Source organism: Klebsiella sp. 2-CIP_Kleb., from assembly GCF_050378715.1.
In the GTDB taxonomy this organism is placed as follows: Bacteria; Pseudomonadota; Gammaproteobacteria; order Enterobacterales; family Enterobacteriaceae; genus Klebsiella; species Klebsiella quasipneumoniae.
In genome coordinates this window covers 1-56,127 of the sequence record NZ_JBNRLG010000002.1, presented here as the reverse complement: position 1 = coordinate 56,127, position 56,127 = coordinate 1, and the positions used below count along the sequence as shown (strand labels likewise).

The window sequence follows — 56,127 nt, the reverse complement described above, 5'->3', positions numbered from 1 at the left end:
ATTTTTGTGTTGACGCTATTGGCGGCAGATTTAACGGCTCCATATTTACAAAAAAACTATAATCTTAAAGGGATATCATTCCCACATCTTACCTGTATAGCTTACGTGCCGTTTGGCATTGCCTGTAATTACATCATTGATAAGATCCCGCTTATCAATAAAATCAATTTCGATCCGGAAAGTATTAATAAAAAATTCGGCGTTTTTGGCGAGCCTCTTACCCTGGGATTTGTACTGGGACTGCTGTTGGCCTTCCTGGCGGGATATGACGTTTCTGCTGCCGTTTCACTGGCCATTAAGGTTTCAGCCGCCATGCTGTTGCTGCCTAAAATGATTGAAATTCTGGTGCAGGGATTGTTGATTGTCCGTGATGCCGCTGAAGCAAAACTGAAGGCTAAATTCCCGGGGCGCGATTTTTACATCGGGATGGATACGGCGTTACTGATCGGTGAACCTTCGGTACTGGCGACCGGTCTGCTGTTAATCCCTATGGCTGTGGTGCTGTCTATCATTCTGCCCGGCAACCGCGTACTGCCCTTTGTCGATCTGGCTTCATTAATGTTCCTGCTGGCAATGGTCACGCCGTTCTGTAAACGAAATATGTTCCGCATGTTCATAACCGGAACCCTGATCGTGACCTGCATCCTGTATGTCGGGACGGACATTTCGCAAGAATACACTCAGGCGGCGGTGAACTCGCATATTCCAGTGCCGGAAGGGATGGCCGAGATCACCAATATCGTCGGCGGCGCCACGACGCCTGTCGGCTGGCTGGCCGTCAAGTTTGGCGAGTTTTTTAGCGCCACACCTTAGTACAAAACCACACAAGTAAACAGAGGGCAAACTGCTGCCCTCTGTTTCTTCCTCTTATACTGTGCACTGAATAGCTGGCTCAGCTACGCCCCTGGTTTGAACATCTGACCAGCGCGTCCGCCCCCTGCGCGGCGAGGTGGTTCATTTCTTTTGTGCCCCCTCCTCTTTTCAACCCAACCTGCTATGCTCCTTCTTTCATTATTCTCTGGAGATCCCGATGCTGACCATCTGGGGCCGAAAAACCTCCTCTAACGTGCAGGCGCTGATGTGGTGTGTTGGCGAGCTTGGGTTGGACTATCTCCGGTTCGACGTGGGGCATCGCTATGGCGGTACCGACAGCGAGGCGTTTTATCAGCTCAATCCCAATCGTACGGTGCCAGTGCTGCAGGATGACGAAAATCCGCCGCTGTGGGAAACCGGCGCGATCCTTCGCTATTTAGCCAGTCGCTACGCCGACGACGCCTTCTGGCCGGGCGAACTGCTGGCTCGTACAGAGGTTGATCGCTGGGCCGAGTGGTCAAAGCAGAATATCGCCCTCGGCTTTACGGCGCCGGTGTTCTGGCGCGTGGTGCGCACGCCCGCCGCCGAGCGGGATCCGCAGGCCATCGCCGCGGCGGTGACGGCCCTGGAGCAAAAGCTGGCGATTGCCGAGGCACGTCTCGCCGGCAGTCGCTATCTGGTGGGCGATACCTTCACCCTGGCCGATATCCAGTTTGGCCATGTGCTGTACCGCTACTTTGCAATCGATATCACCCGTCGTCCCCTCCCCCACCTTGCGGCGTATTATGCACGGCTAACCGCACGGCCCGCCTTTCGCCAGCACGTCATGGTCAGCTACGACGAGCTGAAGGTCTGAAAATGGTCGGTAGCGCCTCCTGACGCTACCGACATACCGGTTAACGCGCCATCAGGACAAACACGCCCCAGCCGAGATATTCCCGGGTCCAGGTGACGTGGTGTAGCGGCGCAGTGGTCAACTGCTGGCGAACCTCCGGCGCGAAGTCATCGTGCGGATTGGCCTCCAGCCAGCGGCGCATCGTCAGCCATTTCGCCGCTTCATAACGATCCCAGCCCTCCTGGTCGGCCAGCACCATCTCCACCACGTCATAGCCTAGTTCGCCAAAGTGAGCGACCAGCGCCGGCAGCGTCAGGAAGTCATCGGGTGACTGCGCGCCGCAGGCAACCGCTTCTTCCGCAGTGGCGGGGCGTTTGCGCCACCATGGCTCGCCGATAAGCAGCATGCCGCCTGGGTTAAGACTCTGCTTCAGCAGCGCAATCGTGCCTGCCACTCCGCCGCCGATCCACGTTGCCCCCACGCAGGCGGCAATATCGCACGGCTGACTGGCGACATACCCGCTGGCATCCTGGTGTATGAAGGTCACCCGGTCGCTCACCCCGAGCGCTTCTGCCCGGGTGGCCGCCTGCTGACTGAATAGCAGACTCATGTCCACCCCGGTGCCGACGATCTGATGATCGCGCGCCCAGCTACAGAGCATCTCGCCGGAGCCGCTGCCGAGGTCAAGAATGGTGGTGCCCGGCGCCATTCGCAGCGCCCGTCCCAGCGTGGCGTACTTTTCCGGGGTAAAAGGGTTATGAATACGGTGTTCGCTTTCACTGATAGTAAAAATGCGAGGGATATCGATCATGGGTGTTTCTCCTTGAGAGCCATACGCCCGGGCAGCGACCCTGCCCGGGTCGCTGTATCAGCGGTTGTCCGCCTGTGCGCGAACGTTATTCAAACCGGTGGTGTTGATCCGGTACGGCTGGCCATTCACCGACTTAATCAGCTTTTTGGTTTTGAGCTTTTTGAAGACCGCGAGGGTACAGTCGCTCAGCAACAGCCCTTCCCGGGTGTAGCATTCGACGGCGGTAATGCGGCCGGAGGTATCGCGGACGTGCGCAATACGGCCACCTTTGGCGAGTACGTGTAAGGTCCGTTGTTCCTGACGGGATAAATTCATACTGAAACCTGTTCATTATCATGTGCGAAAACATGCCTACACCCGCAGGTGTGTGCGTAAGGTTTAAGCGCAGCGATAATCAGTCCGGCCTGGGCAGGTCGGGAAGCTGATTATCTGATAATGACATTCTCCAGCATCGAAGCCTCGGTGAGCATTGAAAGGTATTTACCGGCTGAATATTAACACCTTCATCTGGTAAGGGTATTGTGCAGATTAAAAACTGTGACCGGTATTACGATTTCCCGTCAGCCTACCCCCATTTTTTGCGCTATCCGCCGCTCGCTCTGCTCCTCAACTTTCACCACCACCTTATCCCCCTCCCGCATTGTTAAATAATTGTTGTCAGATCACAAAATGGAAACAAAAAGGCCATTTCGTACGCATTTTATAAAAATGTAGATATTTTTAATTTATGGCTACGAAATGAACATCACCCTGACCTTACAGCGAGGAACGATCCTGATGAACGCCCTGACCGCAGTAAAACCGACACCCGCGCCGTTAGCCCAGCAATACCCTGGCTTTACCGTCTCCCCTTCCGCCCAGTCGCCGCGCCTGCTGGAGCTCACCTTTTCCGCGGACACCACCACCCAGTTTCTGCAGCAGGTCGAGCAGTGGCCGGTGCAGGCGCTGGAGTACAAATCTTTCTTACGCTTCCAGGTGGGCAAGATCCTCGACGATCTGTGCGGCAACCAGCTGCAGCCGCTGCTGATCAAAACATTGCTCGATCGCGCGGAAGGCGCGCTGCTGATCAACGGCGAAGGGATCGATAACGTCAGCCAGGCCGAAGAGATGGTCAAGCTGGCCACCGCCGTCGCCCACCTGATTGGCCGTTCCAACTTCGACGCCATGAGCGGCCAGTATTACGCCCGCTTCGTGGTGAAAAACGTCGATAATTCCGACAGCTACCTGCGCCAGCCGCACCGGGTGATGGAGCTGCACAACGACGGTACCTACGTCGAAGAGCAAACCGACTACGTGCTGATGATGAAGATCGACGAGCAGAACATGCAGGGCGGCAATTCCCTGCTGCTGCATCTCGACGACTGGGAGCACCTCGACGAATTCTTCCGCGACCCGCTCGCCCGCCGCCCGATGCGCTGGGCCGCGCCGCCGAGCAAAAACGTCAGCAAAGATGTTTTCCACCCGGTGTTCGACGTCGACCAGCTGGGTCGCCCGGTGATGCGCTATATCGACCAGTTCGTCCAGCCGAAAGATTTCGAAGAGGGCACCTGGCTGAGCCGCCTCTCCGACGCGCTGGAGACCAGCAAAAACATTCTTTCTATACCGGTGCCGGTAGGCAAATTTCTGTTGATTAACAACCTGTTCTGGCTGCACGGCCGCGACCGCTTTACGCCGCACCCGGACCTGCGCCGCGAGCTGATGCGCCAGCGCGGCTACTTTGCGTATTCCACGAATCATTACCAGACTCATCAATAAGGGTTTTCAGGCGAAGGAATTGAGCGGATGTATGATTTCGTGATTATCGGCGGCGGCATCATCGGCATGTCGACCGCCATGCAGTTAATTGAGATTTACCCGGACGCCCGCATTGCGCTGCTGGAAAAAGAGTCCGGCCCGGCCTGCCATCAGACCGGCCACAACAGCGGCGTGATCCACGCCGGGGTGTATTACACCCCCGGCAGCCTCAAGGCGCAGTTTTGCCTCGCCGGCAACCGCGCTACCAAGGCCTTTTGCGAGCAGAACGGCATCCGCTATGACGTCTGCGGCAAGATGCTGGTCGCCACCTCGCCGCTGGAGATGGAGCGGATGCGCGCCCTGTGGGATCGCACCGCCGCCAACGGCCTGCAGCGGGAATGGCTGAGCGCCGGGGAGCTGCGCGAGCGCGAACCGAACATCAGCGGGCTCGGCGGGATCTTCGTCCCTTCCAGCGGCATCGTCAGCTACCGCGACGTGGCGGCGGCGATGGCGAAGAACTTCGAATCGAAAGGCGGCGCCATCGTCTACAACGCCGAAGTCAGCGCCCTGAAAGAACACGCCAGCGGCGTGGTGATCCGTACCCGTCAGGGCGGTGAGTATGAGGCCTCGACGCTGATTACCTGCTCTGGGCTGATGGCCGATCGGCTGGTGAAAATGCTCGGCGTCGATCCCGGGTTTATCATCTGCCCGTTCCGCGGGGAATATTTCCAGCTTGCCCCGCAGCACAATCAGATCGTCAACCATCTGATCTATCCGATCCCCGATCCGGCGATGCCGTTCCTCGGCGTCCACCTGACCCGCATGATCGACGGCAGCGTCACCGTCGGCCCCAACGCCGTGCTGGCCCTGAAGCGCGAAGGCTATCGCAAGCGTGATATCTCGCTGGCCGATACCCTGGAGATCCTCACCTCGCCCGGCATCCGCCGGGTGCTGCAAAACAACCTGCGCTCCGGACTGGGCGAAATGAAGAATTCGCTGTGCAGAAGCGGCTATCTGCGGCTGGTGCAGAAATACTGCCCGAGCCTGACGCTCAGCGATTTACGCCCGTGGCCGGCCGGCGTGCGGGCGCAGGCGGTGTCGCCGCAGGGCAAACTGATCGACGATTTTCTCTTTGTCACCACCGCGCGTTCCATTCACACCTGTAACGCGCCGTCGCCGGCGGCGACGTCGGCTATCCCGATCGGCGCGCATATCGTCAGCAAGGTGCAGACCCTGCTGGCCAGCCAGAGCAATCCCGGACGCACGCTGCGTGCGGCACGTAGCGTGGAGACACTACACGCCGCTTTTACCCGTTAACCCCCTGAAGACAGGAAGCGATTATGCAACTCAACGATATGACTCTGTTTCGCCAGCAGGCGCTGATTGATGGTCAGTGGCGCGATGCGCCCAACGGCGACGTGATTGCGGTGACCAACCCGGCCAACGGCGAGCAGCTCGGCAGCGTGCCGAAAATGGGCGCCGACGAAACCCGACAAGCGATCGAGGCCGCTAACCGCGCCCTTCCCGCCTGGCGTGCCCTCACCGCCAAAGAGCGGGCGAACATTCTGCGCCGCTGGTTCGATCTTATGATGGAGAATCAGGACGATCTCGCTCGTCTGATGACCCTCGAGCAGGGGAAACCGCTGGCGGAAGCCAAAGGTGAAATCAGCTACGCCGCCTCCTTTATTGAGTGGTTCGCCGAAGAAGGTAAGCGCATTTACGGCGACACCATTCCTGGCCACCAGGCCGACAAGCGCCTGCTGGTGATTAAGCAGCCCATCGGCGTTACCGCCGCCATCACCCCGTGGAACTTCCCGGCGGCGATGATCACCCGCAAAGCGGGCCCGGCGCTGGCTGCGGGCTGCACCATGGTCCTGAAACCGGCCAGCCAGACGCCGTTTTCCGCGCTGGCGCTGGCCGAACTGGCCAATCGCGCCGGGATCCCCGCCGGGGTGTTCAACGTCGTCACCGGCTCAGCCGGCGCGGTCGGCGGCGAACTGACCAGTAACCCGCTGGTGCGCAAGCTCTCCTTTACCGGCTCGACCGAGATTGGCCGCCAGCTGATGGAGCAGTGCGCGAAAGACATCAAAAAAGTCTCCCTGGAGCTGGGCGGCAACGCGCCGTTTATCGTCTTCGACGATGCCGACCTCGACAAAGCCGTCGAGGGGGCGCTGGCGTCGAAGTTCCGCAACGCCGGGCAGACCTGCGTTTGCGCCAACCGCCTGTACGTCCAGGATGGGGTATATGACCGTTTCGCCGAGAAGCTGCAGCAGGCGGTGGAAAAACTGCGCATTGGCGACGGCCTGCAGGACGGGGTCACCACCGGCCCGCTGATCGACGAGAAAGCCGTCGCCAAAGTTGAAGAACACATTGCCGACGCCATCGCCAAAGGCGCGAAGGTGGTCACCGGCGGCAAACCGCACGCCCTGGGCGGCAACTTCTTCCAGCCGACCATCCTGGTCAACGTTCCCGACAGCGCCAAAGTGGCGAAAGAGGAGACCTTCGGCCCGCTGGCCCCGCTGTTCCGCTTTAAAGATGAAGCCGACGTCATTGCCCAGGCCAACGATACCGAGTTCGGCCTCGCCGCCTATTTCTACGCCCGCGATCTGAGCCGCGTGTTCCGCGTCGGCGAAGCGCTGGAGTACGGCATCATCGGCATCAATACCGGCATTATCTCCACCGAAGTCGCCCCGTTCGGCGGCGTTAAGGCCTCCGGCCTCGGCCGCGAAGGGTCGAAGTACGGTATCGAAGACTACTTAGAAATCAAATACATGTGTATTGGCCTTTAACAGGAGTGTCGGATGAACAGCAATAAAGCATTAATGGCGCGTCGCAGCGACGCGGTCCCGCGCGGCGTCGGCCAGATCCATCCTATCTTCGCCGAGCGCGCGGAGAACTGCCGGGTGTGGGACGTCGAAGGGCGGGAATATCTCGATTTTGCCGGCGGTATCGCGGTGCTCAATACCGGCCACCTGCATCCGCAGATTGTCGCCGCCGTGGAGGACCAGCTGAAAAAGCTGTCCCATACCTGCTTCCAGGTGCTGGCCTACGAGCCCTACCTGGCGCTGTGCGAAAAGATGAACCAGAAGGTGCCAGGTGATTTCGCCAAGAAAACCCTGCTGGTCACCACCGGGTCGGAAGCGGTGGAGAACGCGGTGAAGATCGCCCGCGCGGCAACCGGGCGCAGCGGCGCTATCGCCTTCACCGGCGCCTATCACGGCCGTACCCACTACACCCTGTCGCTGACCGGCAAAGTGAATCCTTACTCCGCCGGTATGGGCTTAATGCCGGGCCACGTCTATCGCGCCCTCTACCCGTGCGCGCTGCACGGCGTCAGTGATGACGAGGCGATCGCCAGCATCCATCGCATCTTCAAAAACGATGCCGCACCGGAAGATATCGCCGCCATCATTATTGAGCCGGTGCAGGGTGAAGGCGGGTTCTATGCCGCCTCCCCGGCCTTTATGCAGCGCCTGCGCGCCCTGTGCGACGAGCACGGCATTATGCTCATCGCCGATGAGGTTCAGAGCGGCGCGGGCCGCACCGGTACCCTGTTCGCCATGGAGCAGATGGGCGTCGCGGCGGATATCACCACCTTCGCCAAATCCATCGCCGGCGGTTTCCCGCTGGCGGGCGTCACCGGCCGTGCGGAGGTGATGGACGCCATCGCCCCCGGCGGACTGGGCGGCACCTATGCCGGCAACCCCATCGCCTGCGCCGCCGCCCTGGCGGTATTGCAGATTTTCGAGCAGGAAAACCTGCTGGAAAAAGCCAACCAGCTCGGCGAAACCCTGCGCCAGGGCCTGCTGGCGATCGCTGAAAATCATCCTGAGATCGGCGATGTCCGCGGTCTGGGAGCGATGATCGCCATCGAGCTGTTTGAAGAAGGCGACCACAGCAGACCGAATGCAAGACTCACGGCGGATATCGTCGCCCGCGCGCGCGACAAAGGCCTGATCCTGCTCTCCTGCGGGCCGTACTACAACGTACTGCGCATCCTGGCGCCACTGACCATCGAAGAGGCGCAGATCGAGCAGGGGCTGAAGATCATCGCCGACTGCTTTACCGAGGCGAAACAGGCATAAAACAACAGATATGCGGACACGAAGTACGTTAGTAAGGGAATGAAGACGAGACCTGCAAAACAATAATTATACGCGTGCCCCGGCGCGGGAATGTCGGGGCGCTCTCCCAGGTGACACACTTCGAGAGGGTAAATGATGGGGCAACTGTTGCAATCACAGGATTTAGGGGCGGGACTGAAGTCGCGCCACGTCACAATGTTATCTATCGCCGGGGTGATCGGCGCGAGTTTATTTGTCGGATCCAGCGTCGCCATTGCCGAGGCGGGCCCGGCGGTGCTGCTGGCCTATCTGTTTGCCGGGCTGCTGGTGGTGATGATTATGCGTATGCTGGCCGAAATGGCGGTCGCCACGCCGGATACCGGCTCCTTTTCCACCTATGCTGATAAAGCCATCGGCCGCTGGGCGGGGTATACCATCGGCTGGCTGTACTGGTGGTTTTGGGTCCTGGTTATTCCGCTGGAAGCCAATATCGCGGCGATTATTCTGCATTCGTGGGTGCCGGGTGTCCCGGTGTGGTTGTTCTCCCTGGTCATCACTCTCGCCCTCACCGGCAGTAACCTGCTGAGCGTCAAGAACTACGGCGAATTCGAGTTCTGGCTGGCGCTGTGCAAAGTGATCGCTATTCTGGCGTTTATCGTACTGGGCGCGGTCTCCATTACCGGTTTTTATCCCTATGCCGAGGTGAGCGGCATTTCGCGTCTATGGGATCACGGCGGCTTTATGCCCAACGGCTTCGGCGCGGTGCTCAGCGCGATGCTGATCACCATGTTCTCGTTTATGGGCGCGGAGATTGTCACCATTGCCGCCGCCGAATCAGATACTCCGGATAAACATATCGTGCGCGCCACCAACTCGGTGATCTGGCGTATCTCTATTTTTTATCTGTGCTCGATCTTTATCGTCGTCGCTCTCATCCCGTGGAATATGCCGGGGCTGAAGAGCATCGGCTCCTACCGCTCGGTGCTCGAGCTGCTGCATATTCCCTATGCCAAGCTGATTATGGACGGCGTGATCCTCCTGTCGGTCACCAGCTGTCTGAACTCGGCGCTGTATACCGCTTCGCGGATGCTCTACTCCCTGAGCCGCCGAGGTGATGCGCCGGCCATCATGGGGCGGACCAACCGCAGCAAAACGCCGTACGTGGCGGTGCTGCTCTCCACCGGCGCGGCATTCCTCACCGTGGTGGTGAACTACTACGCGCCTGCCAAGGTGTTTAAATTCCTCATCGACAGCTCCGGCGCCATCGCCCTGCTGGTCTATCTGGTGATCGCCGTTTCGCAACTGCGGATGCGTAAAATCCTTCAGGCGCAAGGTGGCGAAATCCGTCTCAGAATGTGGCTCTATCCGTACCTGACCTGGCTGGTGATCGCCTTTATCACCTTCGTGTTGGTGGTGATGCTGTTCCGTCCGGCGCAGCAGCTGGAGGTGATCTCTACCGGCCTGTTAGCATTGGGAATTATTTGTACGGTACCGATTATGTCGCGCTGGAAAAAGCTGGTATTGTGGCAAAAACTGCCGCTGCAAAATACGCGTTAACCCTCTTCCCGGCGCCCGCCGGGAAGAGTATTCAGGAGTAAGAACATGACCGCCATTTCCCAGGCGACGGCCATTGACGGGTACCGTTGGTTAAAAAACGACATCATCCGCGGGGTCTACCAACCCGATGAGAAGCTGCGGATGAGCCTGTTGACCTCGCGCTATGCCCTGGGGGTCGGTCCGCTGCGCGAGGCGCTTTCGCAGCTGGTGGCCGAGCGGCTGGTGACGGTGGTCAATCAGAAAGGCTATCGGGTAGCGCCCATGTCGGAACAGGAGCTTCTCGATATCTTCGACGCGCGCGCCAACATGGAAGCCATGCTGGTGCGCCTCGCCATTGAGCGCGGCGGCGATGAGTGGGAAGCCGAGCTGCTGGCCCGCGCCCATCTGCTCAACAAGCTGGAGTCGTGCGAAGCGAGTGAGCACTTACTCGATGAATGGGACCAGCGCCATCAGGCATTTCACACCGCCATCGTCGCCGGCTGCGGTTCGCAGTATCTGCTGCAGATGCGCGAACGGCTGTTCGACCTGGCGGCCCGCTACCGCTTCATCTGGCTGCGCACCACTGTGCTGTCGGTGGAGATGCTGGAAGATAAGCATGTCCAGCATCAGACTCTGGTGGACGCTATTCTGGCGCGCGACGCTGAACAGGCCAGCGCGCTGATGCGCGAGCACTTACTGACTCCGATCCCGATTATTCAGCAGGCGATGGCCGACAAGCTGCAGCCGCAGGTAGTGTGAGTCAGGCGGTGGAGATTGCTACTCTGGCCGCAGCCAGGAAGGTTTCACTTTCTCAACCGACGTTCCTGGATTGCATAAACATTGGAATATGCCCCATAAATAGTGCAAAACAGTGCAATATCCATGGTTATTTTATTCATTGATAAATCTATATATTTTTAACTATCACGTCGACAACCTATAACATTTCATCTATAGTTACAGGAAGTTTATTCAAAATCATGTCAATAAATAATTTTTCTATATCTCAACTAAATATTAAGAAAACGTTATTTAATTGGCGATAAAATGAGCGAAAAATGACAGATAGCAAAATTAAAATTTATAGCACACGCTATAGCAACATAATGAAATTGCTGGATTTTTTCTCCGTTAACATCTTTATCTACGTCTATCTTATCGTTCTTAACCTTGTTCCTACCCCTTCTTCTATATTACTTGGGATTATTTATTCATTAATATTTATACGTACCAACGAGTATTTTCAGCTCTATTCTGGACAAATGAAAGGTAGATACTTGTCCATTCTCGTGAAGCTGTTTATAAGCGCGTGTCTGGGAGGCTTGCTATCTTTCCTATTGATCGTTATCGCTGAACAACTTGCCAGTCGCCCCCTGTCGATTCACCACCTGGTATTAGCCAAAACCATTGCACTGTGCTCGGTTGCTGTTTTCATCAGCATGTTTTTCATCCGTGTTGTGACCAGTCGCTATTTCTTTAAGAGCAAACGCAGGGTCGCCATTCTGGGCATAACGCCAGCAGGGCTGGCTATCCTGCAGGAATTGCATAAAGAATTCTCAGCTGAAGGTATCGACATTCGTTTCTATGAGGACCGGGCGGTGCAACGCGACAGCCGCCTTATCAATATTGATAAGGCGGGTAACTCACGAGATCTGCTGGCGCTGGCAAAAAAAGGTGAGGTAGATGAAGTTTACATTGCGCTGCCAATGGTGGCCCAACAGCGTATTCGCCAGTTTTTGAACGAATTTTCCGATACCACGGTGGATGTTTTTCTGGTGCCGGATCTTTTCTCGTACAGTGCACACATTTCCCAGTTACGCATGTTTGGCAACATTCAAACTATCAGTATTTTCACCTCACCGTTTGAAGGTGAAGGCGCGGTACTCAAGCGTATTGAAGATATTATTCTTGGTCTCTTTTTTACCTTGCTTAGCCTTCCGGTGATGCTGTTTGTGGCGATAGGTATTAAGCTCACTTCGCCAGGACCAGTGTTGTTTAAACAAAACCGCTACGGTCTCAACGGTAAACAGATCCAGGTGTGGAAATTTCGAACCATGCGGGTGATGGAGAACAGCGCGGTGGTCACGCAAGCCACGCGTAACGATCCACGAATCACCAAATTCGGCGCTTTTTTGCGGAAAACCTCACTTGATGAACTGCCCCAGTTTATTAATGTCCTGCAAGGACGAATGTCTATTGTCGGCCCGCGTCCACATGCCGTCGCACATAACGAGCAGTATCGCGTACTCGTCGAGAACTACATGATTCGCCATAAAGTTAAGCCCGGCATTACCGGGCTGGCGCAAATTAATGGTTTTCGCGGCGAAACAGATACACTCGATAAAATGGAAAAACGTATCCAGTTTGATCTGCAATATATTCAGTCGTGGTCACTGTTACTGGATTTAAAAATCATCTTTCTGACTTTCTTCCGTGGCTTTGTGGGCAAAAATGCGTTCTAAAGGGGTGGCTCTAACGGTGTTGCTTTATATACCCTGGGTCCATGCCGACCTGCAGGGGAAAGCGCATACCGGTATTGCTGGTATCGATTTCGAGAGCCAGCTAGGCTATGACATCGGTTACAACGACAACGTGACCTGGCAGCGCTATGGCCAGAATAGAATAGGATCCAGCTACCAGAACATAAAGCCGATCGTTAAAGCCATTGGTGAACGCTATGAAGACCGCTATCTGCTGATGTACTCCGGCGATTACCGCAACTATGCCAACGATAGCGCGGATAATCGTAATAACCATTTTTTTATGTTCAATGGCAAATGGCGCTTCGGCAAAATGCATGGCCTCTCGCTGGATCTTGATGAGACGTTAGGCCACGAAGAACGCGGTCAGGATACGACCGAAGGCTTTTTGCCCGAGCAGTTTAAAGAGTTTGGTATCAAAAAACCTATCGGCACCCGTTTTTTCAACAGCGAGCTACGCTACAGCTATGGCGCCCCGGAGGGACGCGGTAAAGTGGAGGTCGCGTTACTGCGTAAGCAGTTGCGCTTTCGCGACCTTGATAGTATTAAAGCGGCCAGCGATGACTTTGATTACTACATGCACGACCAGGAATGGAATGAAAACAGCCTGGTGGCAGAGCTGTTCGATCAGAAAGCGAAAACGCTGCGCTACCGCTATAGCTTTATCACAAACCAGCGCCGTTACGAGCTCAACCCGCTAAAAGACAGCAATGAATATTATCTACTGTTTGGCATGAAAAACCGCCTGTCGGGAAAAACCGAGATCAATGGTAACGTTGCCTGGCTGTACAAAGACTTTATCCATAACCCGGACTCCCAGGGTTTCAACGGCCTGAACTGGGATATCACCGCCGACTGGAAACCGCTGGAGCAGATGAAGTTTAACTTACACAGCTCGCAGCGCATTAAGGATCCGACCGACTCCGGGGGCTACATTCTGGTATCTAATTTTGGCGTTGGCTATGAACATCACTGGCTGGTGGATCGATTCTCAACCCTGGTCGATTATTCATATATCACTGAAGACTATAAGCATCAGAGCAATAAACGCAAAGACCAGAGCAATCTTCTGTCGCTGACTTTTAACTACGATTTCCGTCCCTCGATTAACTTTAAGCTGAAGCTGCAGTGGAACACCATGCATTCAAATAAAGATACGGACACTTTTTATATTGGCCCTGACTACTCGCATGCGGTTGACCGCACCCTGGGCTACGACGATTCGGCCATTATTTTTATGACGCAGGTACAGATATGATCCTTTTCAATAAAAAACTGGCGATGCTTCCGCTGCTTGCACTACTGCTGGCTGGCTGCTCCACGCCGCCGCAGACGATCAAAACGCCACCGGACGCTGTCTATCTTCTCGACCAGGGCGATGAAATCAATATTGCCGTTTCCGGGGAGCAGGATCTGACCATGCGGGTAAAAATAGACAACAGCGGCAGCATTGATTACCCCTATATCGGATCGCTGCTGTTAAAAGGCAAAACGCCTGAACAGGTGAGCAATGAAATCGCCGATAAGCTGCGCGGCAATTATCTGCAGGCGCCGATGGTCACCGTGAGCATCGCTGAATACCGCAAGATTTATTTACTGGGGGAAGTGAAAAAACCCGACGGCTACGCCTGGGAGCCGGGATTAACGGCGGAAAAGGCCATCGCCCTGGCGGGTGGTTTCACCGATCGCGCCGACCGTCATGATATTCGTATTCGACAGGCCCGCGGCGGTAAGCTGTTGGAAAACGTCGCCGCCGACTCCTCCGTTCAGGCTGGAGACACTATCATTATTGGCATGAGTTTCTTCTGATATGGCAATTTCATTGGTCGAAAATGCAAAAAAGAAAGAGGGCTTTATCGACTTTGCGCCCTATTTCAACAAAATTAAGCACAAGCTGATCTGGTGCCTGGTAGTGGTTATTGTTGCCGCGGTGGCATCATTTATCCTGACGCGCTTTATGTCCTCAAGCTATACAGCGACTGCTACCGTGCTGTTTAAAGCGCAATCACAAGACATTTCTCCCCTTCCGCGGCTTGAAAACTACGACTCCACGCGTAGCGATTACTATGAAACCAAGTACGCGCTCATGGGTTCACGAGTAGTACTTGATGCCGCCGTGCGCAAATTAAAGCTGTATCAGGACGCGGAATTTAACGGCGGTGATAAGCTCGACGAAGCCACACGCATCCATAATGCCATTCAGGCGCTGGAAAGAGGCCTGACAATATCGGGGGTGCGTACTACCCAACTGGTATCCGTGTCAATGGAAGCAAAATCGCCGCAAAAGGCTGCCGATATCGCCAACGGCGTTGCCCAGGCCTTTATCGATTACAGCCTACAACAGAAGCAAAACACCTTGCTTCAGGCCCAGGGCTGGAACGAAAAAATGATGGACGACCTTAAGCACAAAATGGATCAGCAAAAGGCGGACATCGACAACTTCCTTAAGCAGAATGGATTGCTGACGTTCCGCAGCATGGATGGCTATGAGACCGAGCGCATGGGAATCGTCATTAACCATCTTGCCGACGCCACCCAGCGTCGCCTGAAGGCTCAGACGGTGTGGGATAAAGTTCGTCGCGAGCAGGGTAAACCAGTAGAGCAGATTATCTCACTGCCGGAAATATCCGGGCACCCACAAATACAGGACTTACGGATTGCGCTTATTCAGACCCGGCGTAATCTTTCTGAAGCGGCTAAGCATTATGGGCCGCAACATCCAAAATATTTGCAGGCTCAAGCCCAGTTGCAGGCGGTCAACGTACAGCTAGGCCAGGTACTGGGGGAGCTTTTTAACGGCCTGCGCCAGCAGTATCAAATCGCTCTCGACGATGAGCAGCATTACCAGAAAATGCTTAACGACCAGAAGGCGAACTTTCAGGCACTTGGTGCTAAGCGCGACCAGTATAACACTATGACCACCGCGCTGAATAAAACTGAAGAGTTGTATAAATCCCTGTATCAGCGCGCCAACGAACAGAAATTATCAGAGAGTTTTTCAGTGCCGGATGAGGTCATTTATGACGCCGCGGTGCCGCCGGACCGCCCCTCAAAACCACAGCGTGGTTTGCTGATCGTGATGATCACCATGATGGCCCTCGCGCTGTATATCATGTACCTGATCGTCAGTACCGCCCTGGATAAATCAGTCAACAGCCTCAGCGAGCTGAAAGCGAAAACTGGGCTCAAAGCCAGTGGAGAATTCCCGCGTCTGACGCAACTGGAGAGTGTGAAGCAGGTTTCCCATAACGTCCTTTATGCCGACATGATCCACAGCCTGCGGCTGGCATTGCTTAATCAGCGCGACAAACCCGCTACCATTCTGGTGACCTCGGTGCAATCTCAGTCCGGCAGTTCGCTTATCTCAGAACTTCTCGCCTGGTCTGCCAGTAAATCGCGTAAAACGTTGCTGATTGATCTCGACTATCAAACTGCTCAGGGCCTGTCCGCGAAGTATCCGCAGCACAAAAAAGGCTTCAGCCAGCTGCTCAATAATTGTTGTACGCCAGAACAGGGAATCGTCAAGCTCGATGAGCAACTGGATTTTATGCCGCGCGGCGATCTTCAGGAATCATCGCTGCTGCTGCTGACCGCCCAGCGCTTGCCTGATCTACTGGCCAATCTGCATCAGAGTTACGATACGCTGATCATCGACACCCCGGCACTCAGCCAGGCACAGGATAGCTTGCTGCTGGCGGCGCAGAGCGATATCTGTCTGCTGGTAGTGAAAGCCGGCGAGCAGGCGGCACGCATCCGCGAAGCGGAGCATCGTCTGCAAGGTACAGGCGAGCTCCTGGTGGCGAGCGTACTCAACCAGGTTCAGGAAGAGCAGCTGGAAACGCAGGAAGGAAAGCGTCTGCTCGATCGCCAGATGCGCGAACTCATTTCCCCGAAATAGCGCCTATGAATCTGATTAAGAGTATTTCATCCATCGCCAGCTCATCAGTGCTTTCGCAGCTGATTGGCGCCTTTTCGGTCTGGCTTATCTCGCATCGTTATGGAATGGCGGAAGTCGGTCATTACGCGATGATCTATAGCAATGTGCTGATCGGCGCACAGGTCTGTACCTTTGCTTCGCAGCTATTGATTCCTCGCCAGGAGGATCATGAACTGGAGCAAAACGTGGTATTTTGCCTGCTGCAAAGCTTGCTGATGGCGATCCCGTGGGCGGTGATTACCGGGCTCATTTTTGACCTCAATATCGCCTTTCTCTATTTGCTCACCTTTGGCTATGCGCTGGTTCTGGTGGCGGAAAACCTTTCCCTGCGCGGCGGCAACTATCCTTTCCTCACCTTCCAGCGCATTGCGGTGTCGCTGGTGGTCGCCATCGCGCTGCTGGTGATGCCGAACCCTACGCTGTTTTATCTGGCGTGGATGGTCGGGATCCTGCTGCTGCTGGTCGCCTGCCTGGTTCGCCTGTTCAACTTTCGCAGCTTAACGTTGCACCACTTTTCACCTGCAGTGAATCTGCGTTTTTTACGCGAGCACTGGCAGCATATCAGCCGCGTCGGCAGCGCCGAGGTGCTGGCGATGGCCAGTAATAATCTGCCGACAATGCTGATTAACGTCTGGTTCTCGCCGCTGGTCGCCGGATACTTTTCGGTGGTCAGCCGTTTCTGCCTGTCGCCGGTGATGATTATCGGCAACGCCGTGCGTAACTCCATCTTCTCTAAATGGTCGATGGATTTCCGCAACCACACCTTTAACTATCCGGAATATAAAAAGGTTCGCCTGCTGCTGCTGGGCGCCGCCGCGGTATGCATCCTTGGCATCTGGATTTTCTATCCGCTGGTAATGCGCCTTGGCTTTAGTGAGGAGTGGCTGAATTCGATTCCCACCTCGCGCTACATGCTACCTTATCTGTTCGCGGCGCTGGCGGTCAGCCCGCTCACGGTGATCGAACTGATCTTTGGTTCCCGCCGCTATTTCCTGCGCATTCAGATTGAGCAGTTACTCATTATCGTCATCGCCTTTATCGCCTTGCCGTACTTTGGCGTCACTTATGAAATCGCCCTGTTGACGTTCTCGTTCCTGACCTTCGCGCGGTACTTATTCATTTTGCTAAAAATGAATCAGCGGGCGAAAACGCTTTCTTTACAGGAGCAGAAAATATGCAGCTAAACACCGGCCGCTATCTTGAAGCCTATGCCCTGATGACGCTGGTGTTCTGCGGTACGGTCCAGTATTTCACCGGTATCTCGGCTGTGCTGTGGCTGCCATTTTTTCTGGTACTGGTGATGGCGGTACTGCTCCTGATGCAGAGCCGCCCGCAGCCGCTGGCGCTCACCGGGCGGGAAAAGCTAATACTGGCGCTGTATCTGACCTTTATCGTACTCGGGCTGGTCTCAACGGTACTGCAGTCAGGGGTCGTCACCGCCATCGTCGGCTTTAAAAACGAGCTGGCGCTCTCGCTGCTGATGTTTTGCATGCTGCTGGGGATGTTTAGTGAATCACAGCTGTACCGTCTGACGCGGCTTTTCTACTGGATCTACTATGTGCAGATCCCGGTCGCTATCTATCAGGTGATTTTCGTGGTGCCTAAACGGGTGGCATTTCGCGGCGAAGATGAGAAATGGGACTCGGTGGTCGGCACTTTCGGCGGCGACCCGATGGGCGGCGGCAACACCGCGGCGATGGGGATGTTCTGTCTGCTGATCATGCTCATGAAAGTGTCAGAGTTTAAGCACGGCATCTGCTCATTTAAATCGCTGGTGATCCACATCGCGCTGGGTTTCTTCCTCTGCGTGGTGGGGGAGGTAAAATTCGTCATTCTGCTGTCACCGTTCCTGCTGGCCCTGCTGTGGATCCTGCCCGGCTACGTGAGTGGCGTGAGTAAAGTTAGCCTGCGATCGCTGCTGATCATCGCCGCCGGCATGGCGCTATTAATTTTTGTCGCCATTACCGTGTTGGCCTCCAACTATTCCTCGGCCTTCGGCGGCGACCCGACCAAAAGCGCGCTGTCGGTGTTTATCGATTCGCTAGGATACATTTTCGATACCAACTACATTATGCCAAGCGGCGAGCTGGGACGGTTCACCACCCTTTTCTTCTGGCTGCAGCATAACGAACTATTCGGCCCGGGCGGCATGCTGTTTGGTTACGGCCTTAACGCCACCAACAGCGGCAGCACCGTCTCGCCGGGCTATATCGGCGTCTGGTATCACCTGATCCTCGACTCCACCGCCCTAAGCATGCTGCTGTGGGAAGTGGGGATTATCGGCATCATTCTGTTCATTGGCACCATCGTCTCAATACTGGTCGCGATGCGGCCTAAAGAGACCTTTTCGCGCCACGATCTTAAGCTTGAGGATCTCCAGCTGCTTAGCTCAGCCCCGGCATTCTATGTCTTCGTCATTGGCTGCCTTCTCAGCCTGCCGTACAGCCAGATCCTGATGATCATTCCCATGCTACAGTTTTTATTATGGTTATCCCTTGGGGCGCTGATTGTCATCCACCGCGCTGTCCGTCTTAACTCCGGTACCCACTATGAATAAAACGCCATCCATTACCGTCAGCATCAAGACTCTGAACGAAGCGCAGGGCATCGAGAAAACGATCGATAGCGTGCGCAAACAGCTGCAACCGTATCCGCATCAAATTATCGTCGCCGACAGTTTATCAACGGATAACACCCGCGAACTGGCTATCGCGAAAGGCGCGATGGTGGTATGCCTGGATAACGCCGCCGACCGCTGCTGCGGTATCGGCCACCAACTGGGCTGGCTGTATAGTGAAGGCGATTATCTGCTGCTGCTGGATGGCGATATGGAGCTGGAACCGGGCTTTCTGGATACCGCGGTCGGATTTCTGGAGACACATCCCGAGTACGCAGGCGTCGCCGGCAGCGTCGAGATGGATGATGCCTCTAACTACGAGTTCAAATCGCGCAAGCAGCGCCTGCATCTGATCTATCCGCAAGGCGATACCGACCATCTGGGTGGCGGCGGCCTGTATCGCCGAGAAGCGATCGAGAAAATCGGCTACCTGACCAATCTCAACCTGCACGGCTACGAAGAAGCGGAGCTGGGAATTCGTTTGCAGGCGGCGGGTTACAAGCTGCATCGCCTGGCGGCGCCCTACTTCAGCCATGCCTCTTACACCATGCCGACCTTCAAAATGCTGGCCTACCGCTGGAAGAACGGTTTCCTGTGGGCTCCGGGCGAATTGCTGCGTAACTGCTGGGGGAAAGCCCATTTCCCGGCAGCGCTGCGGATTGTGCGTAATGAACTGATCTTCACTCTCTATCTTCTGGTTTTACTGGTCTGCCTGCTCACCTTTAACGGCAAAGTCATCGCCATTGCTTTGCTGCCGCTGCTGGCGTTTATCGGCCTGAAGGCCATTAAAAATAAATCGCTGCGCGATGGCGTGCAGAGCGCCATTAACTTATCGCTATTTTCTGCGGGGCTGCTGCGCGGGGTGATGAATTCAGTGCGCGATCCGATGAAACGCCCGGCGGTGACCGTCTCGAATCCACAGCATATTGATACTGAAAATGAAAATTCTCTTCGTTAACAAATTCTTCTTTATCAAAGGCGGCGCGGAAACCGTTTATTTTCAGGAGCGCGACGCGATGCTGCAAGCCGGCTACCAGGTGGTCGACTTCAGTATGCAGCACGCAGAAAATAAACCGTCGCCGTGGGAGGAATTTTTCGTCCATAACGTCGATTATCACGACAGTCACGGCCTGATGAGCAAAATCAAAGCCGGAGTAGACTTTATTTATAATGCCGAGGCCTGCGCAAAGCTCAACACCCTATTGCTGCGAGAGCAACCGGACATTGTGCATTTTCATAATATCTATCACCAGCTTACGCCTGCCGTTATCGGCGTGGCGAAACGTTTTGGCTGCAAAACGGTACTCACCGCCCACGATTACAAAATCGTCTGTCCTTCGTACACCATGCTGCGCGATGGTCATGTCTGTGAAGAGTGCCTTACCGGGTCGGTGATCAACGCTTTTCGTCACCGCTGTCAGCAGGGCAACACCTTCAAAAGCCTGCTGTTGTCGCTGGAGGCCTACTGGCAGAAGTTCGCCAAAAATTACGCCATGCTCGACTGCATCATTGCCCCGAGCGAGTTTATGCGCCAGACACTGTTGCGTAAGCTGCCCAATGCCCGCATTGAGGTAATCGTCAACGGTATTGATGCCGACAGCACCGTACCCGGCGAAACCGCGGGCGACTATTTTCTCTATATTGGTCGCCTGAGCCGGGAAAAAGGCGTACCGACGCTGGCGCAGGCGCAGCAAAAAATGCGGGAGGCGATGCCGCTTAAGATTGTCGGCGACGGCCCATTGGGCGCAGACCTGCGCGCGCGTTTCAGCGGCCCGCAGTTCCTTGGCTATATGAAACACGGCGAGGAGCTGAATAACCTTATTCGCGGGGCCCGCGCGGTAGTCGTCCCCTCTGAATATTATGAAAACTGCTCTATGTCGGTGCTCGAAGCCATGGCTTTTGGTCGCCCGGTGATCGGCGGCAATATTGGCGGCATTCCGGAACAGATTCGTGACGGCGTCGACGGCTATCTGGTTGAACCCGGCAATAGCGACGCGCTGGCACAACTAATGGACAAACTGGCTGCAGACCCTGAGCTGGCCCGCAATATGGGAATTAACGCCCGCCAGCGGCTGGAAGAAAAATATGATCTCGCCCGCCACATGCAGGTGCTGCAGGCGCTTTATCAGCAACTTGTCGGGGAGACAAAATGACTATCAAAGTAACGGTGTTAGGCACTCGCGGGATCCCTGATGTACAGGGGGGCGTCGAAACCCATTGCCAGAACTTATACCCGGAAATCTATCGCCAGGGCAGCACGGACATCTGCGTGATTGCCCGCTCGCCGTATGTGAACTACCGCCGCAGCGAATATCAGGGCGTCAAACTCAAAAGCCTGTGGGCGCCGAAAAGCCGTAAATTCGAGGCCATTATCCATTCTACGCTGGCGGCGTTCAGTACTTTATTTGATGGATCGAACGTGGTGCACGTTCACGCCGTCGGCCCCGGTCTGGTGGTGCCGTTGCTTCGCTTGCTGGGAAAACGCGTCGTTTTTACCCATCATGGCCCGGATTACGATCGACAGAAATGGGGCCGGATGGCCAAAGAGATGCTGCGCCTTGGCGAAAAATGGGCGGTGAAATACGCCAATGAAGTGATCGTTATTTCCGAAGTTATCAATAATCTGATTAAGCACAAGCACGGCCGACATAACGCCCATGTTATCTACAACGGCGTGCGCCAGGTCGAACTGCCGCCTGCTAAGCGGCAGGCGGCGATCCTCGATAAGTACGGTCTAAAACCGGGCCAGTATATTGTTGCCGTCGCCCGTTTTGTCGAAGAGAAAGGGCTGCACGATCTCGTTGCCGCCTATGCCTCCGCCGGGTGTTCGGTACCGCTGGTACTGATTGGCGATGCCGACCACGCCGATGAATATAGCGAACGCCTGAAAAAGCAGGCTGCTGCGACGCCAAACGTCATCCTCACCGGCTTTATCAGCGGCGCGCCGCTGCATACGCTGTTCTCGCAGGCCGGGCTATTCGTGCTGCCCTCTTATCATGAAGGATTGCCAATCGCATTGCTGGAAGCCATGTCGTGGTCGCTGCCAGTGGTGGTGAGTGATATTCCGGCCAACCTTGAAATAGGCCTGCCGCCAGCGGACTACTTCCCCGTCGGCAGCGTTCCGGCATTGACGCAAAAACTGCAACACTGGGTGGCGGGACAAAAAGCGGACTACAGCCAGTTTATGCCGAAGTACCGCTGGCCGGAAATTGCGGCACAAACCGCGCAAGTCTATCAGCGCTTAACGTAAGCAGGGTACTCGTGCCGAAATCTACATCTGAACTGGTGGTTGAGCGCTTCTATGCTGCGCTTGACGAGGAGGTGGAAACCTCATTAACCGCGGAGCAAAAACGCGGAATCGAACAGGCGCTGGTTCGCGCCAATCTGGCGTCGCGCCATCGAATCGATTTTCGCCATAGCTTTCCGTTCCTGCATCGCCGCTATTTCGTGGTGTTTCTTTTTGGTCGGGATCTGCGCAAAGTCTCGCGCGAGAGCACCCTGTTCGGGCGCATCTTCGCGACCCTGCTGATTACGCTTGGCGTGGTGTTTGGCCTGCTGTCGATCCTGCTGGCGCTCTATATGCTGAAATCAGCATTAGGCATTGATGTGTTTAAGAATTTCCACGTCGGTATCTGGACGTGGTTTGTTAGTCTTCATGACCACATGACAAAGTGAAATGAGTATGGCGATATCATCTCTGCGTAGAGCCCCCTGGGTTCGCGCTCTGCTGCTGATCAGCGCTTTTTCGACAGCGTCCGTGAGTGCGCAAACCATGGTCATCACGCCGCCCCCCTTCGATGGTCTGTTGATCAATCCGGGCATCGGCGTCGCCAGCTTTCATAATGGCTATGGTGAAAAACCGACCCGAGCCGAGTACCCCGATACCGGTTTTGAGTACGATCGCTTCTACTGGAGCGAGCTTGAGCCACAGGAAGGGGTCTACAATTTCGATCTGATCGATAACGCCTTTAGCGTCGCCGCCAACCATCAGCCAGCAATGAACGTTGGTTTGAGGGTGATGGTGCTCGACGATCCGCAAACGGGATCGAAAATTCCCGACTGGCTGATCGCCAAAGGGATCAAAGGCCAGTGGGTAGCCGACGGCAAAACCTTCGTGCCGGATCTCAGCGATCCAACTTTTATCACCTATGCGCAGAGGCTGCTGAAAGCCCTTGGTCAGCGTTACGACGGCAATCCTGAGCTGGCCTTCATCGATATCGGTATCGTCGGATCCTGGGGCGAATGGCACAATTCCAACTTTAGCGATATTCCGCCGTTAATGGAGAAATACACGCCGGATCAGCTCAATCGCTATGTTGATATGCATTTCGATAGCTTCCCGAAAACGCCGAAAGTCATGCTGATTAGCGGTGGTGATTCGCTGGCATGGGCCAGCCGCCGTGGCGCCGGCTGGCGGGCGGACTGCTGGGGCGACTGGCATAACTTCTCCAGCGACTGGAGCCATATGCGCGATGATTATCCACAGCGCCTTGCCGCCGCCCAGGCTGAGTCACCGGGGTTTGTCGATAGCTGGAAACGCGCGCCGGTCAGCCTTGAGATCTGCGGTTACATGAGCGAATGGCAGAGCGTGCAGCACTACACTCGCGAAGAGGTCCAGGCCACCTTCGACTGGGCGCTGCAGCAGCACGCCAGCACTTTGAACCTGAAATCACGACCCATTCCGGCGGAATATCGCGACATTGTCGATAAAGCCTTGCTGCGAATCGGCTACCGTTTCCGGGTCAACAAGCTCGCCTTTGCGACGCCGATTAAGGCAGGTAATCCATTAACGATCAATGTCACCTGGCGTAATGATGGCGTCGCCCCTGCCTATCTGCTCTACCTGGTACAGTGGCGCGTGGTCAACGCTGCCGGCGCTACGGTTACCCAGTTAAAAACGCAGGATGATGTGCGCCGCTGGCTGCCGGGGGATATGCAAAGCACTGTCACTCTGACGCTACCCACCTCGCTGCCCGCCGGCGATTACGCGCTGCAGACAGCCATTACCGATGCTCAGGGCAAGCCGCGGCTCCTGCTGGCCAACCAAGGCAAAACCGCCGACGGCTGGTATCAACTGACCACCTTTTCCATTAAGTAAACGGAGAATTCATGTCTAATGCCATCAGTCAGGTACGCCGCGAGATCAAACATACCGGCAGTATGAAGGCGAAAATCGCGATTCTACTCTATCGCCTCGCGACGCTGTATCGCAGCCGAAATCCGTTTTACAAGCTTCTCGGCATTCCATTCGTTATTCTCAATAAACTGATTAACGAATGCCTGTTTTGCGTCGAGCTACCCTGGCAAACGCGGATTGGCTATGGGCTGAAGCTGTATCACCCGCACTGCATCGTCCTCAACCGAGGTACCGTAATCGGTGAAAACTGTATCCTGCGTCAGGGAGCCACCATTGGCAGCCTGACGGATAGCGAAGGCCGCGAGGGACCAAGCCCAGTGATTGGCAATAACGTCGAATTCGGCGCCCACGTGGTGGTCATCGGTCCGGTAACATTGGGTGATAATGTCAAAATTGGCGCGGGGACCGTGGTGACGAAAGATCTGGCCGCCGGTCAGGTAGTGGTCGGCCAGCCATTCAGGGTGTTGTCATCTCATCGCGAAATGCAAGAATGACGGTACGTCAACCGTAACAGCAACGTAACGTTCGGAGGAGTCATCCGCTTCCCGGGACAGGAAGCGGATACCAGAGTATAGCCTACGCCCGCAGACGTACCGGCTCGCTGAAATCGTCGGCCGGTTCCAGCTTCAGATTAAAGGTGGTCAGCAGCGCTGCCGCGCGCTCGTGAAACTCGCGCAGCGTTTTTTCCAGTCTGTCGCTCACTTCCGGGTCGTCAATGTCGACCGCCTGCCATGACCCTTCTTTATTGAACAGACCAAACTGGTAGCTATAGGTGAAACGTGACTCTTGTGCTTCCATTTCCATCCACCAGCCCCAGAATTCACGCTTCTCCGGCGCGGGCTTAACATTGACGCAAACTGCCAGGCAATCGAAAAAGAAACGGTTGTCATGGCACTGCTCTTCGCGAATGTAAGGCCCTAGCGCCGTGAATTTCTTGATCAACTTACTTTTCAGGTGTCCACTCGGTAACGTCATTGCGATCTCCTTTAGTGATGCAACTGTTTTACCAAACCAATAGAATTTAGCAATAAATTAACCAAATCTATGATTGATCCAGCGGGCGATCTGTCGCAATGCGTGATCAAAATTGCGATACACCGGGTTAAACGGGATCTCCAGCAGTTTGCCATCGGCAGATGACGAGGTGATTAACCGCGACTCCTCTTCAGGGCTGAACGGATCATCCTTCCAGAAGCCGGAGAGCATCGGCGTCGGGCAACGGCGCCCCAGCAGTCCCTGGGTTTTGAGCGAATAGCGATTGAGCTCCACGCGCAGCGCTTCATCGGATGCGTCATGCATGCCCAGCCGCGAGGCCAGCACGTCGAGGTACATCTCCGGCACGCGCCCCTGATGCAGGGGATCCACCAGCAGACCGTGGACCACCGGCCCCAGACAGGCTACGGCCTTCAGCCGCTGCGGCTCCAGGTAACCGAGACGCACCGCGATATTGGCGCCAAAGCGGAAGCCGAAGGCGGCGACCCGGGTATGGTCAATCCACGGCACATTTTCCAGATGGCGCAGCGCGTGCTGATGCAGCAGGCTGGTGTCCTGATTCAGCGTCCATTTTGATGAGAAGCCGATGGAGGGCATATCAATGGTCAGCATGGCAATGCCGAGCGGTGAGAAGTAGTTTTCATACAGGTTGTAATAATCGGTCTGCAGCGAGTCCAGCCCCCCGCACATCAGCACCGTCGGAAACGGCCCCTCGCCTTTCGGCATATGCAAAAAGCCGGTTATCGGCGAGCCGCCAGGGATAGTAAACTCCAGCTCGCGCAGGGCGCCAGGCAGTCGCTGGGCGGCCTCTTCATACGCCCGGTTGGCTAAAGCCTGCGCCTGTTCCGCCAGCTCATCGCCTTTGATATGCGGATAAGCGGCAATGCTGTACAGGTTCGAAGCATGCAGCCAGTGGCGGCCGCTCAGCAAAGGATCGGCTTCCTGCCCGGCCTTTTGCTGCCACTGCATGGCTTCTTTCGCCCACTCAAAAATCCAGTTGCCGCCGCGATAGCCGATAACGGTATCGAACAGCTCGGGATCGGTTCGTTCGGCCTCGCTCATCACAATGCGCGCTTGCACATCGAGGATCTCCTGCGGGGTTACGCCGCGCCAGATCCACATTAAGCGATTGATCAGACGGTACCAGTGATCGACGTGATTGCCGCTCAGCGCTGACTGCATCGCCTGGGGTTTTCCGGCAGAAAACCGGCGCACCAGCGTAGAGGTTTCGGGATGTTTGAAGCGAGGTTTAAACAGCGTTTCGCTAAGGTTAGCCTGTGACATGTGCAGTCTCCGTCGTAGTGCCACTCCGGATATTGTAACCTGCTAAAGGATAAAAAAAACCACGCCCGGCAAGCCGGGCGTGGTAAATAGCACTGTCCTGAAGAATTAACGACCTGCGATAGGCGGTACAAACACCACGCCCATATCCCACGGCTGTTCAATCCAGGTATCCTGCGGAATATCAACCACGTAATCATCCACCAGCGGACGGCCTGCCGGTTTGGCGAAAATGGTGACAAAGTGCGCTTTGGGATACATTTCGCGGATCGCCACAGCGGTCCCGCCGGTATCCACCAGATCGTCGATAACGATAAAGCCTTCGCCATCGCCTTCCGCACGTTTCAGCACTTTCAGCTCGCGCTGGTTATCATGGTCGTAGCTGGAGATGCATACGGTATCAACATGACGAATGCCCAGTTCACGCGCCAGTAACGCTCCCGGTACCAGTCCGCCGCGGCTAACGGCAATAATGCCTTTCCATTGCTCAACCGGCAGCAGACGGCTGGCCAGTTTGCGGGCGTGAATCTGCAACATGTCCCAGGTGACGACGTATTTTTCGCTCATGTGAAGTGTCCCAGCCTGTGTAATACGGCTTAAATAATGTTCGAGGGGGAAAATGGTTGCGCGAGATTATAGAGATCTGACGCACTAAAAACCAGTGTTAAGCGGTTTGCGCAACGCTTTTTGCGTTGTTTACACTACCTGCGGCGGTGGAAAGTGGTATTCTCAACCCCATCGCGCAAGCCCGGGCTTGTTGTGTATTTTAACGCTAACCCTCGTCCTGCAACCGCTGTATGCAGGAGTCTGTAAGGAGACTTACCGTGTCTGAACTGTCTCAACTATCCCCGCAGCCGCTTTGGGATATTTTTGCCAAGATTTGCTCCATCCCGCACCCGTCCTATCACGAAGAACAGCTCGCCGAGCACATTATGGGTTGGGCACAAGAAAAAGGCTTACACGCGGAACGCGACCAGGTTGGCAACATTCTGATTCGTAAAGGCGCGACTGCCGGTATGGAAAACCGTAAGCCGGTAGCGCTGCAGGCGCACCTCGATATGGTGCCGCAGAAAAATAACGACACCGTCCACGACTTCGCCAAAGATCCGATTCAGCCGTACATTGACGGCGAATGGGTGAAAGCGCGCGGCACCACGCTGGGCGCGGACAACGGTATCGGGATGGCGTCCGCGCTGGCGGTACTGGCCGACGACAGCGTCGCTCACGGCCCGCTGGAAGTGCTGCTGACCATGACCGAAGAAGCCGGCATGGACGGTGCCTTCGGTCTGCAGGCCAACTGGCTGCAGGCCGATATCCTGATCAACACCGACTCCGAAGAAGAAGGCGAAATCTACATGGGTTGCGCCGGCGGGATCGATTTCACCTCTAACCTGGCGCTGACCCGCGAAGCGATTCCGGCCGGGTTCCAGAGCTTTAAAGTCACCTTAAAAGGGCTGAAAGGCGGCCACTCCGGCGGTGATATTCACCTTGGTCTGGGTAACGCCAACAAGCTGCTGTCGCGCTTCCTCGCCGGCCACGCCGATGAGCTGGATCTGCGTCTGGTCGATTTCAACGGCGGCACGTTGCGCAACGCCATCCCGCGTGAAGCTTACGCTACTGTCGCCGTCGCCGCGGATAAAGCCGATGCGCTGAAAGCGCTGGTGAATACTTACCAGGCGCTGCTGAAAAACGAGCTGGAGGCCAAAGAGAAGAACCTGGTGGTGCTCGTGGAAGCGGTCGATAACGACAAAGCGGCGCTGACTCAGGCTTCCCGCGACACTTTCATCCGTCTGCTGAACGCCACGCCGAACGGGGTTATCCGCAACTCTGACGTGGCGAAAGGCGTAGTGGAAACTTCGCTGAACGTCGGCGTCGTCACCATGACCGATGACAACGTACAGATCCACTGCCTGATCCGCTCGCTGATCGACAGCGGCAAAGACTACGTGGTCAGCATGCTGGATTCTCTGGGTAAACTGGCGGGGGCGAAAACCGAAGCCAAAGGCGCTTACCCGGGCTGGCAGCCGGACGCCAATTCGCCAGTGATGCACCTGGTGCGCGAGACCTATCAGCGTCTGTTCAACAAGACGCCGAACATCCAGATCATCCACGCCGGTCTGGAATGCGGCCTGTTCAAAAAACCGTATCCGGAAATGGACATGGTCTCCATCGGGCCGACCATTACCGGTCCGCACTCTCCGGATGAACAGGTACATATCGAAAGCGTCGGCCAGTACTGGACGCTGCTGACCGAGCTGCTGAAAGCCATTCCGGCTAAATAAGCACTACCACCGGCGGCAGTCCGCTGCCGGTTTTTCATCCGCCTCACCTTAGCGACCCGCGCTTTCCATCCGGTAGTTAATAAACCACTCTCCGCGCGCCGCCACCCGCTGCTCAGCCACCACCTTAAAACCATGAGCCGTAAAACAGGGCTTTGCGGTAATGCTGGCGTCCACCGTCAGGATTTGCGCAGGATACTGAGCGCAGAGCGCCTCGATAAGCGCGCCGCCGATACCCTGCCGGCCATGATCCGGCGAGACGAAGAGCAAATCGATATGCGTCCCGATGACGGTGATAAAGCCAACCAGTTGATGCTCTACTTCCGCCACCAGCCCGATTGAATCAGCCAGCTTTTGCCGCCATCGCGTCTCATCCACCTGCGCCCAGGCCGCAATCTGCGCCGGGGTATAGTCCCGGCTGGCCGTTTCCCGCACCGCGCGCAGAAAGATCTGGCAGAGCAGTGGTAAATCGCTGTCGTGGTAAGGGCGAATGTGCATGGTTAAATCCCTAATAAAAGCTGCCTTTCCAGCTGCGGATCGAGCAGCGTTACGTGGAGCCCAACCAGACGCACGCCACGTCCGCCACGGCGCTCATCCCAGGCCTTGTGCGCGGTGGCAATCAGATCCGCTTTGTTCAGCCGCGGCCAGACGTGTTCCTGGGTGGTCAGCTGGAAGTCATTGAATTTCAGTTTAATCCCCTGACGGGCGATCAGCAGGTCCGGTTTAACCTTCGCCAGCCGGCGCTCCAGCTCCGGGTAGAGGTTTTCGATTATCGCTTCGCACTCCGGCCATTCGTGAATATCTTCCGCCAGGGTGCGCTCCACGCCCACCGACTTGCGCTGGCGGTCGTTATGGATTTCCCGCTCATCAATCCCGTGGCTGCGCTCCCACAAAATACGGCCAAATTTACCGAAGCGCTTAAGCAGCATGGCCAGATCGCTGTTCTGCACATCGCCACAGGTACGCAGGCCCATATTTTCCAGCTTCGCTGCCGATACCTTCCCGACGCCGGGTATTTTCGCCAGCGGCAGCGCCCGCACAAACTCAGCCACCTGATGGGGAGCGATAACGAACTGGCCGTTGGGTTTATTCATGTCAGAGGCGATTTTGGCAAGAAACTTTACCGGCGCGACCCCCGCCGAGGCGGTGAGGCGCAGCTCCCGTTCAATGGTTTCGCGGATCTCCTGGGCTATCAGGGTGGCCGACCCGTGACAATGCACGCTGTCGCTGACGTCAAGATAGGCTTCATCCAGCGACAGCGGCTCAATGCGCGAGGTGTAGCGGGAGAAAATTTCGCGGATATGGTTCGAGGCTTCTTTGTAGGCATCGAAGCGGCCGGGAAGCAGTGTGAGATGCGGGCACAGCTTGAGCGCTGTCGCCGTCGGCATAGCGCTGCGCACGCCAAACTTGCGCGCAGGATAGTTCGCGGTACTAATCACGCCACGCTGTACCCGACTGCCGCCTATTGCGAGGGGGATATCGCGCAACGCCGGGTTGTCGCGCATCTCCACCGCCGCAAAGAAACAGTCCATATCGACATGGATAATTTTACGCATCGTCAGACTCAACACTGTATACCCATACAGCATAGCAAAACTCGCTGCGAATTTGATGCTTTTTTTATTTCATCGGCTAAAAAAGCGGTCAAAACATAAAAATGCAATGAATTATGTTTATTTTCATAAAGTTAACCAATGAATCTGGAAGGTGTAATCATGAAGAAAATACTTACCGCACTTTGCCTGCTGGCCACCGCCGGCGCCTGGGCAGCCCCACAGCTGATTGCCCACCGCGGCGGCACCGGCGATGCGCCGGAAAATACCCTGCCAGCGATCAAGCTGGCGCTGGAGAATAACGCTGAGGCCATCTGGGTCACCGTGCAGTTAAGCCGCGACGGCGTGCCGGTGCTCTACCGGTCAAGCGATCTTTCCGCATTGACCAATAGCGAGGGCAAAGTTTCCAGTTTGACCGCCGCCGAGCTGGCGAAAGTCGATGCCGGCTGGAAATGGGGTGATGACAGCCACCCCTGGCGTGGCAAGCTGGCCACCATTCCCACGCTGCAAGCCGTTTTGCAGCAATGGCCGCACACGTTCTTCTACATCGACATTAAATCTCCTGATGCCGACCCGACCGTGATGGGCGAGCGCCTGCTTGCGGTGTTAAAAGCCACGCACAGCCTCAATCGCGTACGGGTCTATTCCACCGAAGACCGCTATATCGCCGCGCTGCCGCCGGCTATTCCCCGCTTCGTCACCCGTAGCGAAACCCGCACCAGGCTCGCCAGTATTTCGCTCAGCCATCAGTGCCAACCTGCCAGCCAGCGCGAAGGCGAACAGTGGTATGGGCTGGAGCTGAAGCGCAAGGTAGAGGTGGTGGAGAAATTCACCCTTGGAGAAGGGATCTCCCCGGCGACGCTCACCTGGGATAAAGAGGCGATGGATTGCTTCCGCTCGCAGGGCAAAGCGCACATTATCTTCTTCGGCATCAACAGTGCGGAAGATTACCGCACGGCGAAGGCGCTGGGCGCTGACGGCGTGATGGTTGATTCCCCGGCGCAGGCGAAAAGCTGGCAGTAAGGGCGCAAAGGGAGAAAAAAGGCCGCGAAAGCGGCCTCACATTGCTGGCATGTTGTTGCCGGGTGGCGGCTGGCGCCTTACCCGGCCTACAAAACCGAAGCAGCAGACCCGGCAAGCGCAGCGCCACCGGGCACGGAGCCGCTTTATGCCGGGTGGCGGCTGCTCCTGACCCGGCCTACAAAACCGAAGCAGCAGGCCCGGCAAGCGCAGCGCCTCCGGGCCAAAATGGCCAAAGATTACAAAATACGCCGCTGCTGGCGCTGCGCCTCGCGGGCGAGACGTTTCTTACGCGCGTCGCAGGGCTCAGGACAGTCGCAGACTTTCTCCAGCCCCAGCGAGGAGATCCCCCCGCAGCTGCCCTGAATGCTCTTGCGCTTCACCAGGTAGCCCAGCGACATCCCGAGGATCACCAACGCAAAAATCACAAAGGTTGCGACAAACACCGTCAGCATCGTCAGCCTCCAAAGTCGTCGAGCAGAATATTCTCGTCCTCGACGCCCAGATCCTTCAGCATCTTAATCACCGCGGCATTCATTACCGGCGGCCCGCACATGTAGAACTCGCAGTCTTCCGGCGCCGGGTGATCGCGCAGATAGTTCTCGTACAGAACGTTATGGATAAAGCCGGTATGCCCCGTCCAATTATCTTCCGGCAGCGGATCGGAGAGCGCGACGTGGAAGGTAAAGTTCGGGTTATCCCGCGCCAGCTGTTCAAACTCATCATCGTAGAACATCTCGCGCAGCGAGCGCGCTCCGTACCAGAAGCTGATTTTGCGTGTGCTGTGCAGGCGCTTGAGCTGGTCGAAAATATGCGAACGCATCGGCGCCATCCCGGCGCCGCCGCCGATAAACACCATCTCGGCGTCGGTTTCTTTGGCAAAGAACTCGCCGAACGGCCCGGAAATCGTCACCTTATCGCCCGGCTTCAGCGACCAGATATAGGACGACATGATCCCCGGCGGGGCATCCGGCACCTTCGGCGGCGGCGTCGCAATGCGCACGTTGAGCATAATGATACCCTTCTCTTCCGGATAGTTAGCCATCGAGTAGGCGCGCAGGGTCGGCTCTTTCACCTCAGAGACGTAGCGGAACAGGTTGAACTTGTCCCAGTCCGAGCGGTATTCATCCGGAACATCGAAGTCAGCATAGGCCACTTTATGCGGCGGGCATTCGATCTGAATATAGCCCCCCGCGCGGAACGGCACCACCTCCCCCTCCGGGATCCGCAGCTTGAGCTCTTTAATGAAAGTGGCTTTGTTATCATTGGAGATAACTTCGCACTCCCATTTTTTCACACCGAAGATTTCCTCCGGTAGCTCAATCTTCATGTTCTGCTTCACCGCGACCTGGCAAGCCAGACGGCAGCCGGCTTTTGCTTCACGTTTGGTAATATGCGAAAGCTCGGTCGGCAGGATATCGCCGCCGCCCTCTTTGATAGTCACCCGACACTGGCCGCAGGAGCCGCCGCCGCCGCAGGCGGAGGAGACAAAAATCCCGTTGCTCGACAGCGTGTTCAGCAGCTTATCCCCCGCCGGGGTACGGATCTGCTTATCCGCTTCGTTATTGATCTCAATAACCACGTCGCCCGCGTTCACCAGCTTTGAGCGCGCTGCCAGGATAAGCCCCGATAGCACCAGCACAATCAGCGTGAACATCACGACGCCAAGAATAATTTCCATACTTATTCGCCCTTATAGCTGCACGCCGGAGAAGGACATAAAGCCCAGCGCCATCAACCCGGTGGTGATAAAGGTGATCCCTAACCCGCGCAAGCCGGCAGGCACGTTGGCGTACTTCATCTTTTCGCGGATCCCCGCCATCGCCACAATCGCCAGCATCCAGCCGATGCCGGAGCCGAAGCCGTAGACGATGGATTCCGGGAAGTTGTAATCACGCTGCACCATGAACGACACACCGCCAAAAATCGCGCAGTTAACTGCAATCAGTGGCAGGAAGATCCCCAGCGCGTTGTATAGCGCCGGGAAGTACTTATCGAGGATCATCTCGAGGATCTGCACCAGCGCGGCGATCACCCCGATAAAGGTGATGAAGTTCAGGAAGCTGAGGTCCACCCCTTCCACCAGCGCGCCGTCGCGCAGCACCAGGTTATACACCAGGTTGTTGATCGGTACGGCAAGACCCAGCACCACCGTCACCGCAACGCCGAGGCCAAAGGCGGTGGAGACCTTTTTCGACACCGCGAGGAAGGTACACATCCCGAGGAAGAAGGCCAGCGCCATGTTTTCAACGAACACCGCGCGGACAAACAGGCTAATGTAATGAGCCATCATCGATTACTCCTTTTCCTGCTGTTCAGGCTTCCAGCTACGCAGAGCCCAAATCAGTAAACCGATAATGAAGAACGCGCTCGGCGCCAGCAGGAACAGGCCGTTCGGCTGATACCAGCCCCCGTTCTGCACCGTCTCCAGCACCGTGATACCGAACAGCTTGCCGCTGCCGATAAGCTCGCGCAGGAAGCCGACGATAATCAGGATCGCGCCGTAGCCGAGACCGTTGCCGATACCGTCCATAAAGCTGGCCAGCGGCGGCGACTTCATGGCGTAAGCTTCGGCGCGGCCCATCACGATGCAGTTGGTGATGATAAGCCCGACGAATACCGACAGCTGCTTGGAAGTCTCATAGGCGAAAGCCCGCAGTAGCTGATCCACCACGATAACCAGCGAGGCGATGATCGCCATCTGCACGATGATGCGCACGCTGTTGGGAATGTGGTGGCGGATCATCGAGATAAACATGCTGGAGAACGCCGTCACCAGGGTTACCGCAATGGTCATCACGAAGGCGGTTTCCAGTTTAGTGGTGACCGCCAGCGCGGAACAGACGCCCAGCACCTGCAGGGCGATGGGGTTATTGGCAATGAGCGGGCCCACCAGCACGCGCTTCACCTCTTTCATATCGCTCTGTTCAGCCATTGTTCAGCCCTCCTTCACGCACCTTTTTCAGGAACGGACCAAAGCCCAGTTCACCCATCCAGAAATCGAAGCTGTGCTGTACGCCATTTGACGTCAGCGTGGCGCCCGATAAGCCATCAACCGCATGCAGGTCACCAGCGCGCGCGCCGCCTTTGACCACTCTCAGCGCCGGCATGCCGTTGTCATCCAGCACCTGCTTGCCGACAAACTGCTGGCGCCAGTTCGGGTTCTCCACTTCGCCGCCCAGCCCCGGGGTCTCCCCCTGGTCATAGTAGGTAATGCCTTTCACCGTGCGGCCATCGACGTCCAGCGCTACGAAGGCGTACATCATCGACCACAGGCCATTGCCATAAATGGGCAACACCACCTGCTCAATCTTCTGCTGCGCGTCACGCACCAGGTAGATTTCCGCCAGGTTGCTGCGGCGTTTTATCCCGGCCGGATCCTGGCTGGCGTCCAGCACCATACTCTGTTGCGGATCCTTCAGCGCCTGGGCCTGATTGAATTTTGCCGGGTCTTTCTCCAGCAGCTCACCGGTCGCCAGATTCACCAGTCGCGGCGAAATGCGCGCCGCGAAGGTGTCGGCGACCGCATCAGCATCCATGCCGGGCTGCATCAGGCCGGACACCGCCAGGATATTACGCTGCTTATCCAGCGCCCGTTGCGCCTGCTGGCGGGATTTCAGCCCCACGGCCGAGCCCGCTACTACAATGGAGCAGACCAGACAAAGCACCAGCACCACCAGCAGCGTTTTGCCGATGCTATCGTTACTTTTCTTCTCAGCCACGCGACTTCCTCCGCTTAATATTGGCCTGCACCACCAGGTAGTCGAACAGCGGTGCGAAGAGGTTGGCGAAGAGGATCGCCAGCATCATCCCTTCCGGATAAGCCGGGTTCACCACGCGGATCAGCACGCACATCACGCCGATCAGCACGCCGTAACTCCATTTCCCTTTATCAGTAAACGAGGCGGATACCGGGTCCGTCGCCATAAACATCATGCCGAAGGCAAAGCCGCCGAGCACCAGATGCCAGTACCATGGCATAGCGAACATCGGGTTAGTGTCGGAGCCGATAACGTTAAACAGGGTGGCGGTGGCGATCATGCCGATCATTACCCCGGCGACGATGCGCCAGGACGCGACGCGGCTAAAGAGGATGATCGCGCCGCCGATCAGGATCATCAGCGTTGAAACTTCGCCAATCGAGCCCGGAATATTGCCGAGGAAGGCGTCCATCCAGCTCACCGGGATGCCGGTAGCGACGTTCACCAGCGCTTCACCGCCGCCGCTGGCCCACTGAGAGAGCGGCGTCGCGCCGGAGAAACCGTCCGCTGCCGTCCACACCAGGTCGCCGGAGATCTGCGCCGGATAGGCGAAGAACAGGAACGCGCGCCCCGCCAGCGCCGGGTTGAGGAAGTTGCGCCCGGTGCCGCCGAAAATCTCCTTAGCGATCACCACCCCGAAGGAGATCCCCAGCGCCGCCTGCCACAGCGGCAGCGTGGGCGGGACGATCAGCGCAAACAGAATCGAGGTGACAAAGAAGCCTTCGTTGATCTCATGTTTACGCACGATAGCGAACAGCACTTCCCAGAAGCCGCCGACGATAAAGACGGTGATATAGATAGGCAGGAAGAAGACCGCGCCTAAGGTCATCATGCTCAGCCAGCCGGCGTCGGCGCTGAAGCTCACCCCTAACCACTGGGCGACGCTGTAGTGCCAGTTGTTGGCGATCGCCTGCTGCAGTTGTTCGGCGCCGTAAAGCTTATGCAGCGCCGGAATGGTCTGCAGCCCAACGTTGTACATGCCCCAGAACATTGCCGGGAATACGGCAAACCACACGAGGATCATCATCCGCTTGAGGTCGATGGCGTCGCGCACGTGCGCCGCGCCGCGGGTGACCTGGCCTGGAGTGTAGAAGATGGTCGCCGCCGCCTCATACAGCGGGTAATATTTTTCCAGCTTGCCGCCGTGCGTGAAATGCGGCTCAAGTTTTTCAATCAGATGCTTTAAGCCCATCTCTTATCCTTCCTGCTCAATCCGGGTTAATACGCTGCGCAGCGCCGGGCCATATTCATACTTCCCGGGGCAGACGTAGGTGCAGAGCGCCAGATCTTCTTCATCCAGCTCCAGACAGCCCAGCGCCTGAGCGCTGTCGGTGTCCCCGGCCAGCAGATCGCGCAGCAGTATGGTCGGCAGGATATCCAGCGGCATCACCCGTTCGTAGTTGCCGATCGGCACCATCGCCCGCTCGCCGCCGTGGGTATCGGTGGAGAAATGAAAGCGCTTGCGCTTGAAGAAATGGCCTAGCGTAGTGCGGGTAATCGAGAACTTCTCTTTGCCCGGCATCACCCAGCCAAACAGCTCTTTTTCCCGACCTTCGCGAACCACGCTCACCTGCAGATGGAAACGCCCGAGGAAGGCGTGGGGGCCGTGGGCGCGGGTACCGCTAAGTACCGAGCCGGAAATGACGCGGTTTTCCCCCTCCTGTAGCTCGCCAGCCAGCAGATCGTCCAGGCTGGCGCCGAGCGTCGTTTTAACCAGCCGCGGCGACTTCACCTGCGGGCCGCCGAGCGCAATCACCCGCTCGCAGTTCAACTCACCTTCAAGGAAAAGCTTACCAATGGCGATCGCGTCCTGATAATTGAGGTGCCAGACCTGCTTATTCAGGCTCACCGGCTCCAGAAAGTGAATATGCGTTCCCGGCAGCCCCGCCGGGTGCGGCCCGGTGAACTGGTTAAAACAGACCTGGCCGGCTGGATGACCGCCCAGCTTGCCGCCGCTGGGCTGGCTGACGTGGACTTTCCCGTCGGTCAGACGCGTCAGCACGGTAAGGCCGGCGTCGAAAGCGGCCCGTTCGGCCAGAATAATCGGCTGCGGCTCCGCCGCCAGCGGATTGGTATCCATGGCGTTAACAAAGATAGCAGCCGGCACGCTGCCCGGGCGCGGTGTTTTACTGAATGGCCGGGTGCGCAGCGCCGTCCACAGGCCCGACGCCAACAGCTGCTGCTGCACGGTGTCGCGCGGCAGTTCAGCCAGCGCGTCCGCGGCGTAACGGGTAAACGCCACCGCGTCATTGCCCTCGATATCAATCACCACCGACTGCAACACGCGCCGTTCACCGCGGTGGATCGCGCTGACGACCCCGCTCGCCGGGGCGGTAAAGCAGACGCCGGGGATCTTTTTATCTTCGAACAGGATCTGACCTTTTTTGACCCGATCGCCTTCTTTGACCGCCATGGCGGGACGCATGCCGACGTACTCTTCGCCGAGTAGCGCGACGCGCTTCACCGCTGGCGCGGAAGAAATCTGCTGTAATGGCATGCCAGCTATGGGCAAATCCAGCCCTTTCGTGATTTTAATCATATCGTTAGCAGGTATCCGTAACCTCAACCCCGACGCACGCCGGGGCCAGCTTATTGACAGAATGGTAGAGAAGAAAGGGCAAAACGGCGCCAGTAGCGCTCAGGACGGAAGAGAAGCATCCTTTCTTACTCTGGTGATGAACCGGCGCAAGTGTAACATTTCGTGAGCGGCGGCTGTAGCGCAAGGGGCGATAAGTGCTTCTAAAATGCGAGCTATTGCGCAAAGTTCTCACTGTGTTTTCGTCGCCGTCAGGGTATAAAGTGAGGCGGAATTGTAAACACCGCCACGTCGCCCTTGCGAAAAAATGCCGTGATGCTAATGTGAGCGCTCTAAATCCAGAAAACTCTGATTTCGGGTCTCTCTTGCCGTCCTGGCAATGTGGCTATTTTGTTTTATCAAGGAACAAGCAGTATGCGCAAAATCGCATTATTTATTGCGATGCTTCTGCTGCCGTGCGTGTCATTTGCCGGGCTGCTCAGCAGCAACAGCCCGACGACGCCGGTTAGCAAAGAATATAAGCAGCAATTAATGGGTTCACCGGTTTACATTGAGATCTTTAAAGAAGAGCGCATGCTCGACCTTTACGTCAAAATGGGTGAGACCTACCAGCTCCTCGACAGCTATCGGATCTGCAACTACTCCGGTGGCCTGGGCCCGAAACAGCGCCAGGGCGATTTCAAGAGCCCGGAAGGGTTCTATAACGTCACCCGCAGCCAGCTCAAACCCGACAGCCGCTTCTATAAAGCGATTAATATCGGCTTCCCGAACGCCTACGATCGCGCCCATGGTTATGAAGGGAAATACCTGATGATCCACGGCGACTGCGTCTCTATCGGCTGCTACGCCATGACCGACCGCGGGATCGATGAGATCTTCCAGTTCGTGACCGGCGCCTTAGTCTTCGGTCAGCCAAGCGTGCAGGTGAGTATCTATCCGTTCCGCATGACCAACGCCAATATGGAACGCCACAAATACTCCTACTATGCGGATTTCTGGAAACAGCTAAAGCCTGGCTATGATTATTTCCAGCAGACCCACAAACCGCCGATCGTATCAGTGACCGACGGCCGCTATGTGGTGAGCAAGCCGCTCAGCCACGAGGTTGTCCAGCCGCAGCTGGCCTCAAACTATACGCTCCCCGAGACAAAATAACGCCCACTCGCCTGGCATGATCTTATGCCAGGTCTCATTGGCCGTCAGCGGCTGCGTGGCGATAACCGTGACCACATCGTTGGGTGTGGTCTCGCGTTGAAAGTCGATCTCCACATCCTGGTCCAGCAGTTTTGCCACGCCGAACGGCGCCCGCCGGGTGATCCAGTGCAGGTTGGTCGAGCAGAACGCCATCACATAGCGTCCGTCCGACAGCAGCATGTTGAACACCCCTTTCTCACGCAGCTCCCCCGCCAGGGTGGCGATATACTTAAATACGCCCAGCATATTGCCCGGCGTACGCGGGTAGCGCTCGGTTAAGCGGTGCAGCAGCCAGCAGAAGGCCTTTTCACTGTCGGTTTCACCTACCGGGTGGAAATTGCCGGTTTTCAGCGATTTATAGCCTTTGAGCTGCCCGTTGTGCGCGTAGGTCCAGTTGCGCCCCCACAGCTCGCGGGTGAACGGATGCGTATTCTCCAGGGCCACCATCCCGCGGTTGGCCTGACGGATATGCGCGACGACGGAACAGGACTTAATCGGGTAATCCTGGACCAGTTTCGCGATCGGCGACTGAAAGCTCGGCTGCGGATCTTTGAATGTGCGACAGCCTTTGCCTTCATAGAAGGTGATGCCCCAGCCGTCTTTATGCGGCCCCGTCCCGCCTCCGCGCTGTACCAGCCCGGTAAAGCTAAAACAGATATCTGTTGGCACATTGGCGCTCATCCCGAGCAGTTCGCACATAGATCACCTCACCATCACAAATCACGACGGCGCCAAAGCGAGGCCGCCGTCAACAGTACACACTCACCTGCCTGTTAGCCTTTCGCCATCTCTTTTTCGATCAGCATAATCAGGATATGGATCACTTTGATGTGGATCTCCTGAATGCGGTCGGCGTAGCCAAAGTGCGGCACGCGAATTTCAACATCGGCGCTCCCGGCCATCTTACCGCCGTCTTTACCGGTCAGGGTGATCACTTTCATCCCCTGCACCCGCGCGGCTTCTATGGCCTTGATAACGTTGCCGGAGTTGCCGGAGGTGGAGATGCCAAGCAGCACATCGCCCGCGCGGCCGACGGATTCAACGTAGCGGGAGAATACATACTCATAGCCAAAATCATTGCTCACGCAGGAGAGATGGCTGACGTCGGAGATCGCAATGGCCGGATAACCCGGGCGGTTTTCGCGATAACGTCCGGTCAGCTCTTCCGCAAAATGCATCGCATCGCAATGGGAACCGCCGTTACCGCAGGACAGCACTTTACCACCCGCCTTAAAGCTATCCGCCAGCAGGACAGCGGCACGCTGGATAGCATGGATATTGGCTTCGTCCTGCAGAAAGTTAGCCAGCGTTTCCGCGGCTTCGTTCAGTTCGTTACGAATAAGATCCTGGTACATGAGGATAATCCTTCAGTATGAGTGGAATAACCCTGGCAGTGTACCGGATAGCCGCCGAAGCGAGAAGCAGCAGGCAGCGTTATCCCCCGCCCTTTTGATTTTATGTGCCGCTTTTGCATACAACAATGTGAGCAAGGTTGTAATTATTTTGTAAACACATTGCTAAATAAAAAAGCATGCACTACAACCAATACATCACAAGTGGTCAGACCTCCTACAAGCACAGGGAGCATTTCTCTATGATGATTTTGAGTATTGTTGCAACCGTTGTTTTACTCGGTGCGCTCTTCTATCACCGGGTCAGCCTGCTGCTCAGCAGCGTGATCTTGCTCGCCTGGACCGCAGCGCTCGGCGCGGCCGGTCTGTGGAATATCTGGCTGCTGCTGCCGCTGGCGATCATTCTGTTGCCGTTTAACTTTGCGCCTATGCGTAAATCCATGATTTCCGCACCGGCGTTTCGCGCTTTCCGCAAGGTGATGCCGCCGATGTCGCGTACTGAAAAAGAAGCCATCGACGCCGGGACCACCTGGTGGGAAGGGGATCTGTTTCGCGGCAACCCTGACTGGCACAAGCTGCATAACTATCCGCAGCCGCGTCTGACCGCCGAAGAGCAAGCCTTCCTCGACGGCCCGGTGGAAGAAGCCTGCCGGATGGCCAACGACTTCGCCATCACCCACGAAATGGCCGATCTGCCGCCGGAGCTGTGGGCGTATCTGAAAGAGCATCGCTTCTTCGCGATGATCATTAAGAAAGAGTATGGCGGGCTTGAATTCTCCGCTTATGCCCAGTCGCGGGTGCTGCAGAAGCTCTCTGGCGTCTCCGGCATTCTGGCGATCACCGTCGGCGTCCCGAACTCACTGGGGCCGGGCGAGCTGCTGCAGCATTACGGTACCGAAGAGCAGAAAAACCATTATCTGCCGCGTCTGGCGCGCGGGCAGGAGATCCCCTGCTTCGCTCTCACTAGCCCGGAAGCGGGCTCTGACGCCGGCGCCATTCCGGATACCGGCGTGGTCTGCATGGGTGACTGGCTGGGCCAGCAGGTGCTGGGTATGCGCCTGACATGGAACAAACGCTACATTACGCTGGCGCCTATCGCCACCGTGCTGGGACTGGCGTTTAAACTTTCTGACCCGGATCGTCTGCTGGGGGGAGAAGAAGAGCTGGGCATCACCTGCGCGCTGATCCCGACCTCCACCCCGGGCGTGGAAATTGGCCGTCGTCACTTCCCGCTTAACGTCCCTTTCCAGAACGGCCCAACCCGCGGCAAAGATATCTTCGTGCCGATCGATTACATCATTGGTGGGCCGGGGATGGCCGGTCAGGGCTGGCGCATGCTGGTTGAATGTCTGTCGGTGGGACGCGGTATTACTCTGCCGTCCAACTCCACCGGCGGCCTGAAATCGGTGGCTATGGCGACCGGGGCTTACGCCCATATTCGCCGCCAGTTCAAAATCTCGATCGGTAAAATGGAAGGGATTGAAGAGGCGCTGGCGCGCATTGCCGGTAATGCTTATGTAATGGACGCTGCGGCGTCGCTTATCACCTACGGCATTATGCTCGGCGAGAAACCGGCGGTGCTCTCCGCGATCGTGAAATATCACTGCACCCACCGCGGCCAGCGCTCCATTATCGACGCAATGGATATTACCGGCGGGAAAGGCATTATGCTGGGCGAAGGCAACTTCCTCGCCCGGGCCTATCAGGGCGCGCCTATCGCCATCACCGTGGAAGGGGCGAACATTCTGACCCGCAGCATGATGATCTTCGGTCAGGGTGCGATCCGCTGCCATCCGTACGTGCTGGAGGAGATGGCCGCCGCGCAGAACAACGACCTGAACGCCTATGACAAGCTGCTGTTCAAACATATCGGCCATGTCGGCAGCAACAAAGTACGGAGTTTCTGGTTGGGCCTGACCGGCGGACGCACCAGCAGCGCGCCGACCCGCGACGTCACCCGCCGCTACTATCAGCAAATGAACCGCCTGAGCGCGAACCTGGCGCTGCTGTCAGACGTCTCGATGGCGGTGCTGGGGGGCAGTCTCAAGCGTCGCGAACGTATCTCCGCGCGTCTGGGGGATGTGTTAAGCCAGCTGTACCTGGCCTCGGCGGTGCTGAAACGCTATGACGATGAAGGACGCAACGAAGCCGATCTGCCGCTGGTTCACTGGGGGGTGCAGGATGCGCTGCATCAGGCCGAGCAGGCCATCGACGATCTGCTGAAAAACTTCCCCAACCGTCTGGTGGCTGGCGCAATGCGGCTGGTCATCTTCCCGACCGGGCGTCATCATCATGCGCCGTCGGATAAGCTGGACCATAAAGTCGCTAAAATTCTGCAGGTGCCCAGCGCCACCCGCTCCCGCATCGGTCGCGGTCAGTACCTGACGCCGAGCGAGCATAACCCGGTCGGCCTGCTGGAAGAGGCCCTGCTGGAAGTGATGGCGGCCGATCCTATCCACCAGCGGATCTGCAAAGAGTTGGGTAAAAACCTACCGTTCACCCGTCTGGATGAGCTGGCACACAACGCGCTGGCCAAAGGATTAATAAATCAGGAAGAAGCCGCTATTCTGACCCGCGCAGAGCACAGTCGCTTACGCAGCATTAACGTCGACGACTTTGCGCCAGAGGAGCTGGCGACAAAGCCGGTAAAGCTGCCGGAAAAAGTTCGCAACGTTGAAGCCGCATAATAAAACAATCACCACATCACAGGCCGGGCGGGGAATTTTCCCCGCCTTTTTTTCGTCCCCCCCTCCTCCGTGGCTTCTGTCAGTAGCATTTTTTTAACAAAATATTCCGCGGACCGCCGCGAGGCTGATAAGGTGTTACAGTTAACCTAACCCCCTCATGAGAATGGAGTTGACCATTGTGCCTGGCCTGAAAATTACGCTGTTGCAACAACCGCTGGTCTGGATGGACGGCCCTGCTAACCTGCGCCATTTTGATCGCCAACTGGAAGGGATTGTCGGGCGCGATATCATTGTTTTACCTGAGATGTTTACCACCGGCTTTGCGATGGAAGCGGCAAAACAGTCTTTACCCGAGGCCGAGGTGGTGGCGTGGATGCATGCCCGGGCGGCGCAAACCCAGGCGTTGATCGCCGGCAGCGCCGCGCTGCAAACTGAGCGCGGGGCCGTTAACCGCTTCCTGCTGGTCGAGCCTGACGGCACGGTTCATCATTATGATAAACGGCACCTGTTTCGTATGGCGGATGAACACCATCACTATGAGGCCGGGGACAAGCGCGTGGTCTTTGAATGGCGCGGATGGCGGATCCTGCCGCTGGTCTGTTACGACCTGCGCTTCCCGGTATGGTCGCGTAACCTTAACGATTATGATCTGGCGCTGTATGTGGCGAACTGGCCGGCGCCGCGCTCGCTGCACTGGCAGTCGCTGTTGGTCGCCCGCGCGATTGAGAACCAGGCCTACGTCGCCGGCTGTAACCGGGTCGGCACCGACGGCAACGGTCATCATTACCGCGGTGATAGCCGGGTTATCAGTCCCCAGGGGGAGATTGTCGCCACCGCCGATCCGCATCAGGCCACTCGTCTTGACGCCGAACTGTCGCTGAGCGCCCTCCAGGAATATCGTGAAAAATTCCCCGCCTGGCGCGATGCCGATCCTTTTACTCTGGATTAATCCCCCTCCGCTTTCTTCCCCCCTTCTGCGGGAAAAGAAAGCGGAAATTCCTCTTGCAGCGCCCAACAGAATATTTACAGGGCGCCTTTCATTTCTGTTCTACACTCATTAAAAGACCCCACAACCAAACGGGCGGAGATCATTTTCAATTCACTTCTGCTTTGTAAATCATGAGTTTTCTATTGCCAGCTTGTTTTGTTGAACCCGGCTGAGCGTTGGCGTATGAATATTTAATGAGCGTAATGGAAAATGGATAATAATAATCTTCAGTTAATAGAAAAACGGCTGGTCACCCGCTTTCTCGATATGTTTATTCGGTTCGGTCTTATTCTGGCGCTGGCCTCATTCTGTTTTACCGTCTTTTCTCCCTTCGTCAATATGATGCTCTGGGCGTTGATTCTGGCCGTGGCGCTCTATCCTTTACATCAGTATTTTGCCAGACTGTTAGCGGGAAAACAGGGACTGGCGTCGGTGGCGCTGGTGCTGTTAGGTATTTTACTGATTGTTATCCCCACGGTGCTGATGATCACCTCGCTGGCGGAAAGCGCCAGCGCCATGATTGACAAGATGGGTAGCCAGAGCTTTACCATTCCCCCGCCCTCTTCACGAATTGCCTCTTTACCGATCGTTGGCGAGCGGCTTAGCGCCCTGTGGATGCGGGCTTCCGTGGATCTCCCGGGACTGCTCAGCAATTACCGTTCGCAAATCGGCGATATTGCCAAACAGTTCCTCAGCATATTAGCCAGCATGGGCGGCGGACTGATTGGCTTTATTATTTCGTTTATCGTCTCGGGCATTATGATGGCCTGGGGCGCAGCGGGCGCCATCAGCGCCCAGCGTATTGCCATCCGTATTACCGATGAAAATAAAGGCGTGACCCTCACCCGCCTGTGTACCAGCACCATCCGCGCGGTCGCCCAGGGCGTCATCGGGGTGGCATTGATCCAGGCGCTGCTGGTCGGTGTGATCATGCTGATGGCCAGCATTCCCGCCGTCGGGATCTTCTTTATACTTGCCCTGATCCTCGGCATTGCCCAGGTGCCGGTGATCCTGGTGACGGCCCCGGCCATCGCACTGATGTGGAGTCTCGGCACCCACAGTACCGGAATGGATATCTTCTACACCATCCTGCTGATCGTCGCCGGTATGGCCGATAACGTCCTCAAACCTCTGCTGCTGGGGCGCGGAGTCGATGCGCCAATGCCGGTGGTGCTGCTGGGCGCCCTCGGTGGAATGGCCTCTAACGGCATTCTCGGTATGTTCCTCGGCGCCACCCTGCTAGCCATCGGCTACCGAATCTTCATGACCTGGGTAAATGAAGGGCAACCCGCCCTGCCGCAGGATAAATAACCGCAGGGGAGCGTTACGCTCCCTTATTTCATTCCATAAACATTCGTACCGCGCACCAGACCAGCAGCAGCGCCAGCAGCAGATTTAACCCTCTTCCATGGCGTTCGAACACCGGCTGAAACAGATGACCGGCCAGCGCCCAGCAAAGATTGCCGGCAACGCCTATTACTGATAGCAACAGGCTTATCATCACCAGCCAGAATGGCTCGCGAGTCACCGGCAGAACAAAGGTCGACAGGGCCGTGATGCCGTACAGGATAATTTTTACATTCACAAACTGCAGCCCCAGGCTGGCCCAGAAGCTGACAGGCCGCTCCTCCTGCCCACCGCTGGCCGGGTCGCTGCGCGCAATGTGCCAGGCCAGCCACAGGATATACCCCGCGCCGACCCAGCGTAGCAGGGAGGTTATCCCCTCATCCAGGGTAACGAGAGTGAACGTCAGCCCGGCACAAATCAGCATGATGATCACAAACCCCAGGCTCATGCCGGCCAGAACCCGCATGCTCCGTCGAAAGCCGTGCGCGGTGACGCTGCTCAGCGCCAGAATATTATTCGGCCCGGGCGTCAGGGCGGTGATCAGGGTGTAAGTTAAAAAGGCGCTAATCAGGGTAGGTGTCACGTGTTTTCTCCTCTTGACTGGCAGACAGTACCCGAAGCTGATAATTTAAAAAAATGAATGTTTTTTCATTCTGAATTCGAGAATGTCGATATAAAGAGGAAATATGGATCTGCGACGCTTTATCACTTTCAAAACGGTTGTCGAAGAAGGATCCTTTCTGCGCGCCTCGCAGAAACTGTGCTGCACCCAGTCCACCGTAACCTTTCATATCCAGCAGCTTGAGCAGGAGCTTGCTATCCCGCTGTTTGAGAAAATTGGCCGGCGGATGTGTCTCACCGCCGCGGGTAAGAATGTCCTGCCGCACGTCTACGATCTGACCAAAGTGATGGCGTCGATTCGCCAGGCGGCGCGCCAGGACGATGAACCCGGCGGCGAACTTCGCGTCGCCACTGGTGAAACCCTGCTGGCGTACAAAATGCCGCCGGTGCTGCAGCGTTTTAAGCAACGCGCCCCGAAGGTCCGCCTGTCACTGCAGTCGCTCAATTGCTACAGCATCCGTGATGCGCTGCTCGCTGACGAAGTCGACCTGGGGGTGTTTTACCGGGTTGGCAACGATGATGCACTCACCATGATGGAACTTGGCCCGCAGCCGCTGGCGCTGGTCGCGTCAGTCGATCAGGCGCCGGTCGACTTCCTGCGCCCGCGGCAGCATATCCCATTGAGCTTTATCATCAACGAGCCCCAGTGCGTGTTCCGGCAGATTTTTGAAAGTACCCTGCGCCAGCGCGGCATTACCATGGAGAACACCATCGAACTGTGGAGTATTGAAAGCATCAAACAGTGCGTGGCGGGCAATCTGGGGGTGAGCTTCCTGCCGCGCTTTGCGGTAGAGGAGGAACTCAAACGCGGGACGCTGGTCGAGCTGCCGTTCAGCGAGACGCCGCTGACGATCCATGCGCTCTGCGCCCATCACGCCGGGAAAGCAATCAGTCCTGCGATGCGGGTATTCATGCAGTGTATGCAGGAGGAACAAGAGGCGCGCTGAAATTCGGCGACGAAAACGACGAAAGCCTGAATCATTGCTGATTCAGGCTTTCTGAATAGTGGCGGAACGGACGGGACTCGAACCCGCGACCCCCTGCGTGACAGGCAGGTATTCTAACCGACTGAACTACCGCTCCGCGTTGTTGTTCCGTTGGGAACGAGGCGAATATTACGGATTCCCCTCTACCCCGTCAACGCTTTTTCTACCGTTTTGAATCGTTTGCTGCAAAAATCGCCCAACCGCCTACTTTTAATCCATTTTAGTGGTTATCAGGCACGCCACAGGCAGCTTCCGCCTTTCTTTTGTACCAGATCGAGGCGGGATTCATGGTTCACCAGTTCTTCATCAGAGGCATAAACTACCCGTAACTGGCTGGCGGCGCGGACGACGCGCTGAATGCCCATCTCTCCCGCCTGCTGCTGGCTTTCGCCTTCCATAGAGAACGCCATCGAAGTCTGGCCGCCGGTCATCATCAAATAGACATCGGCAAGGATCTGGGCATCGAGTAATGCCCCGTGCAGCGTACGCTTGCTGTTATCTATTTCGTAGCGCGAACATAACGCATCCAGACTGTTGCGCTTGCCGGGGAACATTTTCCGCGCCAGTGCCAGACTGTCGGTGATTTTACAAAAGGTCTCGGTTTTTCCGATGCCGCGGTTCAGCTTACCGAACTCATAATCCATAAAGCCGATATCGAACGAGGCGTTATGGATCACCAGCTCCGCGCCGCGGATGTAATCCATAAACTCATCAGCCACATCGGCAAAGGTGGGTTTATCCAGCAGGAATTCATCGGCGATCCCGTGCACGCCGAACGCCTCCGGATCCACCAGCCGATCGGGCTTCAGATAGACGTGGAAATTGTTACCGGTCAGGCGGCGGTTGATCACCTCCACGGCGCCGATCTCAATGATCTTGTGTCCTTCGTAGTGCGCCCCGATCTGGTTCATACCGGTGGTTTCGGTATCGAGAACAATCTGGCGCGTAATTGCAGTGCTCATAGCGGTCATTTATGTCAGACTTATCGTTTACAAATCGATTTCAATTACAGGAAGTCTACCAGAGATGCTCAAACAGGTAGAAATTTTCACCGACGGCTCTTGCCTGGGAAATCCAGGACCCGGCGGTTACGGCGCCATCATGCGCTACCGCCAGCACGAAAAGACCTTCAGCGCCGGCTACCGTCTGACCACCAATAACCGCATGGAACTGATGGCGGCGATCGTCGCTCTCGAAGCGTTAAAAGAGCATTGCGAAGTGGTGCTCAGCACCGACAGCCAGTATGTCCGCCAGGGGATCACCCAGTGGATCCACAACTGGAAAAAGCGCGGCTGGAAAACGGCAGAGAAAAAACCGGTAAAGAATGTCGACCTCTGGCAGCGGCTGGACGCCGCGCTTGGCCAGCATAAGATCAAATGGGAGTGGGTGAAGGGCCACGCCGGCCATCCAGAAAACGAACGCTGCGACGAGCTGGCCCGCGCGGCGGCCTCCCATCCCACTCAGGACGACATCGGCTACCAGCCGGAGAGCTAATTTTGCCCCTTGCGCCACTGCCGGGTGGCGCCTACTGCTGGCCGCAGCTGGGTTTTCGCTTTCCCTGACTTCATCGGATTAAGGGTGAGCGGAATGGTCCGTTTGCGGGCGACAATCAATTGCAAACAGCCCAGCGCCGGCAGATGGGTGCTCAGCAGTTTGCCGCCATGCCGCGACCAGGGTAAAACCTGATAACGCCCATAATGCAGCACTTCAAAGTTGAGCAGCGACAGCCAGTCCAGCTGGCGCATCAGCGTAAACATACGGCTGTTGTACGGCGTGCCTTTGCGCAGGACCGGCACCAGTTTACGCAACCCCATCAGGCTCACCGGATTAAACCCGGTCAGGATCATCCAGCCATCATCGATCAGGACGCGATCGGCCTCCCGCAGCAGGCGATGCGGATCGCTGCACCACGGCAGGGTATGCGCCAGCAGGCAGGCGTCGACGGACTTTTCGGCAAAGGGCAAATGCAGCGGGTCGGCCCGGACCTGCATTGGGTTTCCCGCCAGCGAGACATTCACCTGGTGCGAGATGGCGCAAGCTTCGGTATTGATTTCCGCGCTCAGATTGCCAATCTTAAGCAGATGAAAGCCATATAATTTAGCCAGCCATGGCTTCATCTGCTGTTCAAGCGTTTCGCGATAGTATTCGCCCCACGGCATACTGGACCAATGCTCAGGCGCTGTCACTGTATGAGGTATCCTTGCCGGCTTCATTGCCACCTTCCGCTACGCTTTAGAGGTAATTTATGAATCTTATCAGTATTCCCGCGTTTCAGGACAACTACATCTGGGTTCTCATTGAGAATCACGGCCGCTGCATCATCGTTGATCCGGGCGAGGCCGCGCCGGTTCTGGCGGCAATCGAGGAAAACCAGTGGCAGCCCGAGGCCATTTTACTGACCCATCACCATCAGGATCACGTCGGCGGCGTAAAACAATTACGTGAAAAATTCCCCTCTCTGGTGGTTTACGGGCCGGCAGAAACCCAGGATAAGGGGGTTACTCAGGTAGTAGACGATGGCGATCGGTTGTCAATTCTGGGTCACGATTTTTCCATTTTCTCCACGCCAGGTCACACATTAGGACATATCTGTTACTACAGCGAACCTTATCTGTTTTGCGGCGACACAATGTTCTCCGGCGGCTGCGGAAGGCTGTTCGAAGGCACCGCAGAGCAAATGTATCAATCATTTATGAAAATTAACGCCCTTCCTGCAGAAACCATTATATGTTGCGCACATGAATATACGTTAGCGAATATGAAGTTTGCGTTAAGTATCCTGCCTGATGATAGGGACATAAACGATTACTATCATAAAGTTAATGAGTTACGTGCAAAAAAACAAAAGACACTACCCGTAATTCTGAAAAACGAGCGGCGTATAAATTTATTTTTACGCGTAAATGATGTTGATTTAATTGATAAAATTAACAAAGAAACAAAATTGCAACACTCTGTGGCGCGATTTGCGTGGTTAAGGTCAAAGAAAGACGAATTCTGACATTTAATTCTTGTCATCAGCTAACTTCGCCGTTATCCTTGGTCGTCTTTTAAGCAACTATTGACACACACATGAAGGCACGAGCGATATTATTCGCCTCTGTCCTGCTGGTGGGGTGCCAGGCGTCTAAGCACGATGGCACCGTCGAACAGCGAGCACAGAGCCTTTCTGCGGCTGGTCAAGGGGAAGCAGGCAAGTTCACAAGTCAAGCGCGCTGGTTAGATGATGGAACCTTCTACGCGCAAGACCAGGATCTGTGGACTTCCATAGGCGACGAGCTAAAGATGGGAATACCGGATAACCCCCGGATTCGCGAGCAAAAACAGAAGTACTTAAGAAATAAGAGCTATCTCCACGATGTAACTTTACGGGCAGAGCCGTATATGTACTGGATAGCCGGGCAGGTTAAGAAACGTAACATGCCAATGGAACTGGTATTACTACCCATAGTGGAGAGCGCTTTTGACCCACACGCGACGTCTGGCGCCAATGCCGCAGGCATCTGGCAGATCATTCCGAGCACAGGGCGCAATTATGGTTTAAAACAGACCCGCAGTTACGATGCGCGTCGTGACGTTGTCGCATCGACAACCGCGGCGCTGGACATGATGCAACGTCTGAACAAAATGTTCGACGGCGACTGGTTGTTAACGGTCGCGGCATATAACAGCGGCGAAGGTCGGGTCATGAAGGCAGTGAAAGCGAACCGTTCGCGTGGCAAACCCACCGATTTCTGGTCGCTGTCTCTGCCGCATGAAACGAAAGTCTATGTACCGAAAATGCTGGCGTTGAGCGACATCCTCAAAAACAGCAAACGTTACGGCGTAAAGTTGCCTACGGCTGATGAAAGCCGTGCGCTGGCGCGCGTTCGCCTCGACAGTCCGGTTGAGATTTCTCAGCTCGCGGATATGGCCGGTATGCCGGTCAGCAAGCTGAAGACCTTCAACGCCGGCGTAAAGGGGTCAACGCTGGGCGCTAGCGGGCCAAAGTATGTCATGGTGCCGCAGAAGCACGCAGCCCAACTGCGTGAATCGCTGGCCTCTGGCGACATTGCCGCCGTGCAGCCAACGCAGCTCGCGGACAATACGCCGCTGACCAGCCGAAGCTATAAGGTACGCTCTGGCGACACGATTTCCGGGATTGCTTCCCGTCTCGGCGTCACGACCCGGGATTTGCAGCAGTGGAACAATCTGCGCGGTTCAGGGTTAAAAGTCGGGCAGAGTCTGGTTGTCGGCGCAGGCAGCAGCGCACAGCGCCTGGCGAACAACAGCGATAGCATCACCTATCGCGTTCGCAAAGGTGATTCGCTGTCTAGCATCGCCAAACGTCACGGTGTTAATATTCGCGACGTGATGCGCTGGAACAGCGATACCGACAATCTGCGGCCTGGCGATCAGCTAACCCTGTTTGTGAAAAACAGCGATCGACCAGAGTCCTGATACGTCAGGGTTCGATAAAAAGGCACCGACTTCCCCCGGTGCCTTTTTTGTTGTCCGTATTAAACCGCTTTATGCGCTTCAAACATGATGGTATCACTGGTAAAGGAACCATCCTGCTGTAACTCAAAGTAGGCTTTCACCTCCGCCGAGGCGCTCTGCTGGTATAAACGAATCGCCTCCACCAGCGGCTCAGGGGTACGCATCCGCGCCACCCACGAACTGAACTCCAGCGGCAGGCGATCGGTCAACAGCCGATTAATCACCAGGCCCGCCTCCGTCGCCAGCGTCAGCCACTCGCCGCTGGAAAAATTACGCACGTGCGAGGTATCGCGCAGGGCTTCCACGGTCTGCAGCCAGACATCACGCACCGCATGGCCCGGCGACATCACGTCCATCACGATCATCACCCCGCCCGGCTTGAGAACACGTTTCACCTCACGCAGCGCCTGGCCGACATCATGCCAGTGGTGCGCGGAGTAGCGGCTAATCACCACATCAAAGCTGGCATTAGCGAACGGCAGCGTTTCAGCATATCCCTGCTGGGTCACGATATTGCTAAAGCCTTTTTCCTTTGCCGCGGCGGCAACGACCTCCAGCATCTGGCTCGATAAATCATAGGCGGTAACCTCGGCAACCTGTCCCGCCGCGGTAAAGCTGGCGTGCCCTGCCCCGCAGCCCATATCCAGCACTTTCGCCTGCGGAAAATCAGCCAGACGTTCCGCCAGCCGCTGCAGATCGCGACCAGAGGCGTGTACGGCGCTGGTCAGATAGGCGCTGGCCTGGGAGCCGAACTGCTTTTCAACGTTGTCATGGTGAGAGCGTGTTGTCATGTTGTCTTGTCCTTACGGTTTTTTGAGTAATAAAAGGCAGCACCATGCATGCGCAGGCCTGCCCCATGGCAGGCCTGACCAACCTTAAATTAATCAGGCTTGCCGGGACTGAATTCGACTAGTAGCGGGTTGTGGTCGGAGGCGCGGGTTACCAGCACGGAAGCATCGTGCACGCTTAACCCACGGTAGAACACAAAATCGAGCGGGCGACCAAACGCGCGGCGGCGCTGGTCGTCAGAGAAACGAACTTCACGCAGCGACATCTCGCGTGCAAAGCGGTACAGGGCGTTCATCCGCGGGCGGCTCCAGGCATTGAAGTCGCCGGCCATGATCACCGGCCCGCTGTGATGGGCAATCTGATCGCCAATCGGCAGCAGCTGTTTGCTGTAGACGTCGACGCCAAGGCTGAAATTGACGGCATGGATATTGACCACCATTAACAACCGCGCATCGGGCAGCGGATAGACAGTCACTAATGCTGATTTAGGCAGACGCAAAATAGGCTCGCGCTCGCGCAATGGGCAGCAATAGATAGGATGAGCGGAAGCCAGCGTCATCACGCCGGAAGGATGCTGGGGCAGCACCAGCGCAGGCACCTGATCGGCGGCCAGATAGTTGGTGGTCGCGAACCTGACCAGCTCCGGCGTCGTCTGCGCCTCCTGTAACAGGACCAAATGCGCGTCTTTGCCAAAATTCTTAAGGACCGACTGCCACTCTGCTCGCTGTTGTTTGAAGATATTCCACACCAGCACGCGGATCTTCTCATCGCTGCTTAACGGCGTGCCGGCGGGATAAACCGGACTCACGCCCGCAAACGCCCCCGGAGGCAATATTCTCTCCGCAGGTTGTCCGGCGACATAGCGCATGGCGTAGGTGTTCTTTCGCAATTTGGGCATTAATCCTCGATAACAGAAACCAGCCCGACGACGACTGGTTCTTCTGTTATAGGGATTTTCCCATACACTTTCAATGCAATTTGCGAGAAACCCTTAGCCTTCGGGAGAAAGCGCTGCCGAACGGCGCGGCAATTTATCTAAACGCCCGCTCAGGACCACCAACAGCAAAGCGACCAGCACAATCACCGCGCCAATCCACGGCGTCTGCGCCAGACCGTACCGCTCGACCGTCTGTCCGCCGACGATCGATCCCAGCGCGATGCCGACGTTGAAGGCGGCGATATTCAGACCGGAAGCGATGTCGACAGCCCCCGGGGTATACTGCTCTGCTTTTTGCACCACATAGACCTGCAGACCCGGCACGTTGCCGAAGGCGAAAACGCCCATCACCAGCACCGTTGCCAGCGCGGCATAGTGAACGCTGGCGGTCAGCTGGAACACCAGCAGCAGCACAACCAGCGCGGCGAAGATAAACTTCAGCGCGGAGACGGCGCCATGCTTATCGGCCAGTTTGCCGCCCCATACGTTGCCGATAGCCACCGAGACGCCATAACCCAGCAGGATCCAGCTCACCGCTGAGGGGCTGAAGCCGGCCAGCTCCTGCATCATCGGCGCAAGGAAGGTAAAAGCGGTAAACACGCCGCCATAGCCCAGCGCGGTAATGGCATAGATCATCAGCAGGCGCGGATGGGTTAAGACTTTCAGCTGATCGCGCAGGCTGGCGCTGGCGCGGCCCGGAATATTATTCGGCACCAGAATCAGACTGCTGACAAGCGCAATTACACCCAGAATCGATACCGCGAGGAAGGTTTCACGCCAGCCGAAATGCTGGCCAATAAAGGTGCCAAAGGGAACGCCGGTCACCAGCGCGACCGTCAGGCCGCCGAACATAATGGCGATAGCCGAGGCTGCTTTCTCTTTTGCCACCAGGCTGGTGGCGATTGTCGAGCCGATAGAAAAGAACACGCCGTGCGCCAGGCCGGTCAGCAGGCGCGCCAGGATCAGCGTTTCATAGCCTGGAGCCTGCCAGGCCAGCACATTACCCGCCGTAAACAGGACCATCAACGCCAGCAGCAGCTGTTTACGCGGCATACGCCCGGTTAATGCCGTCAGCACCGGGGCGCCGATCGCCACGCCCAGCGCGTAGATAGAGACCAGCAGTCCCGCAGAAGGTAGAGAGATAGAAAGTTGTTGGGCAATCGTCGGGACCAGGCCGACAATCACGAATTCAGTGGTGCCAATTGCAAAGGCACCGATGGTTAAGGCAAATAGCGCCAGTGGCATAATTTACTCCGTAGCATCAGGATTAAGATGACACGTAGTATGAAGGGTTGTATAAATAACAAAAACCATCAAAGTATAAATAGAATTTTGCTACAGGTGCAATAATGAGAGCCACATCCGAGGAGATCGCCATCTTTGTGGCGGTAGTGGAAAGCGGGAGTTTCAGCCGGGCAGCCGAACAGCTGGGTCAGGCCAACTCTGCCGTCAGCCGGGCAGTCAAAAAGCTCGAATCAAAGCTTGGTGTCAGCCTGCTTAATCGGACCACCCGCCAGCTCAGTCTGACAGAGGAAGGCGAGCGCTATTTTCGGCGGATGCAGGTGGTATTGCAGGAGATGGCGGCGGCAGAAAATGACCTGCTGGAAACGCGCACGACGCCGCGGGGCTTGCTGCGGGTGGATGCCGCGACGCCGGTGATGCTGCATTTTCTCATGCCGCTGGTGAAGCCGTTTCGCGAGCGTTACCCGGAAATGACGCTGTCGCTCGTCTCTTCAGAGACGTTTATTAACCTGATTGAACGGAAAGTGGATGTAGCGATACGGGCCGGAACCTTAACGGATTCCAGCCTGCGCGCCCGACCGCTGTTCACCAGCTATCGTAAGATCGTCGCCTCGCCAGCGTATGTCTCGCACTACGGTGTGCCGCAGCATCCGTCAGATCTGAAACAACATCAGTGTCTGGGCTTCACTGAACCCGTCTCTCTGAACACCTGGCCAGTCTCCTGTTGCGATGGTCAGTTGTTAGAGATTGAGGCGGCGGTGTCATCAAACAGTGGGGAAACCCTCAAACAACTGTGTCTGACCGGCAACGGTATTGCCTGTCTGTCGGATTATATGGTGGATAAAGAGATAGCCAGCGGGGAGTTTGTTGAACTACTGGCCGACAAACGCTTGCCGGTGGAGATGCCCTTCAGTGCGGTGTACTACAGCGACAGAGCCGTCAGTACACGTATCAGGGCGTTTATTGATTTTCTAAGCGAACACGTAAAACAGCTCCCGAAGGAGCTGTCGTAGTACTCTCTGATAGGCATGCCGGAAGCGGGAGATTAATCCCACTGCGGCGCCAGACCTTCCGGGCTCACCAGCCGATCGTTGCAATCCAGCGCAGCGATCGCCTGGCGATCTTCATCATCCAGCTGCAGATCCAACGCCTTCAGGTTGCTGGCCAGGTTCTCACGCTTCGTCGAGGACGGGATTACCGCGTACCCCTCGCCCATCGCCCATGCCAGGATAACCTGCGCCGGAGTCGCATTATGTTTCGCCGCGATACGGGCAATCACCTCATCTTTCAGTGCCTTACCGTAGGCCAGGGTCATGTAAGAGGTGATATGGATACCGTGCTCACGCGCCCAATCGACGACTTTACGGTTTTGCAGATACGGCGAGAGCTCAATCTGATTGGTAGCAATGTTTTCAGCGCCAACGGCGGCAATCGCGCGCTCCATCAGTGGAATAGTGAAGTTGGAGATACCGATCTGACGGGTCAGGCCGAGCGTCTTCGCTTCCATCAGAGCGGCCATAAACTCTTCAACAGCCACCGCATCGTTCGGTGACGGCCAGTGGATCAGCGTCAGATCAACATAGTCAGTGCGCAGCTTCTGCAGGCTCTCTTGCAGGCTGGCGATGAGTTTGTCTTTGCTCAGGTTCTCGATCCAGATTTTGGTCGTGACGAACAACTCATCACGCGGCACGCCGCTCTCAGCGATAGCCTGACCCACCGCGGCTTCGTTGTCATAGATTTGCGCGGTGTCGATAGTACGATAGCCCAGCTCCAGCGCGGTTTTTACGGATGCGATAACAACATCATCTTTCAGACGGAAGGTGCCAAGACCAAATGCAGGGATTGCCATGTTTTTCCTCGTTATTTGTTCATTTCGGTTAACGGATGAAATTATGGCTGATGGTGTGGAGGGGAAAAAGAGCGATTAATGCAGAGGATTTTTGCTGATTTAGCAATAATCGGGAACAGATGAAACAAAAAAGCCCTGAGCAAATGCTCAGGGCTCTTAATAAGTGGCGGAACGGACGGGACTCGAACCCGCGACCCCCTGCGTGACAGGCAGGTATTCTAACCGACTGAACTACCGCTCCACCGAATTTTTTCGCTTTATGACCACCG

At 56.4% G+C, this 56,127-nt stretch carries 54 protein-coding genes and 2 tRNA genes (1 of these 56 only partly in view); 31 read left to right on the top strand and 25 right to left on the bottom strand.

Annotated features, from left to right (window positions below; genetic code table 11):
* Both ACQUTP_RS08220 and ACQUTP_RS08215 read left to right on the top strand, forming a co-directional pair.
* On the top strand, positions 1 to 813 hold the 3' portion of the coding sequence (locus ACQUTP_RS08220) for a PTS galactitol transporter subunit IIC (RefSeq protein ID WP_004204671.1). Its footprint begins 450 nt before the window's first position; 813 of the gene's 1,263 nt are visible here — the last part of the coding sequence; its start codon lies beyond the left edge, outside the window; the stop codon is at positions 811 to 813.
* Positions 814 to 1,030: 217 nt separating this feature from the next.
* Entirely contained in the window at positions 1,031 to 1,669 is a 639-nt protein-coding gene (locus tag ACQUTP_RS08215) for a glutathione S-transferase family protein (RefSeq protein WP_048323085.1), read from the top strand.
* 40 nt (positions 1,670 to 1,709) lie between these two features.
* Here ACQUTP_RS08215 and ACQUTP_RS08210 read toward each other — a convergent pair whose 3' ends face one another.
* Together ACQUTP_RS08210 and ACQUTP_RS08205 are read right to left on the bottom strand one after the other, a co-directional pair.
* Entirely contained in the window at positions 1,710 to 2,459 is a 750-nt protein-coding gene (locus ACQUTP_RS08210; RefSeq protein ID WP_285755559.1) for an SAM-dependent methyltransferase, read from the bottom strand.
* Positions 2,460 to 2,516: 57 nt separating this feature from the next.
* Positions 2,517 to 2,774 carry a YjhX family toxin gene (locus ACQUTP_RS08205; protein WP_002889848.1) on the bottom strand — a complete coding sequence of 86 codons (258 nt, stop codon included), beginning with the start codon at positions 2,772 to 2,774 and terminating at the stop codon, positions 2,517 to 2,519.
* Positions 2,775 to 3,236: 462 nt separating this feature from the next.
* On the opposite strand from ACQUTP_RS08205, the gene glaH reads away from it, so the two are divergent.
* The 18 genes from glaH to ACQUTP_RS08115 all read left to right on the top strand — a co-directional run bounded on the left by glaH (position 3,237) and on the right by ACQUTP_RS08115 (position 24,458).
* Positions 3,237 to 4,214: a glutarate dioxygenase GlaH gene (glaH, locus tag ACQUTP_RS08200; protein WP_004204667.1), complete on the top strand. Its 978-nt coding sequence runs from the start codon at positions 3,237 to 3,239 to the stop codon at positions 4,212 to 4,214.
* Between the two features lie 27 nt (positions 4,215 to 4,241).
* Complete coding sequence (gene lhgO / locus ACQUTP_RS08195) at positions 4,242 to 5,510, top strand: L-2-hydroxyglutarate oxidase (protein WP_017901317.1); 1,269 nt, start codon at positions 4,242 to 4,244, stop codon at positions 5,508 to 5,510.
* Between the two features lie 23 nt (positions 5,511 to 5,533).
* Entirely contained in the window at positions 5,534 to 6,982 is a 1,449-nt protein-coding gene (gene gabD / locus ACQUTP_RS08190; protein ID WP_004204664.1) for an NADP-dependent succinate-semialdehyde dehydrogenase, read from the top strand.
* Positions 6,983 to 6,994: 12 nt separating this feature from the next.
* Positions 6,995 to 8,278 carry a 4-aminobutyrate--2-oxoglutarate transaminase gene (gabT, locus tag ACQUTP_RS08185; protein ID WP_428902413.1) on the top strand — a complete coding sequence of 428 codons (1,284 nt, stop codon included), beginning with the start codon at positions 6,995 to 6,997 and terminating at the stop codon, positions 8,276 to 8,278.
* Positions 8,279 to 8,413: 135 nt separating this feature from the next.
* Positions 8,414 to 9,814: a GABA permease gene (gene gabP, locus ACQUTP_RS08180; RefSeq protein ID WP_428902414.1), complete on the top strand. Its 1,401-nt coding sequence runs from the start codon at positions 8,414 to 8,416 to the stop codon at positions 9,812 to 9,814.
* A 45-nt stretch (positions 9,815 to 9,859) separates the two neighbouring features.
* Positions 9,860 to 10,552: a DNA-binding transcriptional regulator CsiR gene (csiR, locus tag ACQUTP_RS08175; RefSeq protein WP_043521479.1), complete on the top strand. Its 693-nt coding sequence runs from the start codon at positions 9,860 to 9,862 to the stop codon at positions 10,550 to 10,552.
* A gap of 299 nt (positions 10,553 to 10,851) precedes the next feature.
* The gene (locus ACQUTP_RS08170) at positions 10,852 to 12,255 is read left to right on the top strand and encodes an undecaprenyl-phosphate glucose phosphotransferase (RefSeq protein WP_023319801.1); all 1,404 of its coding nucleotides are present in this window, start codon (positions 10,852 to 10,854) and stop codon (positions 12,253 to 12,255) included.
* Positions 12,245 to 13,531, top strand: a complete 1,287-nt coding sequence (locus tag ACQUTP_RS08165) for an outer membrane beta-barrel protein (protein ID WP_032426060.1) — start codon at positions 12,245 to 12,247, stop codon at positions 13,529 to 13,531. Before ACQUTP_RS08170 ends, ACQUTP_RS08165 begins: the two co-directional genes overlap by 11 nt.
* Positions 13,528 to 14,082 (top strand): polysaccharide biosynthesis/export family protein, encoded by a 555-nt coding sequence (locus ACQUTP_RS08160; RefSeq protein ID WP_032455595.1) that lies wholly within the window; start codon positions 13,528 to 13,530, stop codon positions 14,080 to 14,082. The genes ACQUTP_RS08165 and ACQUTP_RS08160 overlap by 4 nt, the downstream gene beginning before the upstream one ends.
* Before the next feature lies 1 nt (position 14,083).
* Positions 14,084 to 16,171: a GumC family protein gene (locus ACQUTP_RS08155; protein WP_080847390.1), complete on the top strand. Its 2,088-nt coding sequence runs from the start codon at positions 14,084 to 14,086 to the stop codon at positions 16,169 to 16,171.
* A gap of 5 nt (positions 16,172 to 16,176) precedes the next feature.
* Positions 16,177 to 17,394 carry a lipopolysaccharide biosynthesis protein gene (locus ACQUTP_RS08150; RefSeq protein ID WP_004204652.1) on the top strand — a complete coding sequence of 406 codons (1,218 nt, stop codon included), beginning with the start codon at positions 16,177 to 16,179 and terminating at the stop codon, positions 17,392 to 17,394.
* Positions 17,385 to 18,767 carry a capsular biosynthesis protein gene (locus tag ACQUTP_RS08145; protein WP_080847391.1) on the top strand — a complete coding sequence of 461 codons (1,383 nt, stop codon included), beginning with the start codon at positions 17,385 to 17,387 and terminating at the stop codon, positions 18,765 to 18,767. The genes ACQUTP_RS08150 and ACQUTP_RS08145 overlap by 10 nt, the downstream gene beginning before the upstream one ends.
* Positions 18,760 to 19,785 (top strand): glycosyltransferase family 2 protein, encoded by a 1,026-nt coding sequence (locus ACQUTP_RS08140; RefSeq protein ID WP_004204650.1) that lies wholly within the window; start codon positions 18,760 to 18,762, stop codon positions 19,783 to 19,785. Before ACQUTP_RS08145 ends, ACQUTP_RS08140 begins: the two co-directional genes overlap by 8 nt.
* On the top strand, positions 19,766 to 20,980 hold the full coding sequence (locus ACQUTP_RS08135; protein ID WP_080847393.1) for a glycosyltransferase family 4 protein: 1,215 nt from the start codon (positions 19,766 to 19,768) through the stop codon (positions 20,978 to 20,980). The genes ACQUTP_RS08140 and ACQUTP_RS08135 overlap by 20 nt, the downstream gene beginning before the upstream one ends.
* Positions 20,977 to 22,077 (top strand): glycosyltransferase family 4 protein, encoded by a 1,101-nt coding sequence (locus ACQUTP_RS08130; protein WP_004204648.1) that lies wholly within the window; start codon positions 20,977 to 20,979, stop codon positions 22,075 to 22,077. Before ACQUTP_RS08135 ends, ACQUTP_RS08130 begins: the two co-directional genes overlap by 4 nt.
* An 11-nt stretch (positions 22,078 to 22,088) precedes the next feature.
* Positions 22,089 to 22,502 carry a hypothetical protein gene (locus ACQUTP_RS08125; protein WP_023319795.1) on the top strand — a complete coding sequence of 138 codons (414 nt, stop codon included), beginning with the start codon at positions 22,089 to 22,091 and terminating at the stop codon, positions 22,500 to 22,502.
* Between the two features lie 7 nt (positions 22,503 to 22,509).
* Positions 22,510 to 23,925, top strand: coding sequence for a DUF4832 domain-containing protein (locus tag ACQUTP_RS08120; RefSeq protein WP_032426069.1), 1,416 nt, complete (start codon positions 22,510 to 22,512; stop codon positions 23,923 to 23,925).
* 11 nt (positions 23,926 to 23,936) lie between these two features.
* On the top strand, positions 23,937 to 24,458 hold the full coding sequence (locus ACQUTP_RS08115) for a serine acetyltransferase (RefSeq protein WP_004204645.1): 522 nt from the start codon (positions 23,937 to 23,939) through the stop codon (positions 24,456 to 24,458).
* An 82-nt stretch (positions 24,459 to 24,540) separates the two neighbouring features.
* On the opposite strand, the gene crl is transcribed toward ACQUTP_RS08115, so the two are convergent.
* The 3 genes from crl to gpt form a co-directional block, all read right to left on the bottom strand.
* On the bottom strand, positions 24,541 to 24,939 hold the full coding sequence (gene crl / locus ACQUTP_RS08110) for a sigma factor-binding protein Crl (protein WP_002889793.1): 399 nt from the start codon (positions 24,937 to 24,939) through the stop codon (positions 24,541 to 24,543).
* A gap of 57 nt (positions 24,940 to 24,996) precedes the next feature.
* Positions 24,997 to 26,241, bottom strand: a complete 1,245-nt coding sequence (gene frsA / locus ACQUTP_RS08105) for an esterase FrsA (protein WP_004204644.1) — start codon at positions 26,239 to 26,241, stop codon at positions 24,997 to 24,999.
* 105 nt (positions 26,242 to 26,346) lie between these two features.
* Positions 26,347 to 26,805, bottom strand: a complete 459-nt coding sequence (gene gpt / locus ACQUTP_RS08100) for a xanthine phosphoribosyltransferase (RefSeq protein ID WP_002889733.1) — start codon at positions 26,803 to 26,805, stop codon at positions 26,347 to 26,349.
* A gap of 257 nt (positions 26,806 to 27,062) precedes the next feature.
* Between gpt and pepD the strand changes: the two genes are divergently transcribed.
* Positions 27,063 to 28,520 carry a cytosol nonspecific dipeptidase gene (gene pepD, locus ACQUTP_RS08095; protein WP_096833662.1) on the top strand — a complete coding sequence of 486 codons (1,458 nt, stop codon included), beginning with the start codon at positions 27,063 to 27,065 and terminating at the stop codon, positions 28,518 to 28,520.
* Positions 28,521 to 28,568: 48 nt separating this feature from the next.
* Here pepD and ACQUTP_RS08090 read toward each other — a convergent pair whose 3' ends face one another.
* Together ACQUTP_RS08090 and dinB are read right to left on the bottom strand one after the other, a co-directional pair.
* The gene (locus ACQUTP_RS08090; protein ID WP_032455593.1) at positions 28,569 to 29,015 is read right to left on the bottom strand and encodes a GNAT family N-acetyltransferase; all 447 of its coding nucleotides are present in this window, start codon (positions 29,013 to 29,015) and stop codon (positions 28,569 to 28,571) included.
* 2 nt (positions 29,016 to 29,017) lie between these two features.
* A complete protein-coding gene (dinB, locus tag ACQUTP_RS08085) occupies positions 29,018 to 30,073 on the bottom strand; it encodes a DNA polymerase IV (RefSeq protein ID WP_004204641.1) in 1,056 nt (351 codons plus the stop codon).
* A gap of 159 nt (positions 30,074 to 30,232) precedes the next feature.
* Between dinB and ACQUTP_RS08080 the strand changes: the two genes are divergently transcribed.
* Complete coding sequence (locus ACQUTP_RS08080; RefSeq protein ID WP_042937982.1) at positions 30,233 to 31,093, top strand: glycerophosphodiester phosphodiesterase family protein; 861 nt, start codon at positions 30,233 to 30,235, stop codon at positions 31,091 to 31,093.
* Between the two features lie 236 nt (positions 31,094 to 31,329).
* On the opposite strand, the gene nqrM is transcribed toward ACQUTP_RS08080, so the two are convergent.
* Genes nqrM through ACQUTP_RS08045 form a run of 7 tightly spaced genes read right to left on the bottom strand, consistent with a single transcriptional unit; the run spans position 31,330 to position 37,390 of the window.
* Positions 31,330 to 31,545: a (Na+)-NQR maturation NqrM gene (nqrM, locus tag ACQUTP_RS08075; RefSeq protein ID WP_004204638.1), complete on the bottom strand. Its 216-nt coding sequence runs from the start codon at positions 31,543 to 31,545 to the stop codon at positions 31,330 to 31,332.
* A gap of 2 nt (positions 31,546 to 31,547) precedes the next feature.
* A complete protein-coding gene (nqrF, locus tag ACQUTP_RS08070; RefSeq protein WP_004204637.1) occupies positions 31,548 to 32,771 on the bottom strand; it encodes an NADH:ubiquinone reductase (Na(+)-transporting) subunit F in 1,224 nt (407 codons plus the stop codon).
* 12 nt (positions 32,772 to 32,783) lie between these two features.
* Complete coding sequence (nqrE, locus tag ACQUTP_RS08065) at positions 32,784 to 33,380, bottom strand: NADH:ubiquinone reductase (Na(+)-transporting) subunit E (RefSeq protein WP_004177335.1); 597 nt, start codon at positions 33,378 to 33,380, stop codon at positions 32,784 to 32,786.
* Between the two features lie 6 nt (positions 33,381 to 33,386).
* On the bottom strand, positions 33,387 to 34,025 hold the full coding sequence (locus ACQUTP_RS08060; RefSeq protein WP_002889716.1) for an NADH:ubiquinone reductase (Na(+)-transporting) subunit D: 639 nt from the start codon (positions 34,023 to 34,025) through the stop codon (positions 33,387 to 33,389).
* Entirely contained in the window at positions 34,018 to 34,812 is a 795-nt protein-coding gene (locus ACQUTP_RS08055) for a Na(+)-translocating NADH-quinone reductase subunit C (RefSeq protein ID WP_080847396.1), read from the bottom strand. The genes ACQUTP_RS08060 and ACQUTP_RS08055 overlap by 8 nt, the downstream gene beginning before the upstream one ends.
* Complete coding sequence (locus tag ACQUTP_RS08050; protein WP_048323072.1) at positions 34,805 to 36,043, bottom strand: NADH:ubiquinone reductase (Na(+)-transporting) subunit B; 1,239 nt, start codon at positions 36,041 to 36,043, stop codon at positions 34,805 to 34,807. The genes ACQUTP_RS08055 and ACQUTP_RS08050 overlap by 8 nt, the downstream gene beginning before the upstream one ends.
* A 3-nt stretch (positions 36,044 to 36,046) precedes the next feature.
* Positions 36,047 to 37,390: a Na(+)-translocating NADH-quinone reductase subunit A gene (locus ACQUTP_RS08045; protein ID WP_048323069.1), complete on the bottom strand. Its 1,344-nt coding sequence runs from the start codon at positions 37,388 to 37,390 to the stop codon at positions 36,047 to 36,049.
* 411 nt (positions 37,391 to 37,801) lie between these two features.
* Here ACQUTP_RS08045 and dpaA point away from each other — a divergent pair, with 411 nt between their 5' ends.
* On the top strand, positions 37,802 to 38,542 hold the full coding sequence (gene dpaA / locus ACQUTP_RS08040; RefSeq protein ID WP_032455591.1) for a peptidoglycan meso-diaminopimelic acid protein amidase: 741 nt from the start codon (positions 37,802 to 37,804) through the stop codon (positions 38,540 to 38,542).
* Here dpaA and ACQUTP_RS08035 read toward each other — a convergent pair.
* Together ACQUTP_RS08035 and lpcA are read right to left on the bottom strand one after the other, a co-directional pair.
* On the bottom strand, positions 38,513 to 39,280 hold the full coding sequence (locus ACQUTP_RS08035) for a class II glutamine amidotransferase (RefSeq protein WP_004204630.1): 768 nt from the start codon (positions 39,278 to 39,280) through the stop codon (positions 38,513 to 38,515). The two genes, dpaA and ACQUTP_RS08035, sit on opposite strands and share 30 nt — an antisense overlap.
* Before the next feature lie 74 nt (positions 39,281 to 39,354).
* Positions 39,355 to 39,936: a D-sedoheptulose 7-phosphate isomerase gene (lpcA, locus tag ACQUTP_RS08030; protein ID WP_062914647.1), complete on the bottom strand. Its 582-nt coding sequence runs from the start codon at positions 39,934 to 39,936 to the stop codon at positions 39,355 to 39,357.
* A gap of 239 nt (positions 39,937 to 40,175) precedes the next feature.
* Here lpcA and fadE point away from each other — a divergent pair, with 239 nt between their 5' ends.
* From fadE to ACQUTP_RS08015, 3 genes are all read left to right on the top strand, one after another.
* The gene (fadE, locus tag ACQUTP_RS08025; protein WP_065803181.1) at positions 40,176 to 42,620 is read left to right on the top strand and encodes an acyl-CoA dehydrogenase FadE; all 2,445 of its coding nucleotides are present in this window, start codon (positions 40,176 to 40,178) and stop codon (positions 42,618 to 42,620) included.
* 178 nt (positions 42,621 to 42,798) lie between these two features.
* Positions 42,799 to 43,569 carry an amidohydrolase gene (locus ACQUTP_RS08020; RefSeq protein WP_004204628.1) on the top strand — a complete coding sequence of 257 codons (771 nt, stop codon included), beginning with the start codon at positions 42,799 to 42,801 and terminating at the stop codon, positions 43,567 to 43,569.
* Positions 43,570 to 43,818: 249 nt separating this feature from the next.
* Positions 43,819 to 44,919, top strand: coding sequence for an AI-2E family transporter (locus ACQUTP_RS08015; protein WP_048294202.1), 1,101 nt, complete (start codon positions 43,819 to 43,821; stop codon positions 44,917 to 44,919).
* 28 nt (positions 44,920 to 44,947) lie between these two features.
* Here the strand turns inward: ACQUTP_RS08015 and eamB are convergent, their stop codons facing one another.
* Positions 44,948 to 45,538 (bottom strand): cysteine/O-acetylserine transporter, encoded by a 591-nt coding sequence (gene eamB / locus ACQUTP_RS08010; protein WP_004204623.1) that lies wholly within the window; start codon positions 45,536 to 45,538, stop codon positions 44,948 to 44,950.
* A gap of 103 nt (positions 45,539 to 45,641) precedes the next feature.
* Here eamB and ACQUTP_RS08005 point away from each other — a divergent pair, with 103 nt between their 5' ends.
* A complete protein-coding gene (locus tag ACQUTP_RS08005; protein WP_012968890.1) occupies positions 45,642 to 46,523 on the top strand; it encodes a LysR family transcriptional regulator in 882 nt (293 codons plus the stop codon).
* 59 nt (positions 46,524 to 46,582) lie between these two features.
* Here the strand turns inward: ACQUTP_RS08005 and ACQUTP_RS08000 are convergent.
* Both ACQUTP_RS08000 and dnaQ read right to left on the bottom strand, forming a co-directional pair.
* Positions 46,583 to 46,659: transfer RNA gene (locus tag ACQUTP_RS08000), tRNA-Asp, on the bottom strand.
* A gap of 133 nt (positions 46,660 to 46,792) precedes the next feature.
* Positions 46,793 to 47,524: a DNA polymerase III subunit epsilon gene (gene dnaQ / locus ACQUTP_RS07995; protein WP_004204621.1), complete on the bottom strand. Its 732-nt coding sequence runs from the start codon at positions 47,522 to 47,524 to the stop codon at positions 46,793 to 46,795.
* Positions 47,525 to 47,588: 64 nt separating this feature from the next.
* On the opposite strand from dnaQ, the gene rnhA reads away from it, so the two are divergent.
* Positions 47,589 to 48,056, top strand: a complete 468-nt coding sequence (gene rnhA, locus ACQUTP_RS07990; RefSeq protein WP_004204620.1) for a ribonuclease HI — start codon at positions 47,589 to 47,591, stop codon at positions 48,054 to 48,056.
* On the opposite strand, the gene ACQUTP_RS07985 is transcribed toward rnhA, so the two are convergent.
* Entirely contained in the window at positions 48,053 to 48,775 is a 723-nt protein-coding gene (locus ACQUTP_RS07985; protein WP_004204619.1) for a class I SAM-dependent methyltransferase, read from the bottom strand. The two genes, rnhA and ACQUTP_RS07985, sit on opposite strands and share 4 nt — an antisense overlap.
* 32 nt (positions 48,776 to 48,807) lie before the next feature.
* Here ACQUTP_RS07985 and gloB point away from each other — a divergent pair, with 32 nt between their 5' ends.
* Complete coding sequence (gene gloB / locus ACQUTP_RS07980; protein WP_004204618.1) at positions 48,808 to 49,563, top strand: hydroxyacylglutathione hydrolase; 756 nt, start codon at positions 48,808 to 48,810, stop codon at positions 49,561 to 49,563.
* A 71-nt stretch (positions 49,564 to 49,634) separates the two neighbouring features.
* A complete protein-coding gene (gene mltD / locus ACQUTP_RS07975; protein WP_017901308.1) occupies positions 49,635 to 51,002 on the top strand; it encodes a murein transglycosylase D in 1,368 nt (455 codons plus the stop codon).
* 59 nt (positions 51,003 to 51,061) lie between these two features.
* Here mltD and ACQUTP_RS07970 read toward each other — a convergent pair whose 3' ends face one another.
* From ACQUTP_RS07970 to ACQUTP_RS07960, 3 genes are all read right to left on the bottom strand, one after another.
* Positions 51,062 to 51,832 carry a class I SAM-dependent methyltransferase gene (locus tag ACQUTP_RS07970; protein ID WP_080935968.1) on the bottom strand — a complete coding sequence of 257 codons (771 nt, stop codon included), beginning with the start codon at positions 51,830 to 51,832 and terminating at the stop codon, positions 51,062 to 51,064.
* Positions 51,833 to 51,921: 89 nt separating this feature from the next.
* Complete coding sequence (locus ACQUTP_RS07965; RefSeq protein ID WP_004204614.1) at positions 51,922 to 52,719, bottom strand: endonuclease/exonuclease/phosphatase family protein; 798 nt, start codon at positions 52,717 to 52,719, stop codon at positions 51,922 to 51,924.
* Between the two features lie 102 nt (positions 52,720 to 52,821).
* The gene (locus ACQUTP_RS07960) at positions 52,822 to 54,012 is read right to left on the bottom strand and encodes an MFS transporter (RefSeq protein WP_032455586.1); all 1,191 of its coding nucleotides are present in this window, start codon (positions 54,010 to 54,012) and stop codon (positions 52,822 to 52,824) included.
* Positions 54,013 to 54,116: 104 nt separating this feature from the next.
* Here ACQUTP_RS07960 and yafC point away from each other — a divergent pair, with 104 nt between their 5' ends.
* Complete coding sequence (gene yafC, locus ACQUTP_RS07955) at positions 54,117 to 55,022, top strand: DNA-binding transcriptional regulator YafC (protein ID WP_285755546.1); 906 nt, start codon at positions 54,117 to 54,119, stop codon at positions 55,020 to 55,022.
* Positions 55,023 to 55,054: 32 nt separating this feature from the next.
* Here the strand turns inward: yafC and dkgB are convergent, their stop codons facing one another.
* A complete protein-coding gene (gene dkgB, locus ACQUTP_RS07950) occupies positions 55,055 to 55,858 on the bottom strand; it encodes a 2,5-didehydrogluconate reductase DkgB (RefSeq protein WP_080935969.1) in 804 nt (267 codons plus the stop codon).
* A gap of 164 nt (positions 55,859 to 56,022) precedes the next feature.
* Positions 56,023 to 56,099: transfer RNA gene (locus ACQUTP_RS07945), tRNA-Asp, on the bottom strand.
* Positions 56,100 to 56,127: the final 28 nt, after the last annotated feature.

Bases quoted from the DNA above. Each gene is read 5' to 3' on its own strand.
- ACQUTP_RS08115 (WP_004204645.1), top strand. From the start codon at position 23,937: ATGTCTAATGCCATCAGTCAGGTACGCCGCGAGATCAAACATACCGGC.
- ACQUTP_RS08155 (WP_080847390.1), top strand. From the start codon at position 14,084: ATGGCAATTTCATTGGTCGAAAATGCAAAAAAGAAAGAGGGCTTTATC.
- gloB (WP_004204618.1), top strand. From the start codon at position 48,808: ATGAATCTTATCAGTATTCCCGCGTTTCAGGACAACTACATCTGGGTT.
- ACQUTP_RS08060 (WP_002889716.1), bottom strand. From the start codon at position 34,025: ATGGCTGAACAGAGCGATATGAAAGAGGTGAAGCGCGTGCTGGTGGGC.
- ACQUTP_RS08005 (WP_012968890.1), top strand. From the start codon at position 45,642: ATGGATCTGCGACGCTTTATCACTTTCAAAACGGTTGTCGAAGAAGGA.
- nqrF (WP_004204637.1), bottom strand. From the start codon at position 32,771: ATGGAAATTATTCTTGGCGTCGTGATGTTCACGCTGATTGTGCTGGTG.
- ACQUTP_RS08215 (WP_048323085.1), top strand. From the start codon at position 1,031: ATGCTGACCATCTGGGGCCGAAAAACCTCCTCTAACGTGCAGGCGCTG.
- ACQUTP_RS08035 (WP_004204630.1), bottom strand. From the start codon at position 39,280: ATGTGCGAACTGCTCGGGATGAGCGCCAATGTGCCAACAGATATCTGT.
- ACQUTP_RS08050 (WP_048323072.1), bottom strand. From the start codon at position 36,043: ATGGGCTTAAAGCATCTGATTGAAAAACTTGAGCCGCATTTCACGCAC.
- ACQUTP_RS08165 (WP_032426060.1), top strand. From the start codon at position 12,245: ATGCGTTCTAAAGGGGTGGCTCTAACGGTGTTGCTTTATATACCCTGG.
- gabT (WP_428902413.1), top strand. From the start codon at position 6,995: ATGAACAGCAATAAAGCATTAATGGCGCGTCGCAGCGACGCGGTCCCG.
- csiR (WP_043521479.1), top strand. From the start codon at position 9,860: ATGACCGCCATTTCCCAGGCGACGGCCATTGACGGGTACCGTTGGTTA.
- ACQUTP_RS08080 (WP_042937982.1), top strand. From the start codon at position 30,233: ATGAAGAAAATACTTACCGCACTTTGCCTGCTGGCCACCGCCGGCGCC.
- nqrE (WP_004177335.1), bottom strand. From the start codon at position 33,380: ATGGCTCATTACATTAGCCTGTTTGTCCGCGCGGTGTTCGTTGAAAAC.
- ACQUTP_RS08045 (WP_048323069.1), bottom strand. From the start codon at position 37,390: ATGATTAAAATCACGAAAGGGCTGGATTTGCCCATAGCTGGCATGCCA.
- dkgB (WP_080935969.1), bottom strand. From the start codon at position 55,858: ATGGCAATCCCTGCATTTGGTCTTGGCACCTTCCGTCTGAAAGATGAT.
- ACQUTP_RS07970 (WP_080935968.1), bottom strand. From the start codon at position 51,832: ATGACAACACGCTCTCACCATGACAACGTTGAAAAGCAGTTCGGCTCC.
- ACQUTP_RS08090 (WP_032455593.1), bottom strand. From the start codon at position 29,015: ATGCACATTCGCCCTTACCACGACAGCGATTTACCACTGCTCTGCCAG.
- lhgO (WP_017901317.1), top strand. From the start codon at position 4,242: ATGTATGATTTCGTGATTATCGGCGGCGGCATCATCGGCATGTCGACC.
- dpaA (WP_032455591.1), top strand. From the start codon at position 37,802: ATGCGCAAAATCGCATTATTTATTGCGATGCTTCTGCTGCCGTGCGTG.
- gpt (WP_002889733.1), bottom strand. From the start codon at position 26,805: ATGAGCGAAAAATACGTCGTCACCTGGGACATGTTGCAGATTCACGCC.
- glaH (WP_004204667.1), top strand. From the start codon at position 3,237: ATGAACGCCCTGACCGCAGTAAAACCGACACCCGCGCCGTTAGCCCAG.
- gabD (WP_004204664.1), top strand. From the start codon at position 5,534: ATGCAACTCAACGATATGACTCTGTTTCGCCAGCAGGCGCTGATTGAT.
- frsA (WP_004204644.1), bottom strand. From the start codon at position 26,241: ATGTCACAGGCTAACCTTAGCGAAACGCTGTTTAAACCTCGCTTCAAA.
- ACQUTP_RS08205 (WP_002889848.1), bottom strand. From the start codon at position 2,774: ATGAATTTATCCCGTCAGGAACAACGGACCTTACACGTACTCGCCAAA.
- yafC (WP_285755546.1), top strand. From the start codon at position 54,117: ATGAGAGCCACATCCGAGGAGATCGCCATCTTTGTGGCGGTAGTGGAA.
- dinB (WP_004204641.1), bottom strand. From the start codon at position 30,073: ATGCGTAAAATTATCCATGTCGATATGGACTGTTTCTTTGCGGCGGTG.
- ACQUTP_RS08135 (WP_080847393.1), top strand. From the start codon at position 19,766: ATGAAAATTCTCTTCGTTAACAAATTCTTCTTTATCAAAGGCGGCGCG.
- ACQUTP_RS08145 (WP_080847391.1), top strand. From the start codon at position 17,385: ATGCAGCTAAACACCGGCCGCTATCTTGAAGCCTATGCCCTGATGACG.
- ACQUTP_RS08140 (WP_004204650.1), top strand. From the start codon at position 18,760: ATGAATAAAACGCCATCCATTACCGTCAGCATCAAGACTCTGAACGAA.
- crl (WP_002889793.1), bottom strand. From the start codon at position 24,939: ATGACGTTACCGAGTGGACACCTGAAAAGTAAGTTGATCAAGAAATTC.
- dnaQ (WP_004204621.1), bottom strand. From the start codon at position 47,524: ATGAGCACTGCAATTACGCGCCAGATTGTTCTCGATACCGAAACCACC.
- ACQUTP_RS08130 (WP_004204648.1), top strand. From the start codon at position 20,977: ATGACTATCAAAGTAACGGTGTTAGGCACTCGCGGGATCCCTGATGTA.
- ACQUTP_RS08015 (WP_048294202.1), top strand. From the start codon at position 43,819: ATGGATAATAATAATCTTCAGTTAATAGAAAAACGGCTGGTCACCCGC.
- gabP (WP_428902414.1), top strand. From the start codon at position 8,414: ATGGGGCAACTGTTGCAATCACAGGATTTAGGGGCGGGACTGAAGTCG.
- ACQUTP_RS08150 (WP_004204652.1), top strand. From the start codon at position 16,177: ATGAATCTGATTAAGAGTATTTCATCCATCGCCAGCTCATCAGTGCTT.
- lpcA (WP_062914647.1), bottom strand. From the start codon at position 39,936: ATGTACCAGGATCTTATTCGTAACGAACTGAACGAAGCCGCGGAAACG.
- ACQUTP_RS07960 (WP_032455586.1), bottom strand. From the start codon at position 54,012: ATGCCACTGGCGCTATTTGCCTTAACCATCGGTGCCTTTGCAATTGGC.
- ACQUTP_RS08120 (WP_032426069.1), top strand. From the start codon at position 22,510: ATGGCGATATCATCTCTGCGTAGAGCCCCCTGGGTTCGCGCTCTGCTG.
- fadE (WP_065803181.1), top strand. From the start codon at position 40,176: ATGATGATTTTGAGTATTGTTGCAACCGTTGTTTTACTCGGTGCGCTC.
- nqrM (WP_004204638.1), bottom strand. From the start codon at position 31,545: ATGCTGACGGTGTTTGTCGCAACCTTTGTGATTTTTGCGTTGGTGATC.
- ACQUTP_RS08210 (WP_285755559.1), bottom strand. From the start codon at position 2,459: ATGATCGATATCCCTCGCATTTTTACTATCAGTGAAAGCGAACACCGT.
- ACQUTP_RS08170 (WP_023319801.1), top strand. From the start codon at position 10,852: ATGACAGATAGCAAAATTAAAATTTATAGCACACGCTATAGCAACATA.
- ACQUTP_RS08160 (WP_032455595.1), top strand. From the start codon at position 13,528: ATGATCCTTTTCAATAAAAAACTGGCGATGCTTCCGCTGCTTGCACTA.
- rnhA (WP_004204620.1), top strand. From the start codon at position 47,589: ATGCTCAAACAGGTAGAAATTTTCACCGACGGCTCTTGCCTGGGAAAT.
- mltD (WP_017901308.1), top strand. From the start codon at position 49,635: ATGAAGGCACGAGCGATATTATTCGCCTCTGTCCTGCTGGTGGGGTGC.
- ACQUTP_RS07985 (WP_004204619.1), bottom strand. From the start codon at position 48,775: ATGAAGCCGGCAAGGATACCTCATACAGTGACAGCGCCTGAGCATTGG.